The organism is Pseudomonas sp. GW823-FHT04A03 (assembly GCF_058796615.1).
On the sequence record NZ_JBXAIV010000012.1, the window covers coordinates 112418 to 170088 of the forward strand.

A 57671-nucleotide genomic window follows, 5' to 3' on the forward strand; every position below is an offset into this window, starting at 1 on the left:
GATGCCTTCGAGCACTTCATGGCGCAGACGCACCAGTTGCGCCTCCACCGCTTGCACCAGCTCCCGGCCGGTGTCGGTCAGGCTCAGGCATTTGGCGCGACGGTCCTGGGCATCTTCGGTGCGGCAGACAAAACCGGCGTGACACAACTGATCGAGCAGACGCACCAGCGACGGCGACTCCATCCCCGCCGCCTGCGCCACCTGCACCTGGCGCACACCCTCGCCCAGCCGCCCGATCATCAACAACGGGACGGCGCAGGCTTCGGAAATTCCATAGTTGACCAGCGTGGTCTGGCAGATCTTCCGCCAATGCCTGGCGGCCACCACCATGGCACTGCTGATATTCATCTGGAGAGCGTCGAGGTTATTCGGCACGAGGGAATGCACACACTGTTAGTTTGCTAACTATCAATATCGCATTGGTGGGGAAATTCAGTCAAGTTTTGAAACAAATTCATGTCCGAAGGTGAATTCAGAAAATTTATCTCACCCTGACTTTTGCTCTGGTTTTTTTACAACCCACAAGTTTTTTTACATTTCGGTCTTTTCGATCATTTTTTTTACATTCCCCGCCCCTTCCTCAACATCACATCCAGCTGATCCACCACCTCCGCCCAATCCGCATCATCGAGAATCTCGTCCCGCAGGAAATCCGCCTGGCTCTTGGTCCAGAAAAACGCGTCGCACAGGTGCAGTTCGGGTTTGAGCGGGGAATGGGTGGCGATGAACTGGTCGATGCTGACCGGGTCGTTGTCCAGGCCGAGTTGTTTGAACAGGGATGGGAGGTTGTGGGTCGGGTTTTCCATGTCGGAACTCCTGCGAGATTTATAGGGTATGAAAGATTTTTCGCGAGCAAGCTCGCTCCCACAGGTTGAGCGCAGAACCTGTGGGAGCGAGCTTGCTCGCGATTGGCGCCGGCGCAGACGCTAAAAAAGCTACTGACTCAACTCCCGCACCTGCGCATGCGGCACCATTTTCAGGAACTCAGGCATGCTCATGTGCAGCAGGTAGTTGTGGTTGCCGGCTTCCAGGTAGATGTCTTTCTGCCGGGTCAGCAGCGGGTCGATGACCATGTCCAGGCCGTAGGAATCGCCCAGCGGCGGCACGGCACCGCGCTCACAGTCGTCGAAAATGTGCGCCAGATTGCTTTCGCGGGTGATCTGCCATTCGCCGCTGCTGCGCACTTTGCTCAAGTCCAGGTGGCAGCTGGCGGGCAGCACCGCCATCAGGTAGTGCCCGTGACGGTCGTCCAGGATCACCGATTTGGCCACCCGTTCTGCGGCAATCCCGGAGACCCGCGCCGTTTCCAGGCTGCTGGACGAGTGCGGGTGGGTGACGATGTCATATTCGCATTGCGCCCGGTTGAGGCTGCTCTGCACTTTCTTGGCCATACGCATGATGCACCTCGGTGCCCGCCGACGCGGCGCGGCGGACGGTAATGAAACGCTGTGGCTGTCCTTGAAAGTCTAGTCCGGCGAGCCACGAACACCGGGAAATCCGCCCACTGACGGGGCAGGCAAACTGGTTAAAAATCATCCAGCCGCAGCCTCAACTAGACTGTAAGAACAAGCCCTGACTCTCGCGGAGGGTCACGTGAACATTCGTTGCTGTGCGCTTGCCCTATTGCTGCTGAGTGGATCGGTGGTTGCGGCGGACGGTCCGTTTACCGCCGTCAGCCCGGTCGGTCTGTGGCTGATTACTCTGGGCATCACATTTCTGATCGCCGAAGCCGCGCTGCCCAACTACGGGGTGATCGGCCTGGGCGGCATCGTCATGTTCGTGATCGGCGCGCTGATCCTGAGCAACGCTGAACTGCCGGTACCGATGATGATCGGCCTCGGGCTGGTCAGCGCCCTGTTGCTGATCGCGCTGCTGATCCGAGCCCTGAAAACCCGACCGCGCCAACCGGTCAGCGGAGATGCCGGCCTGCTCGGCAGTGTCACGGCGGTGACGGTGGTGCAACCGGAAGACAGCCGCAACGGCTGGGTGCAATTACAGGGAGAACGCTGGCAGGTGCTGAGCGCCACACCGCTGCACACCGGGCAACCGGTGCGCGTGGTCGGGCGCAAGGGCCTGTTGCTGCAAGTGGCCGCGACTGACGCGGCACCGCTCGGAGAGTGATCATGGGTCTGCAAATCGGTTTTGTCGCGCTGCTGCTGTTGCTGATCGCCCTGGCCGGCTCGACGTTCCGCATCCTGCGCGAATACGAACGCGGCGTGGTGTTCCAGCTCGGACGCTTCTGGCAGGTCAAGGGGCCGGGGCTGATCCTGCTGATCCCGGTGGTGCAGCAAATGGTCCGGGTCGACCTGCGCACCATCGTCCTCGATGTGCCGCCGCAAGACGTGATCACCCGCGACAACGTGTCGGTGAAGGTCAACGCGGTGCTGTACTTCCGCGTGCTCGACCCGCAGAAAGCGATCATCCAGGTCGAAGATTTCCTCATGGCCACCAGCCAACTGGCCCAGACCACCCTGCGCGCGGTGCTCGGCAAACATGAGCTGGACGAACTGCTGGCCGAGCGCGAACGCCTGAACATTGACATCCAGCAAGTGCTCGACGCCCAGACTGACGCCTGGGGGATCAAGGTCGCCAACGTCGAAATCAAGCACGTCGACCTCAACGAGTCGATGGTGCGCGCCATCGCCAAACAGGCCGAAGCCGAGCGGGAACGGCGAGCCAAGGTGATCCACGCCGAAGGTGAATTGCAAGCCTCGGAAAAACTCATGCAGGCCGCCGAAATGCTCGGCCGCCAGCCCGGCGCCATGCAGCTGCGCTACATGCAGACCTTGAGTTCGATTGCCGGCGACAAGAGCTCCACCATCGTCTTTCCGTTACCGATCGAACTGCTCAAGGGGATGGCGGATCTGTCGGCGAAATCGTGAGCGCGCGCAGTCGTTCCAACGCGGCATAGGGCGCACGGGCGCAATGTTCGATCCGTGCCTGCAACAGCGCCGACGCCTCGCGACGTTTGTGTTCGCCATCGACGACAAAGGGTTGTGACGGCTGTTTCGCGTGCTGCGCCGTCGCTGCCAGCGCCTGTTCACACTGCGCGGCGCTCAGCTTGAAAAACCGCGCCAGCCGCCCGCTAATCGCATCGGGCAATTCGCTGTAGTTCAGCACCAGCCCGGCAGAATCACGGCAATGCACCCACCCCGCCGCCAGCAGGCGCCCCAGCCGACGGGCGATGAAATCCTCGCGGCCCTCGAACGGCAAATCATCGTCCAGCACACAATCGCCGAGCGCGCCCGGCACCATGTGCATACCAGGGCGGCGCAGGTGCGAGACGGCAATTTCCAGCGGATCGCGGTAGACAAACAGCCACGGCGTATCGGGAAAACATTCGTGCAGCAACGGCCACTCGCCGATGTTCCAGGCGTCGAGCTTGATCACCAATCGCTGCTCCGTACCACGCCGCCGCTGACCGTACGCCGAGAGCAATCCGGCGATGGCCGCGCGGCGTTCTTCGTCCGGCAGATCGCTACGCAGCAAGGCATCAAGGGGCGGCGGCTCCGAGACCACGATATGATCGTCGAGCCGGGCGAGCATCTGGCTGATCAGCGTCGAACCGCAACGCGAGGCGTGCAGGATGAAGGCGCTCGGCGGCAGCCCCGGACTGAGCGCTTGCCAATCCATGAGCGCCGACAAGGGTGTTTGCTGGCGGAACGCCTGATTGAACGGCAGACGCAACGCGTCTTCGACGGCCTCACGAAAGAACGGCTGATGCAGCGGCGTGTCGCCAAACCAGCACCAGTCGACCTGCCATTGTCCGGCGGTTTTCCAGATGCGGATTGGCAACCAGCCGTCGAAATTCACAGGCGCCATTGTTCGTTCCATGACCGGCGACTGTTACGCATCGCCGCCAGCAGTTCTTCACGGGAAAAATGCAGACCGCGTTCAACGGCCAATGCCAGAGTCTGATCGATGAAGGTTTCGGGGTCGTGCAATGCCTGCAACGTCGTGCAGAGCAGCGGATCCGTGCCCAGCAACCGTTGAAAACGCTGCAGCGCCGTCTCCGCGCCATCAGGCAGCGGAGTGCTCGGCAAACCGTCAACAATCATCTGCTCCAGCCAGGGCGCGGGGCGGCAATCGAGCACCAGATGAACCCGTGCCGTGCGGTCGCGATTGTCGACCCGATGCGGCCGGGCGAGGTCGAGAAACCAGCATTCTCCCGCCGTCATCGGCATCCTCTGGCCATCGAGCCAGAAGTCCACGGCGGGCGGACTGAGCAGCGGAATGTGCAGGCGCAAATCGGCGTCCGGGCCCTCTAGATCGTAGTCTCGATGCTCATGAATCTGTCCGCCCGGCCCAAGTCGCAACAGCCGCGCACTGACGATTTCCAGCGGCAGATCCCGCAGGGCCTGCTGCCAGCGATGGTCATTCAGCCAAGGGGCGCGTCGTACGGGTTCGGCACTGCCGGGGGACAGTTCGGTTAGCGCGTCGGCGGCGGAAATCAGCGCCACGCCGCTCCAGTCGCCGGCGAAATAAGCGGTGTTGAAATGACCGCGCCAGGCAGCGTCATCAATCGCCGCCAGCGCCTGCAACAGCAACGGCAGGTCCACCGTCACCGGCAACCGCGAGAACGCCGGCCGGCTCATGCCTTGGGCAACACCGCGGTTTCGCCGAGCCAGGTCAGCAACCGGTCCAGACAGGCTTCGACCGTCAGCGTGCCGGTGTCGAGCACCAGCGAAGCCTGGGCCGGTGCCTCGTAAGGCGCCGACACGCCGGTGAACCCGGCCAGCTCGCCGCGTCGGGCCCGAGCATAATGTCCTTTCGGATCGCGCTGCTCGCACACCGCCAGCGCGGCGCTGCACCAGACCTCGCGATAGTCCTCGCCCAAACGGCGGGCAAACACCTCTCGCAGCTCCGCCAACGGCGCGATCATCGCCAGAATCACGATCTGCCCGTTCTCCACCAGCAACGCCGCCAGCTCACTGGCGCGGCGGATGTTTTCCAGGCGGTCGGCATCGGTAAAACCCAGGTCGCGGTTGAGCCCGATCCGCAAGCCGTCGCCATCGAGCACCACGCTTTGCAGACCGCGGCTGAACAACTCGGCATGCAACGCCTGGGCAAGGGTCGACTTGCCCGCCGCCGGCAGACCGGTCAGCAGCATCGCCGTGCCGCGATGGCCGTTGCGGGCCTCGCGCTGTACACGGCTGATGCTGGCGGTCGGCGCCAATACGTCACTGCGCAGAGGCATGGGCCACCGGCACCGAAATGTTTCCCGAGGCCCACGCCGCTTCGCGGTTGGCCAGCGCGGTGGCGATCGACTGGACTTCGGTCGACTGCACCTGATCCGGCAGCGGATCGAGGCCGGCGCTGGCGAAGATCTGGCCGTAAGCATTGCGCAAATCGGCATAGGACAGGTCGCGCCGCAAATCGGCCTGCAAGGTGTTGAGCTCGCCCTGAATCAGGTCCAGCTCACCAATGCCGTCGGCCTGACGACGGTTACGCAACTGACCGACGATTTGCCCGTCGATGTCCGACAGTTGCTGATTGGTCTTGAATTGGCGCAGCGCCTCCTGATAGTTGGCGTTGGCCACGTAGAGCTGCGCCAGCACCGCAATCGACATCGCCTGACGGCGTGCAGCAGCGACTTCTTCACCGGCCTTGGCCACGTCGATGGCCGCCGGGGCGGAGATCACGTTGAACAGGTTCCAGGTGACCTTCACGCCGTAGTCGGCCCAGCCCTGCTCGACCAGGAACGAGTTGCTGTCGTAATGCCCGCCGGCGGAGAACTCCAGGCCCGGCAGCAGACGCAGCATGGCCTTGCGGGTTTCGGCGGCGCTGATCCGGGTCTGGTAATCCTGCTCGCGCAGTTCCGGACGGCTGGTCAGGGCTTCCTGTTCGAGTTTGCTCAGATCGACCTTGAGTTCCGGGATCTGATAACCGTCATCGGTGGCCAGGGTCAGGTTGGTGCCCAGCGGCAAGTTGATCAGGGTCGCCAGTTCGGTTTTTGCCAGCGACAACGCGCGGCGTTGTTCTTCCAGTTGCCGGGTCGCTTCGATCAGCGAACGCTGGTAGCCGAGGGACTGCACCGGATCGCCAATCCGCTGTTCGCTCATGCTTTCGCTGTTGCGGCGGGCGGTGTCGACTCGCGCCATCAGGCTGTCGATCTGCTTGAGCAGACGTTCGGCGGCCATCGCCCGCCAATAGGCCGAGCGCACGTCCTGAACGATGGTGTTGATCACCTTGCGCCGGCGTTCCTGAACGATCAGGCGCTGGTCGCCCTGCTGCTTGGCGCTGATGTAGCTGACGCCGAAATCGAGGACGTTCCAGACCATGGTCAGGTCGGCGACGTCACGGTCGCGGTCCTGGGAGGTCGACGGTTCCAGGGACTGGGTGCCGGTGCGCACGCTCTGGCTGCTTGAGGCGCTGACGTTGTTACGCCCGACGTAACCGGCGTCCAGCGCCATGCGCGGCAGCATGTCGAAACTGGCGAGGTCGAGCTGCCGCTTGGCCAGCGCTTCCTCCATGATTTTCAAGCGGCCTTCCAGGTTGTATTTCACCGCGCGAGCCATGGCCTGGTGCAGGGTCAGCGGACCGCTCAGCGGTTCCTGGCCCTTGTACATGCTTTGCAGGTCGGCCCGGGCCCGTTGCTCACTGACACTGCGTTCGATCGGTTCACTGGTCACTGCACATCCGCTGATCGCCAGCGCCAGCAGGCTGGCGCCGAACAACTTCTGACTTTTCTTCATCCCTGGATCGCCCCTAGGTCCCGCACATATGTGAGTTGTTGTGTGTTGTCAGGCCGGCATTTCGCTGATGCCGACCTGTTGCAGAGCTGCCGCCAGGTTGTCGACCCGGTGCTGCTCGCTGTCCTTGATCTGTTGCAGTTGCTGCCCCAGGGTCGGCGCGCCGAACACACCGCGCAGGCCCTGGGAAATATCGCCGCCCTTGATCGACTGGCTGCCGAAGGCGTTCAGCGAATCGCGCTCGGCGCTGCTGTCCTGATTGAACAGGCCCGACAGCGTGCTGCTGCCGAACACCCCGCCATCGCCGCCGCCAAAACCGAGGAAACCATGACCGGAGCCGTCACCCAGGTTGTCGCTGCTGCTGAAGACCTGGGCAATGAAGCTCGGGCTCAGCGCACCGCGGTTGATGAAAATGTCGCCCAGCGGACGGATGCCGTCGCCGATCACCCGTTGCTCGAACAACGGTGCGAAGGTCAGCGGTGAACCGAGGTCGCCGGTGGGCGGCGTGAAGACGATCGGTTGCAGCGGAACGTTCGGCGCCGGTGGCGGCGCGACCGGATCGCTGCTGCGGAATTCCGGATCCGGCGTCACCACGATCAGCGGAGAAGGCGGTGTCACAGGAGGCGTCGGAGGCACAGGCACCACCACCGGCACCGTGTTGATCACGTAATTGCCGGAGCTGCTGACGCCGCTGCCACTGTTGCCCGACTGGTCGCTGACCCCGGCCGTGTTGATGCTGATCGCATTGTTGGTGCTGTTGACGTTGGCGTTCGGCGTCAGGGTCGCGGTCCAGGTCTTGCCACCGTCGCTGCTGCTCAGGTTGGACAAGGTGCCGTTGGCCACGCTGAGGTCCGACAGGTCCAAACCGCTCACCGCTTCATTGAAGGTGATGGTCACCTGCGAGGTCTGGCCGACGCGCAGGTTCGGATTGGCGATCACCACCGTGGCGGTCGGCCGTTCGCTGTCGAGGGCGTAGTTGTTCGACACCGCCACCGTGCTGCCGGTGTTTCCCGCCAGGTCGGTGACGTTGCTGGTGTCCAGCGCAATGAAGTTGCTCGGGTCGGTGACATTCGCGGTCGGCGTGAAGGTCGCGGTCCAGGTCTTGCCGCCGTCGCTGCTGGTCAGGTTGCTCAGGTCACCGTTGGTCACGCTCAGGTCCGACAAGTCGAAATTGCTCACCGCCTCGCTGAACGTGAAGGTCACCGTGGTGCTCTGGCCGATGCCCAGATGCGGATTGGCGACCACGATGTTCACCGTCGGCCGGGTCGCATCGAGGATGTAGTTGTTGGAGATGGCGATGCTCGCCCCGAGGTTGCCGGCCAGATCCTGGACACCGGCGGTGTCGATCAGAATCAGGTTGGTCGGGTCGTTGACGTTGGCTGTCGGGGTGAAGGTCGCGGTCCAGGTCACGCCGCCATCGCTGCTGGTCAGGTTCGACAGCGAACCGTTGGCGACGCTGATATCGGACAGGTCGAACCCGCTCACCGCCTCGCTGAAGGTGATGGTCACCGTGGTGGTTTCACCGATGCCCAGCCGATTGTCCGCGACCACGATGGTGGCGGTCGGCAGCGCGGTATCTATCGCGAAGTTGTTGGAATCGGTGGTGCCAACGCCACTGTTGCCCGACAGGTTGGCCACTCCGGCGTTGTTCAGGGTGATCAGGTTGCTGCTGTCGGTGATGTTGTTGGTCGGCGTGAACGTGGCGGTCCAGGTGATGCCGCCGTCGCTACTGCTGACGTTGCTCAGCGTGCCGTTGGCGATGGTCAGGTCGCTGTTGTCGAAACCGCTGACCGCTTCGTTGAAGGTGATGGTCACCAGCGAGGTTTCCCCGGCCTTCAGCGAAGTGTCGGCCACCACGATGGTGGCGGTCGGCACCTGGGTTTGCACCTGATAGTTGGCCGAACTGGTGGTGCCGGTGCCGGTGTTGCCGGCCAGGTCGGTGATGCCGGTGTTGTTCAGGACGATCAGGTTGGTCAGGTCGGTGACACCGATGTTCGGCGTGAAGGTGGCCGTCCAGGTGATGCCGCCGTCGCTCGATGAGACATTGCTCAGGGTGCCATTGGCGACGCTCAAATCGGAATTGTCGAAACCGGTGACCGCCTCGCTGAAGGTGATGGTCACCTGCGCGGTTTCGCCGGGCCGCAGGTCGCTGTCGGTCATGACGATGGTTGCCGTCGGACGCTGACTGTCGACCGCATAGTTGTTGGAATCGGTGGTGCCACTGCCGGCGTTGCCCGCCAGATCCGAGATGCCGGTGTTGTCCAGGGTGATCAGGTTGGTGGTATCGGTGATGCCCGCCGCCGGCGTGAACGTCGCTGTCCAGGTGATTCCGCCGTCGCTGCTGCTCACCGCGCTCAATGTACCGTTGGCGATGGTCAGGTCAGCGTTGGTGAAACCGGTCACCGCTTCGCTGAAGGTAATGGTCACCAATGTAGTCTGACCGACGCCCAAGGCTGTGTCGGTGACCACGATGGTGGCCGTCGGACGCTGGGTGTCGATCGAGTAGTTGTTGGAATCGGTGGTGCCGCTGCCAGCGTTGCCCGACAGATTCTGCACGCCGGAGTTGTCCAATGTGATCAGGTTGGTGGCGTCGGTGATATTGGTGGTTGGCGTGAAGGTCGCCGTCCAGGTAATGCCGCCGTCGCTGCTGCTCACCGCGCTGAGCGTGCCGTTGGCAATCGTCAGGTCGGCGTTGGTGAAACCGGTCACTGCTTCGCTGAAGGTGATGGTCACCAGCGAGGTTTCGCCGATTTTCAGACTGGGGTCGGCCACGATGATGGTCGCGGTCGGCAGCACGGTGTCGATGGTGTAGTTCGGCGAACTGGTGGTGCCGGTACCGCTGTTGCCGGCCAGATCGGCGATGCCGGTGTTGTTCAGAACAATCAGGTTGGTCGCATCGTTGACGCCCACGTTCGGCGTGAACGTTGCCGTCCAGGTGATGCCGCCGTCACTCGACGAGACATTGCTCAGGGTGCCGTTGGCGACGCTCAGGTCGGCGTTGGTGAAACCGGTCACCGCCTCGCTGAAGGTGATGGTCACCAGCGAGGTTTCGCCGGCACTGAGGCTGCTGTCGGAGAGCACGATGGTGGCCGTCGGACGCTGACTGTCGACCGCGTAGTTGTTGGAATCGGTGGTGCCACTGCCGGCATTGCCCGCCAGATCGGCGATCCCGGTGTTATCCAGGGTGATCAGGTTGGTGGTGTCGGTGATGCCCGCCGCCGGTGTGAACGTCGCCGTCCAGGTGATGCCGCCGTCGCTGCTGCTGACCGCGCTCAGCGTACCGTTGGCAATGATCAGATCGGCATTGGTGAAACCGGTCACCGCTTCGCTGAAGGTGATGGTCACCAGGCTGGTCTGGCCGACGCCGAGCGCGGTGTCGGCGACCACGATGGTGGCGGTCGGACGTACCGTGTCGATCGAATAATTGTTCGAATCGGTGGTGCCGCTGCCGGCGTTGCCCGACAGGTTCTGGATGCCGGAGTTGTCCAGCGTGATCAGGTTGGTGGCATCGGTGATGTTGGTGGTCGGTGTGAAGGTCGCCGTCCAGGTGATCCCGCCGTCGCTGCTGCTGACCGCGCTGAGCGTGCCGTTGGCAATCGTCAGGTCGGCGTTGGTGAAACCGGTCACCGCCTCGCTGAAGGTAATGGTCACCAGCGAGGTTTCGCCGATTTTCAGTGCGTTGTCGGCAATGATGATGGTCGCGGTCGGCACCACGGTATCGATGGTGTAGTTGTTGGAGTTGGTCGTGCCGCTGCCGGCGTTGCCCGCCAGGTCGGCGATGCCGGCGTTGTTCAGGACAATCAGGTTGGTCGCGTCGTTGACGCCCAGGTTCGGCGTGAACGTTGCCGTCCAGGTGATGCCGCCGTCGCTGCTGCTTACCGCCGTCAACGTGCCGTTGGCGATGATCAGGTCGGCGTTGGTGAAGCCGCTGACCGCTTCACTAAAGGTGATGGTCACCAGTGAGGTTTCACCGGCAGTGAGGTTGCTGTCGGCCACCACAATGGTCGCGGTTGGCCGCACCGTATCGATCGCATAATTGTTGGAATCGGTGGTGCCGCTGCCGGCGTTGCCCGACAGGTCGACGATGCCGGTGTTGTCCAGGGTAATCAGGTTGGTGGTATCGGTGATGCTGGCGCTCGGGGTGAACGTCGCGGTCCAGGTGATGCCGCCGTCACTGCTGCTGACCGCGCTCAATGTGCCGTTGGCGATAGTCAGGTCGGCGTTGGTGAAACCGCTGACCGCTTCACTGAAAGTGATGGTCACCAGCGAGGTTTCACCGATCCGCAGGTTGTTGTCGGCCACCACGATGGTCGCGGTCGGGCGCACGGTATCGATGGCGTAGTTGTTGGAGTCTGTGGTGCCGCTGCCGGCGTTACCGTTCAGGTCGACGATGCCGGTGTTGTTCAGCGTGATCAGGTTGGTCGCGTCGGTGATGCTAACGGTCGGCGTGAACGTTGCTGTCCAGGTAATGCCGCCATCGCTGCTGCTGACCGCCGTCAACGTGCCGTTGGCAATCGTCAGGTCGGCGTTGGTGAAACCGGTGATCGCTTCGCTGAAGGTGATGGTCACCAGCGAGGTTTCACCAATTTTCAGGGCGTTGTCCGCCACCACGATGGTCGCGGTCGGACGCGCGGTGTCGATCGCGTAATTGTTGGAATTGGTGGTGCCACTGCCGGCGTTGCCGGCGAGATCGACGACCCCTGTGTTATCCAGAGTGACCAGGTTGGTGGTGTCGGTAATGTTGGTGGTCGGCGTCAGCGTGGCGGTCCAGGTGATGCCGCCGTCGCTGCTGCTCAGGCCGGTCAGGGTGCCGTTGGCCACTGTCATGTCGGCGGTGGTGAAACCGCTGACCGCTTCGCTGAAGGTGATGGTCACCAGCGAGGTTTCGCCCACTGCCAGACTGGTGTCGGCCACAACAATGGTCGCCGTCGGCCGCACGGTATCGATCACATAATTGGCTGAATCGGTGGTGCCGCTGCCGGCGTTGCCCGCCAGGTCGGCGATACCGGTCTTGTCCAGGGAGATCAGGTTGGTGGTGTCAGTGATGCTGGCCGTCGGGGTAAACGTTCCGGTCCAGGTGATGCCGCCGTCGCTGCTGCTCACGGCGCTCAGCGTGCCGTTGGCGATGGTCAGGTCGGCGTTGGTGAAGCCGGTCACCGCCTCGCTGAAAGTAAAGGTCACCAGCGAGGTATCGCCGATCTTCAACGCCGTGTCGGACATCACGATAGTCACGGTCGGCCGTGCGGTGTCGATCGCGTAATTGACCGAGCTGGTCGTGCCGACGCCCGCCACGCCGTCGCTGATGGCGGTCACCCCGGTGTTGTCGAGGGTGATCAGGTTGGTGCTGTCGGTAATGTTGTTGGTCGGCGTGAAAGTCGCGGTCCAGGTCAGGCCACCGTCGCTGCTGCTGACCGATGTCAGCGTGCCGTTGGCAATCGTCAGGTCGGCGTTGGTGAAGCCGGTGACCGCCCGGCTGAAGGTGATGGTCACCAGCGAGGTTTCACCGATTTTCAGCGCGGTGTCGGCCATCACGATGGTCGCGGTCGGTGGCTCAACATAAGCAGTGTTGAGCGTACCGCCGTTGTTGTAGATCGCCGCGAAGGCCAGCGGTACAGAGCCCGTCACGCCACCGCCCAGTTCTGCGCCGCCGGAACCGCTGCCGGCCGCGTTGCCGCTGATGGCGCTGAAGTTGGCAGCGGTGATCAGTACCGTACCGCCCTGGTTCCAGATCGCGCCGACACCCCGTCCACCGTCGCCGCCGTTCAGGTTGTTGCTGCCCTGGCCGCTGCCGCCACCACCACCGCCACCCGCACCGATGTTGTTGCTGATGACCGAGGTGCCGACGATTTTCAGCGTGCCGGTGGAAGCGTTGTAAATGCCGCCGGCCGCATTGCCGCCGACGCCGCCAACCTTGTCCCAGCCGGACCCGCCACCACCGCCGCCAATGGAAATGGTGCCGTTGCTGGCCGTGCCGCCATTGCCGCCGTTGCTGTAATAGGACACGCCTACACCGCCGGCGCCGCCGGTGGTAGAGCCGCCGCGGCCACCCATGTGCGTCGCGTCGTAGCCACCGCCGTAACCGCCGACACCGCCGCTGCCGGCCTGGCCGCCCAGCGTACCGGTGCCTGGCCCGGCCGTGCCGCCATGACCGCCGCTCTGACCGCCAAGACCACCGCCACCGCCGCCGCCACCGCCATAAAACGCACCGGTGACACCACCGCCGCCGCCACCGCCAGCCGCCGCGTTGCCGGTGACCGAAACGTTGTTCAGGGTCAGGATGCCGGCGTTGAAAATCCCGCCGCCCATGGCGCCGGTCGCGCCGTAGCCGCCATTGCCACCGTTGCCCGAGACCAGGCCCCGGGTGATGACCAGACCATCGAGGGTCACCGTGCTGCCGGAGGTGATTTCCACTACTCGGGTCCGGTATTGGCCATCGAGCGTGACGTCGGCGACACCGTCGTTGTTCAGGTCACCATCGACCGTGATGTTCTTGTTGATCAGCAATTCCGAGGTGAGCTGCACCGTCATACCGCTGCTGAAGGTCACGATGTCGCCGTTCTGCGCCGACGCCAGCGCTGCGCGCAGCGAGCCGACCCCGGTGTTGGCATTATTGGTGGCGGTCCAGGTGGCCAGACCCCACTGGTATTCGCTCATCGCCTGGGTCGACAGCACGTTGGCGCTTTCGATGTTGCCGGTGGCGATCTCCAGATCCCAGTCGCCGCCCACGCCGGTGCGGTTGTTCGACGCGGCCACATCGCGGCCGGTCAATTGCGCCAGCGAGTCGACAAAGCTCAGGCCACGATCGCCTTCGGCGGTGTAGCAGCCGTAGATCAGGATGTCGCCACCTGCGTTCATGTCCTTGCCGATTTCCGCCAGGATCGCGCTGCGCTGGGCGACGTTGTCGGCCGACAGGTAACTGTCGCCGAGCCACAGATCGCCGGCGTTGCCGTGGGCGATGATCTGCACCGAGCTCACGCCCTGATGCTGGTCGAGGTAATCGGCGATCTGCTGCAAGCCGTCCTTGCCCGCATCGAGCTTGACCACTTGCGTGCCGGGAGCCACGCCTTTGACCAGGCTGTCGGCATCCTTGACCCGGGAATCGACGAACACCACGCTCTGCCCCGGCACCGCGACCGGGCTGGCAGCGGGCATGGCGTCGGCCTGGCCGTGGGTGTCCTTGCTGGCGCTCGGGTGATCGGCGGCCGGCGCTTTCGCGGCATCGGCGGTGGCATGGCTGTCAGCCTGGGCGGCGGTGTCGGCCACGGTGGCCGCGACGGCGCCGTCGAACAGCATGCGCGGTTCCAGCGACATGATCATGGGCGCCGCCAGCGTCCGTTGGCCTTCGGTAACCCGCGACTTCTGCTTGCTCCACCACATGTTGCTCACCCGGACTCGAACACAGTTGTTGACGCATCAATGAAAAACGCCGCGATCAGCTGATTGCGGCGTCGGACTTCATACGAATGACATTGGCAGCGCTGGCTGAGCCATCGAGCCAGAAGGACAGATCGGCGTATTGCTTGAACAGGTCCGGCGGCAGGATCGTGCGCCGCGACTCAAGAGCGACCTTGGGTTTGACCTTGTGCAGACCGGTCACGCCCAAGGCCTGGTCGAACTCTGGCGCGTCATAGGCCAGGTTATCGAAATCGTGTTCGAACCAAGGCTCGCCGATAAACTCGTAAACCAGCCGCAATACCCGCTCAGGCGCCTGGCTCAGCAAGTCGTAATCGATGATCAGCAGCGAATCGGCGTGCTCGCCGTAATAGGCTTCCTTGAGCGCCGCCCAGGCAAAACCCACCAGACGGTTGCGCTGAGCCAAAGTCTCGCAGCGGCTGTAGACGGTGTTGCGCTCGACCGCATCGCCGAACAGTTTGGTGTTTTCGAAAGGATTGGCGCGGTACAGCCGCTCGAGGCTATCCATCACCCAGGCGACGTTGCGTACACAGGCGATGACCTTGGCTTGCGGGAACAGGTCATTGATGGCCGGCAGTCGCGCAGACCACTGGCGGTTGGTGTCGAACACCACGGGTTTGTCGGCCTTGTCGGCGTAGTAGGAATCGAACAGGCCGCGCAACAGGCGGCGGCGCATGTCGGTGTCGATCACCGCGCCGAATTCGCTGCCGGCGCTGCATTGTTCAAGGACACCTGAGAACAGCGCACCGACCGGACTGGTCATGCCGGCATGAAAACGCGGGTTCTGCAGGAGAATCGCAGAAAGGAGGGTAGAACCTGAGCGCGGCAAGCCGGAGATAAAGTGGAACTGCTGCAATCCCTTCACCGTATTTGTAAGTCCTTTTGTCCGACGAGCGTAGTCCAACAATACCCTTTCGACTAGTAGTGTTTTGATATCAATAAAGAGCAAAACGGACTTAAAAGAATCTCCTTTATCGCGAATTAAATGGTGAAGCGTTTAAGTCACTTTTCTCCCGCTCCATTGGGCGCCTGCAACGAAAAAAGTCGCGCTTTCGCCCCACCCGCCTGCACCTGATCCCGTAGCTGCCAGTTCGCAGGCAAGGGCAGGAACGGGTCCGGCACCTCCGCATCCAGATCACCGATCAACCAGACCCGTGAGCTGCCCTGCGGCAGCTCGCTCAGCCGATCCAGGTAAACCCCATCGGACACCAGCGTGCCGAAGCCGTAGTGGTTCGGACGGGTCGAGCGCCCCTCGGCGGTGGCCGGCGTAAACAGCCGGACTTGCGCGTCCGTGCGGTTGTAATAGACGTAACTGAGGTACCAGAGCATGTCGCTGGTGACGATCCGGTCGCCGCTCGCGAAGTGGCGGTTGACGTAATCGACCATGACGTTGAACTGGTCGTTGCGGTCGACCGTGGCGTTGTTGTTCACCCCGATCATCTCGACCCCGACCAGCGACAGCAGCACCGCCACCGCCAGCACACGCACGCTGGTGTAGAGCCGGTCGATGGCCAGCGCCGCCAGCATCGGCAGCCCCAGCGCATAGGCAGTCAGGTAACGCTCGATGAACACCGGCGTGACAAAGGACACGGCGAACACCAGCAACAACGGCACGCCGGTGTAGACCGCCAGCAGCACGCTGCCATGGTTCACGCTGCGATCCCGGGCGACGGCGAAACCCGCCAGCACCAGCAAGGCCAGCGGCACACCGCCGAACAGCAGCAACGGAAGCTGCTCGCCCTCATCCTGGATCAGCCACAGCCAGATCATCGACGGCAGCGAAGACAGGGTCACCGGATCTTCCCAGCCCACATCGCCGCCGGCCTTGAGCGCGTCCATGTGTTGCAGCAGGTCAATCAGGTTCGGTAACCACGGCAGGTAGAGCACGACGATGGCCAGATTGGCCAGCCACCAGTCCTTGCGCTGGAGATGCTTCAGGCGATAACCCGGCAACAGGCGGATCAGCCCCAGATACAGCCAATGGCTCAGGGCCGCCAGCACGGCGAAATAGTGGGTGTACAACGCCGCCGTCATCAGCAGCGCATAGATCAACAGATAGCGGTGACGCTGCGGGCGCCTGATCCACTTGACCAGCACCAGCGTCGCGCCGATCAGCAGCAAGCCAAGCAACGCATACATGCGCACTTCCTGGCTGTAGCGCACCGCCGTCGGCAGTAGCGCCAGCAACACCCCGGCGATGATTGCGGCGCGGCGGGTGGCCAGCCGGTCGACCAGGCTCACGCCGAGCCCGACCGTGGCGATGCCGGCCAGCGCACTGAAACTGCGAATGGCCAGGAGGCCGTCACCGAACACGCCGATCCAGCCGTGCAGCAACATGAAGTACAGCGGCGGGTGCACGTCGAACGCGGCGTGCGTCCAGATCCCGCCCAGCGAATAGCGCGCCAGCAGCAGGCTCGAACCTTCATCGCCCCAGATCGCCGCAGCCGTCAGGTCATAAAAACGCACCACCGTGGCCAGCAGCAGGATCGGTATCAACCAGTGCTCGCGCGCCCAGCGCAACAGGCGCCGGACACCGGCATTCGGTGCGGCGAACGGGTCCTGGGTATCCCCCAGCGGCGTCTCGCGAAGGACCTCCATCAACCTCCCCTCAGCGTTTTTTGCGAACACGATTTGCGTCATTGACTGCGAACACTGTAGGCCAGCGCCGAAGTCGACGCGCGGCCGTGACGACGTCCGGCAAGTCCGTCGATCCGGGTCTACGCTACGGCTTGGCGTGACCTGCCCGCGCAAAAGGAAGGAGTCAGCAAAACGTTTCGACCGGCCCGACAACAAGGGCGACCGCGCGGCGCGCCGACCACACAACAGAAGGATGAGGAACCATGGAAGTCTTTATGGGTACGATTCAACCGTTCGCCTTCAACTTCGCCCCGAGTGGCTGGGCCTTGTGCAACGGGCAAATCCTGGGCATCTCGCAATACCAGGCGCTGTTCGCCTTGCTGGGCACTTACTACGGCGGCAATGGCACCACCAACTTTCAACTGCCCAACCTGCAAGGTCGCGTGCCCGTCGCACAAGGCACCGGACTGGGCCTGACACCGCGCGTCATCGGTCAGGTGTACGGCACCGAAAGCGTCACCGCCACCATCGCCAACATGCCCAACCACACTCACGCGATGACCGGCCTCACCGCCAACACGGCCTTGTCGCTGGCCGTACCCGCCAGCAATCCGGCGACCGTGCCCACCGCCACCAACTCGTACCTCGGCGCGTCCGGCGGCGGCCCTGGTTCGGCGAACATTTACTCCGACGCCCAAGGCGCCACACCGGTGCCGCTCAAGGGTGTGACCACCACCGTCACCGGGGACATTTCCTCCACCGGCGGCAGTCAGCCACTGCAAGTCTTGAACCCGGCCCTGGTCCTCAACTTCAGCGTTGCCCTGAATGGCCTGTTCCCGTCCCGCAACTGAGCAAACGCCGGGGGCTTCACGGCCCCCGGCCGTTCTTTTTTCACTGGAGTCAGACCATGCTGCAAGCGGTTCAGATTCAACACGTCCAGCCGTTGCTCGGACAACAACGCACGCTGCACCTGCCCGATGGCACGGCATTGCCGATCCGGATCGAGCACCTTGATGAGGTCCCCGCGGCGAAAACCCGCTACAGCGAACGCATGCCCTTCTGCCTCGAATTCAACAGCCTGGTGCCGACCGGGTTCGTCGACGGGTTATGCGCGCTGGAGCTGCCGGAACTCGGCCGGGTGGAGGACATTTTCGTGTCGCGGGTGCCGGCGATGGGGCGGGATCCGCAACTGGGTTATTTCTGCATTTCCTTCAACTGACATCCCGCCTCACTGCGGGTACCACACCAACCGCTCCGCCGCCGGATTGCGCTCTTCCACGGCAAACCCCAGCGCCAGGTAATGCTGGCGCGCATGGGGGTTGTTGGCCCAGACCACCGTCGCCACCGGGCAGCGCACTTGTTGCGCGGCTTTTTGCACGCCTTGCAGCACGGTTCGCCCGTAACCTTTGCCCCGGGCCTGGGGAATGAAGGCGAGGTACAACACGCGAATTTCATTGACGCCGAAATCGGTGCTGAGTGCGCCGATGGCCGTGCCGAGTTTTTCCACAATGTAGTGCATGGCATTCGGATGGTTTTCACCCATGCCCTGCTCCTGCACCTGAAATTGCTGGGCAACGATTTGCTGCACCTGTTCCTGCTCGCCGTCGATCCATTGCAGATCCGGCCGCGCCGATTGATACAGGCTTTGCAGAAAGGGTCCGTCAGTCGCCCGCGAAGGCCGTACCACCAATCCGTCCGCCGCCAGATTTTCCGTCATCTTCATGCTCCCTAGAAACCGCTTTCCCTGACCCCCAGCGCCGCCATCCGGCGCCAGGCCACGCCGAGCACCGACTCGCCGCTGCCCTGCAACACCACTACGCCGCGCAACGGCTGCACCGGGGTCGGTGCCTGATCCAGCGTAGTCAAACGCACGCCGTATTGCGCTTGCACCGGTTCCGCCCGTTGCTGCTGATCGCGGCGCACGGCAATCGGCCCGTGGTGATCGGAAGTCAGCGCCTCCTGATCGACATAGGCCACACCGTTGGTATCGATTTCATTGAGTTGCACCGCGATGGCAGCATGCATCGGGTCGTCGGCGATAAATCGCCCGGTGGCGCCGGGTTTGACCCGCCACAGTTCGGCTTCGACCAGGTAACCGCGCAGTCGCGTGCCGTCCTCGACCACCCGCGCCAGCGCATCCTTGCTCGACAGCCAGCGACCCGGGGTCAGGTTCGGCAGCAGGTCACGCACGGTGCCGACGTGGGGTGCGCGCAACAGCAGGCGTTCACGTTGAGCAGTCAGGCCACGGTATTCCGCCACCGCTTCGGCAAGGCGTTGCTCGACGATGCCGGCGTCGGCAGCGGTTTCACTGCGACCGGCCTGACGACGCATCAGCAATTGCTGGATGCGGATTTCCCGACGGACGATGGCCTGCCGCGAGTCGAGGTCCGGTGATTCCAGTTCGATCAGCACATCGCCCTGAGCCACGGTCTGACCATCCTCCACCTTCACGGCTTTGACCCGCGCCGCCGTCGGTGCGTGCAAGGCACTGGCGCGACCGCCCTCGAGCATCGTCGGCAATTCCACCGAGCTGCGCCACGGCACGATCAGCACCAGCAACAGGCCGAGTACCGCCAGACTGCTGAGCAACACCCGAGGGCCGTGAGCCTGTTCGCGGCGGCTCCACCACTGGCGCCACTCACTCATGATCGGCAGAAAGATGAACCACACCAGTTCCACCAGCATCAGGAAGATCCCCAACACCTTGAAGAACAGGTGATAGACCGCCAGCGCGATCCCGAAAAACAACGCCGCACGCCATAACCACGAGCCATACCCCCAAATCAGCAAACGCCGTTGCATCGTCGGCGACCAAGGCTCCGGCGCGGGCGCGCCATAGCCGAACAGAAACTCCCGCAACCGCCAGCGACACAGGGCAAAGGCACGCCCCTGCAAATTGTCGACTTCCCATAAGTCGCTGAGCAGAAAGTAGCCATCGAAGCGCATGAAGGGGTTGAGATTGACCACCAGCGTGGTGATCCACGTCGCGCTGGCGAGCATGAACGCCGCCGTGCGACCGGGGCCGTCCGGCAGGAACGACCAGACCAGCAGCGCAAGGCTCGCCAGCAGCAATTCCGCCAGCACCCCACCGGCACCGATCAGCAGCCGCGCACGTCGGTCATTGACCCGCCAGGCATCGCTGACATCGGTGTAGAACATCGGCAGCAAGACCATGAACGCCACGCCCATGCTTTGCACCCGACACCCGGCGCGCTTGGCCATGAACGCATGACCGAACTCGTGACAGAGCTTGGCGAAGAACAGCGCGATGCCGAACGCGATCGCGCCGCCCAGGCTGAACAGATGCGGAAAGGTGCCGACGAACCGCTGCCAGTCCCGCGACACCAGAAACACCCCGAGCGCCAGCGTCGCCGGCAGACCGTAGCGCAAAACCCTCGGACCGAAACGCTCCAGCCACGGCCAGGCACGGTTGAGAAAAGCGTCCGGGCGCCACAGTGGAATGCGAAAGAACAGGTATTGATGCAGCAGGACTTTCCACAGGCTCTGGCGTTGTACGAGGGCCTTGAGCCGATAACTGGCGCGCTGTTGCTCGTCGAGGGCGCTGATCAGGTCGTGGCCGCGCAGGAACTCCAGCAGTTGCGCCAGCTCGTTGCCGTCGAGGGGCAAACCCGGTTCACGATTGGCGGCGCGCAGCACTTGTTCGGGATCGCCCAGCGACCAGTGGCGCAACAGGCGCATCGCCGCCGCGCCGAGTTTGAAGTAGCGCCCGCGCACCGGGTCGGCCAACGTCCAGCGCGGCGAACCGTCCAATGCCGGCGCCGCGGGCGACAATTGCAGGTCGGCACGCAGGATCGGCAGGGTCATTTACAGGCCTACGCTCTGGCGCAGCCCGGCGAGCGGACGCCGCAGCAGGTACAAGGCCAGCGGCGCACGGTCGCCGAAAATTTTTGCGGTGCCGCGCAGGCCGATGCGCGGCGGGGCGTCGGCGAAATTGGCGTCCAGCCGATAGGCCAATTGGCCGCCGGCGGTGGGCTGCGCCTCATAGGCCGAACGTTCGAGGGTGGCGAGATGGCGTTGCAGCGGGTCGCTGTCGAGAAACAGCGCGACTTCGGCACCCGGCTCCAGCGAAATCGCATCGCCCACGGCCAGTTCGATACGCAGTTCGGCCTGGCTCGGGTCGGCGATTTCCATCAGCCGTTCGCCGGTCTGCACCGGTTTGCCGGTCCAGCGCTCGGCATCGGCAAATACCGCAATACCGTCACGCTCGGCGCGCACTTCGCTGCGGTTGAGCAGTTCGCGGGCGTAGTCGCGTTCGGCGCGTTTCTGTTCGGCGCGGGCGGCCAGCAGGTCGACCCGGGAGCTGGATTCAGCATCAACGAACGAGCGCTGGGAGTTGGCTTTGAGTTCCGCTTCGGCGACCCCGAGCGCACGCTCGGCGACATCGGCCTGAGCCTTCAGCGTCGTGCTTTCAAAACGCAGCAACAGGTCGCCGGTTTTCACGCTCTGGTTGGGTTTGACCAGAAACTCGGCGATCACCCCGTCCAGTGGTGCGGCGACAACCCGCCCGCCCTGAGGCACCACTTCGGCGGGCGCCAGCACCGACTGGCGCACCGGGATCAACAGCCCGAGCAACAACACGGCGACCAGCGCCACCTGACGTTTGCGGGTCCAGCGCAGCCGCCATGGCTTGCGCGGCTGCAACGCCAGCCAGGCATGACTGTAGGTGTCGCCCAGCTGCGACAGCAGCACTTGTTCGGAAGGATTCCACGGCAGATCACGGGCCAGCCACAAACCGCCGAACACCTGACCCTGACGGTCAATCAGCGGCAGCCAAAACACTTGCATGGCCGACAGACTGCGCCAATCGGCCTGGATCGATTCGCCGACCATTTCCGGCGTGATCACCCGCGCCTGTTTCAGCACATCCTGCTTGAACAACTGCGCCACGGCCTGCTCGACGAACGCCACGAACGGCGCATTCGGTTCCACCGCACTGACCCCGGTCACCGCCTGCACCTTGCCGGCGATCAGCAAAGCCGCATGGCGAAAACCGAACAGCGACTGGCCGTCATTGACCAGGCTGTAGGCTAGTTGCGAAATGTCATTGGCGGCGCGGGTCTGCCGTTCGAGATCGAGAAACCGCGCGAACACCTGCTCGGCGGCGCCGCTCACCGGGGCGTTCACTTAAGCTCCGGAAAACGCGCGGTGCCGCTCATGCCGGCGAGCAAGCCTTTGGCTTCGGGGAGTGTGGCGACCAGCAACAGGGTCTGGCTGCCTTCGTCGATCCGCGCACCGAGGCGTTTGACCGTGGCGTCGATGGCCTGACCGGTTTCATCGGGCACGAAGCTGAACGACTGACCGGGCTTGAGCCTGGCCATCCAGCGCGACGGCACCAGCAGATGGATTTCCAGGGTGCGGTTGTCGACCACATCGAGCAGCGGCGCACCGGCCGGCACGCTTTCATAACGCTGCACCTTACGCTCGACCACTTGCCCGTCGAACGGCGCGACCACGCTGCAGCGTTTGACCTGAACTTGATAAACCTGAGATTGCGCCTGCGTTTCGCTGACCTTGGCTTCGGCCCGGGCCACTTCGAAACGTCCGACGGAATTGAGCGCTGCCAGTTGCCGGTTGTGCGCCAGTTCTTCACCGGCGCCACGGCTGGCGGCTTGCGCGGCATTCAACTGGGCCTGATAGGCCGAACAGTCGAAACGCGCCAGCGTATCGCCCTTCTTGAACGACTCGCCCTCGCTGAACGGCAACTCGACAATCCGCCCCGACAACTCACTGGCCAGCGTCGCCTGATCCCGCGCCCGCAACACACCACGCGCTTCACTGCTGGCCGACGCATTCGCAGCCCCGCCGTTATCCAGCAGCGGATCGTCTGGCGCGGGCGTTTGAGCCTGAACTGCACACGTTACAAAGGTCAATCCGACAACCCAACCACGAAAACGCCGCATAACCGTTACTCCCTGACGGATGCTCGGAGTCTACGACAGCGGCGATTAGCGTCAAGCGAAAGGCCATCATTCGGGTGTGAGAATCAACGCTGCGCCATCTCCCCCACCGGATAGACCGACTCCCATCCCCCACCCAGCGCCCGGTACAAGCCGACCATCGCCAGTGAAACGCCGGTGGAGCTTTCCACCCATTGTTCCTGGGTGGCGAGCAGTGCGCCTTGCACGGTGAGGACGTTGACGAAGTCGGCCACGCCTTCGACGTATTGCTGTTGCGCGGTGCGCAGGGCGATCTGGTTCTGGCGTACGGCTTCGGCGAGGCTGTCGCGGCGGCGCTGGCTGGCGTTGTAGGCGGTCAGTTGGTCGTCGATTTCGTGCCAGGCGCGCAGGACGGTCTGTTGATAACCGATGGCCGCTTCCTGTTGCTGGGCCTCGCGCAGTTGCAGCACACCGCGTAAGCGGCCGCCGTCGAACAGCGGCAGGCTGAATTGCGGGCCGATGCCGAAGGCGCGTGAGCCCCAGGAGCCGAAATCACTGAGCTGCATGGCTTGCGAGCCGAGGTTGCCGGACAGGGTAATACGCGGATAGAAATCGCCCTTGGCCACGCCGATGTTGGCGGTAGCGGCATGCAACCGGGCTTCGGCCTGGCGGATGTCCGGGCGACGTTCTGCCAGCTGCGACGGCAGACCGATGGCGACTGTAAGTGGCGACTGTGGCACCGGAGCATCTGTGGATAACTCTTTGGTCAGGGCCTGCGGTGGTTCGCCCATCAACAGGCTGATGGCGTTGATCAGTTGCGCCTGACGTTGCTCAAGCGCCGGCAATCGCGATTCGATGGCCGCCACTTGCGCGGCTGCTTCGGCGACGTCGAGATCAGTGGCCACACCATCGTTGAGGCGCAGTTGCGAGAGTTTCAGGCTGTGCCGCGCCACATCGAGGTTTTGCTCGGTGACGGCGCGGGTGTTCTGCACGCCGCGCAGCTGGATGTAGTTCTGCGCGGTGTCCGCGAGCACCGCCAGCAATACGCCGCGACGGTCGTTTTCCGCGACTTCGAGATTGGCGTCGGCGGCTTCGGTCTCCCGGCGCACACGGCCCCAGAAGTCCAGTTCCCAGGAGGCGGAGAAACCAGCGTCCCACAGGTTGAAGGCGGAATCGCCATTGTGCCCGGACGGATCGTTCAGGCCTTCGCCGCTGTTGCGTTTGCGGGCGTAGCTACCGGTGGCGGCGGTCGTTGGATAACGGTCGGCGGTGATCACCTGACGGGCGGCGCGGCTTTGTTGCAGGCGGCTGCTAGCCAGTTGCAGGTCAAGGTTGCTGCGCAAGGCGCGCTGGGTCAGGGCCGAGAGTTGCGCGTCGTTAAAGACTTCCCACCAGCGCTCGTTCAAGGGTTCGCTGACGGCCTGGCTGACGGCGGTTTTCGACGGTTTTGCCCACTCGGCAATCTGGGTGGCTTCGGGTTTCTGGAAGTCCGGGCCGACGGTGCAGGCCGCCAACGCCGACAGACTCAGGACAACCGTCATGGACTGAAAGCGCTTCATCGCTGTGTCACCTCACGCACCGACGTCGCCGAGCTTTGGGTATCAATGCTCGCCTCTACCGACATCCCCACCCGCAAGCGTTCGGCCAGCGGCTGGCCCGGGTCCAGCAAAACCTTCACCGGAATCCGCTGCACGACTTTGGTGAAGTTGCCGGTGGCGTTGTCCGGTTTGACCGCCGCAAAGGTCACGCCGGTAGCCGGAGCGATGCTCTCGACGCGGCCGGTGAGGGCTTCGCCGCCGAGGCTGTCGACCCGCACGACAACGTCCTGCCCCGGCTGCACGTCGGTGAGCTGGGTTTCCTGAAAGTTGGCGACCACATAGGCCTGCTTCAGCGGCACCACCGCCAGCAGTTTGCTGCCCGGCGTCACATAGGCGCCGACACGCACGGCGCGCTCGCCGATCATGCCGTCCTGGGGCGCGGTGATGCGCGTGTAGGACAGCTCGAAACTGGCGATTTCCAGCGCGGCCTGAGCGTGTTTCAAACTGCCCTCGGCGGCATCGCGTTGCGCCGTCAGAATCTCGACCTGCTTACGTTCCGCTGCCAGTTTTGCCGTGGCCGTGTCCAGCCGCGCAGTCGCCTGATCGATCCGGGTGCGCGCCTGTTGCGCGTTCTGCACGGTGCCGGCACCTACGCCTGCGAGGTGGTTATAGCGGTTCAATTCCTGCTGGGCGAAAGCCATTTCGGCCTTGGCCGAAACCACCGACGCCTGCGCCTGTGCGATCACCGAGGTCTGGCGCTCCAGGGTGGCCTTGGCGTTCTGCAACTGCGCGCGGGCGACCAGGGTTTGCGCATCGGCGGCCTCAGCGGCAGCGCGCAGGTCGCGGTCATCGATCAGCGCCAGCAACTGCCCGGCCTTGACCTGCTGGTTGTCTTCCACCAGCACCTCTTTGATGAACCCGGCCACACGCGGCACCACCAGGGTGAAGTCGGCGGAGACAAAGGCGTCGTTGGTGTTCTGCTGAGTACGCTTGCCGAACAGACCGGGCATCGCCAGATACACCAGCACACCGACCGCCAACGCAGCGGCCACAGCCACCGCGAGTTTTTGCTTTGCTTGAGTCGTCATAAGAACCTTCTATTTCAGTCAGGTCGGCGCGCGCGGCGGAAAGATCCGCGTCGGCAGCCAGAAAATCAGCAGGATCAGCGCCACCGCGACGCCAGCCATGCACAGATAAAGATCCGAAGAAGTCAGCACCACCGCCTGTTCGTGCAGGCGATGGGCGAGGCCGGGGTCGTTGCTGGCGGCCAGCGGCGAGTTGCCGAGGCGATCGACCAGCATCGTCGAGTGAAAATGCAGGCGCGCGGTGGTCAGCGCCTCGATCACGCCGGTGGCGACCACCGCCGCCAGGCCTTTCACGGTGTTGAACCACGCCGAGGCGAACGGCCCGTCCTGTGGCTGGATGCTGCCGGTCGACAGCATCAGCAACGGCAACACCGCCATCGGCTGGCCGAAAATCTGCAGCCATTGCAGGACATAGAAGTCGTCGCGAATCCATTCCGAGGTCAGTTGTGAGCCGCCCAGACACGACAGCGTCAACATGCTCAAGCCGATGCCGAGCACCCAGCGACAATCAACCCAACGCAGGTTGCACAGCGCCGCCACCAACGGCAGCGCGATCAGTTGCGGCAATGCTGCGAGCAGCATGATCGGCGCGGTCTGCACCGGCCGGTAACCCTGCACCTGAGCCAGATAACTCGATGGAATCAGCACCACCGCCAGCAGCACCACCAGCACCCCGGCCAACGTCATCAGCGCAAACGACAGGTTGCGGATGCCGAGCATCTGCAACTTGAAAAACGGAATCGGCTGCGACCATTCATTGATCAGAAACGCCACCAGCAACAGCGAACCGGCGCCGAGCAAAGCGCAGATCAGGTTCGACTCGAACCAGTCCAGCCGATTGCCCTGCAGCAGGCCGATCACCAGCATGCAGATCGCCGGAAAGCCCAGCAGCAGGCCTTTCCAGTTGAACGACTTGAGGCGTTCCAGACGCAGCGGATCCTGCGGCAAACCGTATGCAACAGCAGCCATGGCGATCAGGCACGGCACGATGATTTGCCAGAACGTCCACTGCCAGCCGACGTATTCAGTCCACAACCCGGCCAGCGGCGTCCCGAGACCTGGGCCGAAGGTGGCGGTCAGGGCGTAACCGGCCAGACCGTAAAGCTTGATGTTGGCTGGCAGGAATCTCAGCGCTACGGTCATCAGCATCGGTGGTAGCGCGCCGCCGGCCAGACCTTGCAGGATGCGCATCAGCAACAGGCTTTCGTAGTTCGGGGCGAACGGGCAGAGCACCCCGAGCAGGGTGAACACGCCGATGGCGCACAGGGTGAAGCGACGCAGGGAAAAGGTTACCGAGCACCACGGCGCGAATGCCATGGCCGCCACCGAGGTCGCGGTGTAGCTGGCGACCAGCCAGGTGCCTTCGTCGTAGCCGATGCTCAGGGCGCCGCGAATGTCGGCCAGGGCGACCTTGGTCACCATCTCGTTGAGACCCGACACCAGCACCGCCAGCAGCACGCCGACCAGACCGATGATGATCCGCGCCCCGAACACCGGTGGCGCGGCGGCCATCGGAGCGGCAGCGGCAATCGGCGCCGTGACCGTCAGGGATGTCATGCAAGCAAACTCCGGAGGGAAAAATACCGGAGCATCTTAGTCAGGCTTGTGACTGACGAAAATTGACTTGTCGGCAGCTTATAGTTGCGCCAAACGCAATCGTCAGGGCTGGGCTGCCAGCCAGGTTTCGTCGCAGCAGGTCTTGAGGGTTTCGCGCAGCCAGCGGTGGGCCGGATCCTTGTCGAAACGCGGGTGCCAGGCCTGGGTCAGCATCAGGGTCGGAAGCGGAATCGGCAGGTCGAACGAACGCAGCTTCAAGCCCAGCCGTCGGACGCTGAGCAGCGCTTCCTTGGGCACCGGCAGGATCAGGTCTGAGTCCGGCAGGGCGAACATCGCGGCGTGAAAACTCGGCGCGATTACGGCCACTCGCCGCTCCAGGCCCAGCGCATTCAACGCGGTGTCGATAGGCCCACGGGCGATGCCCCGGCGGGACATGCTGATATGGGAAAACCCGGCATAGCGCTCGGCGGTGATCTCGCCATCCAGTAATGGATGATCCTCGCGCACCAGGCCGACGAAGTGGGTGGAAAACAGGTTCTGTATTTTGACTTCCGGGGTCACCGGTCGGGTGTTGCTGACACTCAGGTCGATCCGCCCTTCGCGCAAGGCTTCATCGTCGCCGTCGCCCTCGGGAACGAAACGCAACTCACAGTGCGGCGCCAGTTGATCGAGGGTGTCGAACAGCTTGCCGCCGTACACGCCGACGAAAAAATCGTTGGCGCGAATGCTGAAGCGCCGGCGCAACGTCCCCAGTTCCACCGCATCGGCCGAGCGAAACAGCAGCGCCGCCTGCTCGACCACATCTCGAACCTGCTCGCGCAACTCCAGCGCCTTGGGCGTCGGCACCAGACCGCGACCGGCACGCACCAGAATCGGATCGCCAATGGCTTCGCGAATCCGCGTCAGCGTGCGGCTCATGGCCGCCGAACTGAGGTTCATCCGCCGCGCGGCGCCGACCACACTGCCCTCGTCGAGCAAGGCGTCGAGGGCGACCAACAGGTTCATGTCCGGGAGTTGCATGCTGAGCACTCGTGACCGATCAGGATTGATTCGCACGCAATGCTAGCAGATCAGAAAATCACCGCTGCATCCCCCAGCGTTTCACCGTCACCCGCTCCAGCGTGTCGAACACCAGGTTCTCCACCAGCAAGCCGATGAGGATCACCACCGCCAGACCGGCAAACACCTTGTCGGTGTACAGCTCGTTGCGATTCTGGAAGATGTACCAGCCCAGACCACCCTTGCCACTGGTGGCGCCGAACACCAGTTCGGCGGCGATCAGGGTACGCCAGGCGAAGGCCCAGCCGATTTTCAGACCGGCGAGGATCGATGGCAGCGCCGCCGGAATCAGGATGAACAGCACGAAACGCATGCCCTTCAAACCGTAGTTCCGGCCGGCCATGCGCAAGGTTTCCGAGACCCCGAGAAACCCGGCATACGTGTTCAGCGCCAGCGCCCACAGCACCGAATGCACCAGCACGAAAATCAGGCTGTTCTGGCCCAGCCCGAACCACAGCAACGCCAGCGGCAACAGCGCAATCGCCGGCAGCGGGTTGAACATCGAGGTCAATGTGCTCAGCAAATCCCGACCGAACTGGGTCGAGACCGCCAGCGTGGTCAGGGCGAAGGCCAGGACGATGCCGATCAGATAGCCCTTGAGCAACACCACCAGCGAAATCCACACCTTGCCCAGCAGTTCGCCGCTGAGCAGGCCGTCGTACAGCGCATGACTGGTCTGCAAGAAACTCGGCAGCAGCAGGTCGTTGTTCTGCACCCGGGCAACCACTTCCCAGAGCACGGCGAGCAAAATCAGAATCACGCTTTTGCGCAGCCAGCCCTGTTGCCACAAGCGCTGGCCGAGCGGCAGTTCGCGCTCCACCGGGACACTGGTCAGCGGTTGCAGATCGTTTTCGAATTCTTGACGTACGGATGATGAATGGCTCATCGGGCAATCCTCCAGGCGGCTCAATAAGCGATGCGGATATCGGTGAAATCCAGTTCGCGCTCGGTTTCCGGCGACTGCCCTTCATCGAACAGCAAACGGTGAATGCGCCGTGCCGACTCCTGAAATGCCACGCCGCCAAGGCTGTGCAGATCGTATTGATGGCTGTGCACTTCCGCCCTCACCCGGCCCGGATGCGGCGACAGCAGCAGGATGCGATTGCCCACCACCAGCGCTTCTTCAATCGAGTGGGTGACGAACAGCAAGGTGAAACGCACCTCCTCCCAGAGCAGCAGCAATTCCTCCTGCATCTTGCGCCGGGTCAGGGCGTCCAGCGCGGCGAACGGTTCGTCCATCAGCAGGATTTTCGGCTGCATCGCCAGCGCCCGGGCGATCGCCACCCGCGCTTTCATGCCGCCGGACAAGGTGTGCGGATAGGCATCGGCAAATGCCGCCAGACCGACCTTCTCCAGATAGTGAAGCGCACGCTCTTCGGCTTCCTTTTTCTTCAACGTGCGCGAAGCCAACAGCGGAAACATCACGTTCTGTTTGACGGTTTTCCACGGTGGCAGTTGATCGAACTCCTGAAACACCACGATCCGGTCCGGCCCCGGCGCGTCGACGCGCTGGCCCTGCAGACGGATCTCGCCCTCGCACGGCGCAATGAACCCGGCGACGGCTTTGAGCAACGTGGATTTACCGCAGCCGGACGGGCCGAGCAGCACGAAGCGATCCTGTTGATCGACTTCGAAACTGACTTGGTGGGTGGCCCGCACGACGCGCTGCGGCGTGCGGTATTCGAGGCTGACCTGGTCGACCGCCAACAGCGCTTGCGCGGTGGCGATCGGGTTGCTGGCCGCGTGGCCTTGCAAAGAGGCGTTCATGTCGATCAGCTCCCTTGCAGCGGTTTGGCGTCCTGGAAGAAGTAGTCCTTCCACGATTCGGGTTTGTTCTTGATCGCGCCGACGCGGTAGAGGAATTCGGCGAGCGGGTAAGTGTTTTTCGGCGTGACGCTGAATTCGAACTGCGGGTTGTCGATGATTTTCAGCAACGCGGCGCGGTCGATCTTGGCCTTGGTCACGCGGATGTAAGTGTCCGCCGCCGCGCCTTTATCGTTCTGCGCAAATTGCGCGGCTTCGGTCAGGGCTTCGACGAACGCCTTGTAGGTTTTCGGGTTCTCGTTGCGGAATTTCTCGGTGGCGAACAGCACGGTAGGCGAGTTCGGGCCGAGCACGTCATAGGAGTTGAGCACCACGTGCACGTTCGGGTTTTCCAGCGCCTGATCCTGGAACGGCGGGTTGGAGAAATGCCCGGTCAGCTCGGTGCCGCCGGCAATCAAGGCAGCGGTGGCGTCCGGGTGCGGAACGGCGATGGTGTACTTGTCGAGGCGATTGAATTCCTTGTCGCCCCACTGTTTGGCCGCCGCGTATTGCAGGAAGCGCGACTGCACCGAAACGCCCACCGCCGGCACCGCAATGCGGTCCTTCTCGGTGAAATCAGCGATGGTTTTGACCTTGGGATTGTTGCTGACGAGGTAGTACGGGAAGTTGCCGAGCGAGGCCACGGCTTTGACGTTCTGCTTGCCATGGGTGCGATCCCAGATCGTCAGCAGCGGCCCGACGCCGGCACCGGCAATGTCGATGGAGCCGGAAAGCAGCGCATCGTTGACTGCCGCGCCGCCGGACAGCTGGGTCCAGTCGACCTTGATGTCGAGCCCTTCCTGCTTGCCGTACTTCTCGATCAGACCCTGATCGCGCACCACATTGAGCAACAGATAGACAATCCCGAACTGTTCGGCGATGCGGATTTCACCTTCGGCGTGAGCCACGGTCGGCGCCACCAGGTTGCCGGCGATCAGGCTGAAACCGAGGCCGATGGCCGCTGCCAGCGGCGCGAATGGAAGACGTTTGGACATGATCGGATCTCCGGCAAATCAGAAAGGCGCGTCGCCCTGGATGGTGGTGCGATACAGCTTGCGGCGCAGGTGCGCAGGGCAGCCGGCGGCAAGGTGGATCAGCGAGCGGTTGTCCCAGAACACCAGGTCGTGGGGCTGCCATTGATGGCGATAGATGTTCTGCGGCAGCACGCTGTGGGCGTAGAGCTCGTCGAGCAGTTGTTTGCTCTCGTCTTCCGGCAGGCCGACGATGCGGGTGGTGAAGCCTTCGCTGACGAACAACGCCTTGCGGCCGTTTTCCGGATGGGTGCGGACCACCGGGTGCACGACCTCGGCGACCTGAGCCAGTTGCTCCGGGGTCAGGGTCGGGCGCCAGTTGCCTTCGAATTTGGTTTCGCTGTAGCGCGCGGTGTAGGAATGCGCAGCCGAGCGGCCTTCGACGGCTTTGCGCAGGGCGTCGGGCAGGCTGTCCCAGGCTTTGTGCATGTCGGCGAACAGGGTGTCGCCGCCTTCGGACGGCAGCTCTTGGGCGTGCAGCATCGAGCCGAGGCTCGGCAGCTCTTTATAGGAAAGGTCCGAGTGCCAGAACTTGCCGGCATCACCGAGGCCGATGTTCTGGCCGTTCTCGACGATGTTGGAAACGATGAGGATTTCCGGGTGATTGGCCAGCAGGAACTGCTTGAGCACGTGGATCTGCAACACGCCGAAGCGGCGGCTGAAATCGATCTGCTGTTGCGGGGTGATGCGCTGGTCGCGGAACACCACGACATGGTGATCAAGGTGCGCGCGGTGGATGCGGGCGAAGTCTTCATCGTTGACCGGACGGGTCAGGTCGAGGCCGATGATTTCGGCGCCGACGGCACCGCTGAACGGGCGGATCTCGAAGGTTTGCGGCGCGGCAGTCGCGGCGCTTGGGGTAGCAGTAGCTGCGGACATCAATCAATCTCCCACGCACGGCGCGCTCAAGGGCGCGCGCGTCGATCAGAAACTCACGCTGGATTGCGTGTTGGTTCGTGTCGTGCGGCGCGCCGATTGGTCGGCAGGTACGCAGGAGGCTGACTTTATAGCTATAAGAAGCGGAATTTAAATACTGTTAACGAATAACGATATGGCGATTGCTTAGGAATGGACTGGATGGTGAGTGACCATTTGTGTCACTTCTGGACGGAACGTGTTGGTGCGACGAACGCCTCCGCGAATCCCGCGAAGGCGTTCGTGAAGATTTACCGCTCGTGCAACGCCTCGGCGCGAGCGCGGATGATCGGCTTGAGCAAATAGCTCAGCACGGTTTTCTTGCCGGTGATGATGTCCACCGACGCCACCATCCCCGGGATGATCAGCAACGGCTTCTCGTCAGTGCCGAGATGGCTGCGTTCGGTGCGCAGCTTGATGACGTAGTAGGTGGTTTTCTTGTCTTCGTCGGTGATGGTGTCGGCGCCGATCTGTTCCAGCTTGGCCTTCAGACCACCGTAGATGGTGTAGTCATACGCGGTGAATTTCACCGTGGCTTCCTGGCCCGGATGCAGGAACGCAATGTCCTGCGGGCGGATCTTCGCTTCGACCAGCAGGGTGTCATCCAGCGGCACGATTTCCAGCAAATCGCTGCCCGGCTGGATCACGCCGCCGATGGTGTTAACCAGCATCTTGTTGACGATGCCCCGCACCGGCGAGGTGACGAGCGTACGGCTGACCCGGTCTTCCAGCGCCTTGCCGGTGGCCTGGGCCTTGTTCAGGTCGGTGCGCGCCTCGTTGAGCTGAGTCAGGGCTTCACTGCGGAACTTGCCGCGAGTCTCGTCAATCTTGCGCTGCACTTCCTTGATCGCCGATTCAGCGCGCGGGATCGCCAGGGTGGTGGCGTCGAGCTGACCACGGGTTTCCACTTCGGCACGCTTGAGTCGCAGCACTTCCACCGGCGACACCGCGCCCTGGGCCACCAGCGGCTCGGACATGTTGATTTCCTGACGTTGCAGGCCTAGTTGCTGGCGGTACTGCGCCTGCTTCGAGGTGAACTCCCGCAACTCTTGCTGGCGCTGGATCAACTGCTCCTGCAAACCACCGACCTCGTCGTGCAATTGCTGACGACGACTGATGTACAACGATTCTTCACTTTTCGCCTGACCCGGCACGGCTTTAAGCACGTCCTCGGGGAAATTCAGCGGCCGGTCATCGACCTCGGCGCTCAGGCGCTCGACCCGCAGCAACATCGACAGGCGATCAGCCTCGGTTTCACCGACGTTGGACGCAAAACGCGTGTCATCCAGGCGAACCAGCGGCGCGCCGGCCTCGACGATCTGGCCTTCCTTGACGAACAGCTCGGAGACGATACCGCCCTCGAGGTTCTGGATTTTCTGGATCTTCGACGAGGGAATCGCCTTGCCGTCGCCTTTGGTTACTTCGTCGATGACGGCGAAGTTGGCCCACAGCATCAGGAACACGAAAAAGCCGATGATCGCCCAGATCGTCAGCCGCACCACGCGCGGCGCGTCCTCGATCAAGGCTTTGTTGACCTCTGGCAGCGGCTGGCCCTGCAGCGATGCCGAGCCTTTGAAGTAGCGGCGGATCGAATCCTTGAAACCCGACTTAAGCAACACTGATCTGCCCCTTCTTCAACGCTTCCATGACGGCCGCTTTCGGGCCGTCGGCGAGGATCTGTCCACGGTCGACCACCAGCAGGCGATCGACCAGCGACAGCAGCGATGCCCGGTGCGTCACCAGCACCACGGTCTTGTTTTCCACCACCGCCGCGAGGCGTTGCTTGAGGCGTTCTTCGCCGGTGTTGTCCATGGCGCTGGTCGGTTCGTCGAGCAACAGGATCGGTGGATTGAGCAACAGCGCCCGGGCCAGGGCGACGTTCTGGCGCTGGCCGCCGGACAGGTTCTGTCCGCGCTCACCGACTTGCAGTTCATAACCCTGTGGATGCAGGCGGGCGAATTCGTGGACGCCGGCCAGTTCGGCCGCTTGCAGCACCAACTCATCCTCGACGTAACGGGCGCCGGAAACCAGGTTGTCGCGCAGGGTGCCGGCCAGCAGCTGGATGTCCTGCGGCACGTAACCGATGTTGTAGCGCAGCTCGCTGACGTCGATCTGGCGGATGTCGACGCCATCCACCAGCAACGCACCGTCGTCCGGCTGATACAGGCCCACCAGCAATTTCGCCAGTGAGCTTTTGCCGGAACCGCTGCGGCCGATGATGCCGATCTTCTCGCCGGGACGGATCACCAGGTTGATGTTCTTCAGCGCCGGGTTCTGTTGCTCCGGGTAAGTGAAGTTGAGCTGGCGGCATTCGATCGCACCTTGCAGAACCTTGCGGCTCAACGGGCGTTCTTCGAAGTTGCGCTCTTGCGGCAACTCCATCATCTGATCGACCGAGGTCATGGTCACCCGCGCCTGCTGGTAGCGGGTCAGCAGACCGGACAGCGACGCCAGCGGGCTGAGGGCGCGGCCACTGAGCATGTAGCAGGCGATCAGGCCGCCCATGCTCAGGTTGCCGGCGATGATCTGGTACACGCCGAAGACGATCATGATCACCCCGGCCAGTTGCTGGATCAGCAGGGTGATGTTCATCGCCAGACCGGAAAGCATTTTCACCCGCAACTCGAGGCGGCTGAGGGTGCCGATGGTCTGTTCCCACTGATATTGGCGTTCGCTTTCGGCGTTGTTGACCTTCACCGCGTCGAGGCCGGCGAGGGTTTCGATCAGGCTCGACTGACGCTCGGCGCCGAGGGCCATGGTGCGTTCCATGGTTGCCACCAGCGGTTTCTGCAAGGCGTAGCCGATCAGCAGCGCAATCGGGAAGGCCAGCACCGGAATCCACACCAGATGCCCGCCGAGAATCGCGATGACAATGAAGATCAGGATGGTGAACGGCAGGTCGATCAGGCTGGTCAGGGTCAGCGAGGCGAGGAAGTCGCGCAGGCTCTGGAACTCGTGGATGTTCTGGGCAAAGCTGCCGACCCGCGCCGGGCGGTATTTCATGGCCATGCCGACGATGCGTTCGAACAGCGTGGCGGAGATGATCAGGTCGGTTTTCTTGCCGGCCAGATCCAGGCACAGGCTGCGCAGGCTCTTGAGGATCAGGTCGAACATATAGGCGCCGGTGATGCCCAGCGCGAGCACCCACAGGGTTGCTTCGGCCTGGTTCGGCACCACGCGGTCGTAGACGTTCATCACGAACAGCGGCGCAGCCATGGCGATGATGTTGATCAGGAAACTGGCGGCGATGGCGTCGGCATATAGCCAGCGCGAACGCTTGAGGGTGTCGCGAAACCACGAGCGCGCACGCGGGATCAGCGTGCCGTGGTTGACGTCGAATTTGTGCTGGGGCTGGGCGAAGAACACTTTGCCGGTGTAGTCGTCGGCCAGCAGCTCGCGACTGACCAGAGACTCGCCGCCGTCGCTTTCGCTAAGCAGCACCCGCGCTTCGTTCTCACCCTGCCAGCCGAGCAGGACGGCACTGCGGCCGTCCTTGAGCAGCAACAGCGCCGGCATGGCAATCGCCGGAATTTCTTCCAGCTTGCGTTGCAGCACCCGCCCTTGCAGCCCGGCGCGCGCCGCCGCACGGGGCAGCAGCTCGACACTCAGGCGTTGTTTGGGCAGCGGCAGGCCGGTGGTCAGCATCGCCGCGCTGGCGGGTTTCTGGTGGAGCATGCAAAGAGCGAGCAGACCATCCAGTAACGGATCGTCGTGCAACGCGCGTGGATCATGACTGAGATGAACTCGACTGACTTCTGATTCCACGCTCTGCACTCTTAACGGTTGAAAAGGGACAACTCAATTCATCCCAGGCAGCTGAACCTTGGGCTTCACGTCGTTCTGCACAACGGATGCCAATGGTGCGACCACTCCCTGGCTCTTGAGTAACTCGCCCATGGTCGCCTTGATTCGGTACTGAGTAAATAACTGAATGTTTTTGATCTCGGCCAGACGACGCGAAGCGGTGAACAGCTCGTTTTCACTGTCGAGCAAATCCAGCAGGGTTCGTTCGCCGAGGCTGAACTGGCGCTGGTAAGCGGTGCGCACCGAGGTGCTGTGATCAACGTACTGCTGAGCGATCGGCACCTGAGCGTTGGCGTTGTTCAGGGCGTTCCAGGCCAGGCCCAGTTCTTCATTCAATTGACGCAAGGCGTTGTTGCGGATGTCCAGCGCCTGGTTCGACAGGTACGACTTGGATTCCAGGTCCGCCTTGTTGCTGCCGCCCGAATACAGGTTGAAGCGCATGCGCAACATGGCCTGCCATTCGTTGTTGTGACCGTTCTGGCCGTCGAGGTCGTTGTCGGCGGTGCGGCCCAGCTCGGCGTCGAAGCGCGGGTAGAAGGTCGACTTGGCGGTCTCGTACTGCTTCTCGGCAGCGGCGATGTCGGACTCGGCCGAGCGCAGGATCGGGCTGTTTTCCAGCATCTGCGCGCGGGCTTCGTTCAGGTTGGCCGGCATCATCGCCATGAACGGCGCCGGACGCTCCAGTTGATCGGGCATCTGGCCGACGGCGCTGAGAAAGTTGGTTTCCGAGTCGGCGAGGTTGGTCTGCTCGGTGATCAGGTTGTTGCGGGCCTGGGCCATACGCGCTTCGGCCTGATCGAGGTCGGCACCGCTGCCGACGCCGCGCTGGGTGCGCAGCTGGATCTGGTCGTAGATGCGCTGGTGGCTCTTGAGGTTTTCCTCGGCCAGGCGCACGAATTCGCGACGGGTCAGCACGTCCAGGTAAACCTGGGCCACGGTCAGCGCGGTGCGCTCGGAGGTACCCAGCAAGGAATAGGCGCGGGAGTTGACGGTGGCTTGTTGACGCCCGACTTCGCTGGACGTCGCAAAACCGTCGAAGACCATTTGCGACAGACGCAAACTTGACTCGCTGCGGTTCAGGGTTTCCCAGTGATTGCCGCCACCGGCGGCACGGGTGGTGACGCTGTCGGTGCCTTCACGGCCATAACCGCCCAGCAGATCGACCTTGGGCAGGTATCCACCTTTTGCAGCCTTTAACTGATAATCCGCGGCCAGTCGGCTGTTGACCCCTGCCTGGATTTCCGGATGGACATCCAGTGCCTGCTGCATGGCTTCTGGTAAGGATTGTGCTTGTACGAAAGACGCGGCGAGAGCGAAGGGTAGAGCCTTGAACAGGTGCGAACGCATGGTAAAGATTTCCCAGAACTTCTTGTCTTGAATCACAGCAAAATGACGAGCTGCGTCGGAAGATGGCAACCGGAATGACCGTATGTCGGAAAGTTTAAAACCGGAACTGGATCACACGCTGAAGGGCAGGTCGCCGCATAAATATCAATGTGACATTACCGGGGCGATTGTTTAGGATGGCTCCCAGAAGGTCAATAGTTTGGCATAAAGTTAATAGCGAAAGAATCTAGCCAAAATATTGACGAATAGCAGCGTCAACTTTGTTTCGTCTTTTTTAAAAGTACGTCCAGACTGAATCGGCGCAGATCGCCATCAGGTCTATGGAAGTCAACTGAACGTGACACCCCGGAGAGTCTTCAATGAGCAGTGTTGTTGCCATCGTCAAAAGCATTGTCGGTCAGGTTTTCGTGGTGTCCCCAGAGGGCGTCCGTCGCGTACTCGTTGAAGGCGACCGGCTGTTTGCCGGCGATCAGGTCGACACCGGCGTTTCCGGCGCCGTGTCCCTGGAACTGGCCGATGGCCGCACGATCGATCTGGGCCGCGACACTCAGTGGAGCGCCGATACCCCGGATTCCAGCACCGACCTGGCCGAAGCCACCGCGCAAGCCGCGCCGTCGGTAGAAGAGCTGCAACAAGCCATCGCCGCCGGTGTCGACCCGACTACCGCCCTTGAATCCACCGCTGCCGGCCCGACCGCCGCAGGGACTGGCGGTGCCGCTGGTGGCGGCCACAGCTTCGTGATGCTCGATGCGACCGCTGGCCGCGTAGATCCGACCATTGGCTTCCCGACTGCGGGCATCAACTCCGCCGGCCAGGTTGCCCAGGACACCACCGGTGGCCAGACCACCGATACCACCGCCAACGCCCTGCGCGAATCGACCCTGAGCCTCAGCGCCACGCCGAGCATCACCGAAGCCGGCGGCGTGCTGGTGTACACCGCGACCCTGACCCAGGCGCCGCTGACCGACCTGACCATCACCCTGTCCAACGGCGCGGTGATCGTGATTCCGGCCGGTTCAACCAGCGGCACCGTCAACGTGCCACTGGCACCGAACGACACGGTTTATAACGACCCGACCCAGATCGACGTGACGGTCACCGGCACCACCGGCGGCAGCGGCATCACCGTGACCCCGCCGACCATTCCGGCCACGACCCAGGTCACCGACACCATCGACACCACCACCGTCACCCTGACGGCCGGCCCAAGCGTGACCGAAGGCGGTCAGATCACCTACACCGCCACCCTGACCAACCCGGCGCAGACGCCGGTGACCGTCACCCTGTCCAACGGTTCGACCATCACCATCGGAGCCGGCCAGACCACCGGCACCGTAAACGTGCCGACCGCGCCGAATGACGTCTATAACAACGGCAGCACCGTCACCACCACCATCACTGGTGCAACCGGCGGCAACTTTGAAAACCTGGTGCCGAACCCGACACCGGCGGTGACCACCATCACCGACTCGATCGACACCACCGGCCTGAACCTGACCGCCACCGGCACCGTGGTCGAAGGTGGCCAGATCACCTACACCGCGACCCTGACCAACCCGGCGCAGACGCCGGTGACTGTAACCCTGTCGAACGGCTCGACCATCACCATCGGCGCCGGCCAGACCACCGGCAGCGTCAACGTGCCGACCGCACCGAATGACGTCTACAACAACGGCGGCACCGTCAGCACTACGATTACCGGTGCTACCGGCGGCAATTTCGAGAATCTGGTGCCAAACACGACGCCAGCGACCACCACCGTCACCGACTCCATCGACACCACCAACCTGTCGCTGAGCGCGACCGGTTCCGTGGCCGAAGGCGGTTCGATCGTCTACACCGCAACCCTGACCAATCCTGCCGGCACCCCGGTGACCGTGACGTTGAGCAATGGCTCCGTCATCACCATCGAGGCTGGCAAAACTACCGGAACCGTGACCGTTCCGGCACCAGCCGATGACGTCTATAAAGACGCCGGCAAAGTCGAAGTGACCATCAAGGACGCTTCCGGCGGCAACTTCGAGAACCTGGTGCCAAGCACCGTTCCGGCCGTCACCGAAGTCACTGACACCATCGACACCACCACGGTGAAGCTCACCGCGACCGAGTCGGCAGCTGAAGGCGGCACTGTCACTTATACCGCTACTGTCGGCGCACCAGTGACCGGTTCGCCGGTCACCGTGACCCTGGCCAACGGTCAGTCGATCACCATCGAAGTGGGCAAAACCACCGGCACCGTGACCACCACTGCGCCGAACGATGCGTTGACCGGCAATGCACCACTGACCAACTCGATCACCGGCGTTTCCGGCGGTAATTACGAAAACCTGGTGGCCGACACGACTCCGGTTTCGACCACGGTTACAGACGTGGCCGACACGACGAATCTGACCCTGAGTGCCACCGGCACTGTCGCTGAAGGGGGTTCGATTGTTTACACCGCGACCCTGACCAATCCGGCCGGCACCCCGGTGACCGTGACGTTGAGCAACGGCTCCGTCATTACCATCGAAGCGGGTAAAACCACCGGCACCGTGACCGTTCCGGCGCCTGCCGATGACGTCTATAAAGACGCCGGCAAAGTCGAAGTCACCATCAAGGACGCCTCCGGCGGCAACTTCGAGAACCTGGTGCCAAGCACCGTTCCGGCCGTCACCGACGTGACCGATACCGTCGACACCACCACCGTCAAACTGACCGCGACCGAGTCGGCGGCTGAAGGTGGCACTGTCACTTATACCGCTACTGTCGGCGCGCCAGTGACCGGTTCTCCGGTCACCGTGACCCTGGCCAACGGTCAGTCGATCACCATCGAAGTCGGCAAAACCACCGGCGCCGTGACCACCACCGCACCAAACGACGCATTGGCCGGCAACGCGCCGTTGACCAACGCGATCACCGGCGTGAGCGGCGGCAACTACGAGAATCTGGTCGCCGACAAGACGCCGGTCAGCACCACCGTGACCGACACCGTCGACACCACTAACCTGACCCTGAGCGCCACCGATTCCGTGGCCGAGGGCGGCTCGATCATCTACACCGCGACGCTGACCAATCCGGCCGGCACTCCGGTGACCGTGACGTTGAGCAACGGCTCCGTAATCACCATCGAAGCCGGCAAAACCACCGGCACCGTGACTGTTCCAGCGCCTGCCGATGACGTCTACAAGGATGCCGGCAAAGTCGAAGCGACCATTACCGGCGCAACCGGCGGCAACTTCGAAAACCTGGTGCCAAGCACTGTTCCGGCCGTGACCCAGGTCACCGACACCATCGACACTTCGACCGTCAAACTGACCGCGACCGAATCGGCAGCGGAAGGCGGTACCGTCACTTACACCGCGACGGTTGGCGCCCCGGTAACCGGCTCGCCGGTGACCGTGACCCTGGCCAACGGTCAGTCGATCACCATCGAAGTCGGCAAAACCACCGGCACCGTGACCACCACGGCGCCGAACGACGTACTGGCCGGCCATGAACCGCTGACCAACTCGATCACCAACGTCAGCGGCGGCAACTACGAAAACCTAGTGGCCGACAAAACGCCGGTCAGCACCACCATCACCGACACCGTCGACACCACCACCGTATCGCTGACCGCCACCGGCAACGTCAACGAGGGCGGGCAGATCGTCTACACCGCCACCCTGACCAACCCGGCCGGCACCCCGGTGACCGTGACGTTGAGCAACGGCTCCGTCATCACCATCGAAGCGGGCAAAACCACTGGCACCGTGACCGTTCCGGCTCCCGCCGATGACGTCTACAAAGATGCCGGCAAAGTTGAAGTGACCATCAAGGACACCTCCGGCGGCAATTTCGAAAACCTGGTGGCCAACCCGACGCCAGCGGTGACCAACGTCGCCGACACCATTAACACCACGCACCTGACCCTCAGCGCCGAAAGCTATGTGCTCGAAGGCACGTCGATCACTTACACCGCGACCCTGACCAACGCCGCACAGACGCCGGTGACGGTCAACCTGAGCAACGGCCAGACCATCGTTATCGAGGCCGGCAAGACCAGCGGTTCGGTGACCATCCCGGCACCGAGCGATGACGTCTACAAGGATGTCAGCAAGCTCACCGTGACCATGACCGATGCCAGCGGTGGCAATTTCGAGAAGCTCGACGTCAGCAAGACGCCGGTCAGCACCACGGTCAACGACACCATCGACAAGACCACGCTGACCCTGAGCGCCAGCGACGCCGTCAGCGAAGGTGGCCAGATCACCTACACCGCGACCCTGAGCAACCCGGCCGGCACCGCCATGACCGTGACCCTGGCCAACGGCGCGGTGATCAACATCGCCGCCGGTGCCACCAGCGGTTCGGTGAATTTCCCTGCACCGGCCAACACGCCTTACATCGATGGCGGCAAGGTGCAGACCGCGATTGCCAGCCACAGCGGCGGCAACTTCGAACAGGTCGATGCCAACCGTACGGCTGTGGTGACCAAGGTCACCGACACCGTCGACACCACCAATATCAGCCTGAGCGCCACCGGTTCGGTCGCCGAGGGCGGTTCGATCGTCTACACCGCGACCCTGACCAACCCGGCCGGCACGGCCATGACCGTGACCCTGAGCAACGGCGCGGTGATCAACATCGCCAAAGGCGCGAGCACCGGCACCATCACCGTCGCCGCACCGGGCGACGACGTGTACAAGGACGCCGGCAAAGTCGACGCCAGCATCACCAAGACCACGGGCGGCAACTTTGAAAACCTGGTGGTCGACAAGACCCCGGCGGTGACCGATGTCACCGACACCATCGACAACAGCACCGTTTCCCTGAGCGCCACGGCCAGCACCGTTGAAGGCGGCGTGGTGGTTTACACTGCCTCCGTCACCGCACCGGTGACCGGTTCGCCGGTGGTCGTGACCCTGTCGAACGGGCAGACCATCACCATCCCGGTCGGCGCCAGCAGCGCCAGCGTCAACTACACCGCACCGAACGATGCACTGGCCGGCGGCAACACGCTGAGCGTGAAGATCGACGGCACCAGCGGCGGCAATTACGAAAACCTGGTCGCCGACAAAACTCCGGCCGTGACGTCAGTCACCGACACCGTCGACACCACCAACCTGACCTTGAGCGCTACAGGTTCCGTGGCTGAAGGCGGTTCGATCGTTTACACCGCCACGCTGACCAATCCAGCTGGCACGCCAGTGACCGTGACCCTGAGCAATGGCTCGGTGATCACCATCGAAGCGGGGAAAACCACCGGCACCGTGACCGTTCCGGCTCCAGCCGATGACGTCTACAAAGACGCCGGCAAAGTCGAAGTGACCATCAAGGATGCGTCCGGCGGCAACTTCGAGAATCTGGTTCCGAGCACCGTCCCGGCAGTCACTGAAGTGACTGACACCATCGATACGTCGACCGTGAAACTGAGCGCCGATACTTCGGTGGCTGAGGGCGGCACCGTCACCTACACCGCCACTGTTGGTGCGCCAGTGACTGGTTCGCCGGTCACCGTGACCCTGGCCAACGGTCAGACCATCACCATCGAAGTCGGCAAGACCACCGGCACCATCACCACCACCGCGCCGAACGATGCACTCAACGGTCACACACCGCTGAGCAACTCGATCACTGGCGTGAGCGGCGGCAACTACGAAAATCTGGTGGCCGACAAGACTCCGGTAAGCACTACCGTGACTGACACCGTCGACACCACCGACCTGACGCTGACCGCGACCGGCACCGTGGCCGAAGGTGGCTCGATCACCTACACCGCGACTCTGACCAATCCGGCTGGTACTCCGGTCACCGTGACGTTGAGCAACGGCTCCGTCATCACCATCGAAGCGGGCAAAACCACCGGCACCGTGACCGTCGATGCGCCGAAAGACGACGTCTACAAGGACGCCGGCAAAGTCGAAGTCACGATCAAGGATGCAACTGGCGGCAACTTCGAGAACCTTGTGCCGAGCACTGTCCCGGCCGTTACCGAAGTCACTGACACCATCGACACCACCACGGTCAAACTGACTGCGACCGAGTCGGCGGCGGAAGGTGGCACTGTCACTTACACCGCGACTGTCGGCGCTCCGGTGACTGGCTCGCCTGTGACCGTGAACCTGGCGAATGGTCAGTCGATCACTATCGAGGTGGGCAAAACCACCGGCACCATCACCACCACCGCGCCGAACGATGCACTCAACGGTCACACCCCGCTGAGCAACTCGATCACTGGCGTAAGCGGCGGTAACTACGAAAATCTCGTGGCCGACAAAACGCCGGTCAGCACCACCGTGACTGACACCGTCGACACCACCGACCTGACGCTGACCGCGACCGGCACCGTGGCCGAAGGTGGCTCGATCACCTACACCGCCACCCTGACCAACCCGGCCGGCACTCCGGTGACCGTGACGTTGAGCAACGGCTCCGTCATCACCATCGAAGCGGGCAAAACCACCGGCACCGTGACCGTTCCAGCTCCGGCCGATGACGTCTACAAAGACGCCGGCAAAGTCGAAGTGACCATCAAGGACGCCACCGGCGGCAACTTCGAGAACCTGGTGCCGAGCACTGTTCCGGCTGTTACCGAAGTCACCGACACCATCGACACCACCACGGTGAAACTCACCGCGACCGAATCGGCAGTTGAAGGCGGTACCGTTACGTACACCGCCACTGTTGGCGCACCTGTCACCGGTTCGCCTGTGACCGTGACCCTGGCCAATGGTCAGTCGATCACTATCGAGGTGGGCAAAACCACCGGCACCATCACCACCACCGCGCCGAACGACGCGTTGAACGGCCACACCCCGCTGACCAACGCGATTACTGGCGTAACCGGCGGCAATTACGAGAATCTCGTAGCCGACAAGACCCCGGTTTCGACCACCGTCACCGACACCGTCGACACAACCAACCTGACCCTGAGCGCTACTGACTCGGTGGCCGAGGGCGGCTCGATCGTTTACACCGCGACCCTGACCAACCCGGCCGGCACCCCGGTGACCGTGACGTTGAGCAACGGCGCCGTCATCACCATCGAAGCCGGTAAAACCACCGGCACAGTGACCGTCGATGCACCGAAAGACGACGTCTACAAAGACGCCGGCAAAGTCGAAGTCACCATCAAGGATGCGACTGGCGGCAACTTCGAGAACCTGGTGCCGAGCACCGTTCCGGCCGTTACCGAAGTCACCGATACCATCGACACCACCACAGTCAAACTGACTGCGACCGAGTCGACAGCTGAAGGCGGCACCGTTACCTACACCGCCACCGTTGGCGCGCCAGTGACCGGCTCGCCTGTGACCGTGACCCTGGCCAACGGTCAGTCGATCACCATCGAAGTCGGCAAAACCACCGGCACCATCACCACCACTGCGCCAAACGATGCATTGAACGGTCACACACCGCTGACCAACTCGATCACCGGTGTGAGCGGCGGCAACTACGAAAATCTGGTGGCCGACAAGACTCCGGTCAGCACCACCGTGACCGACACCGTCGACACCACCAACCTGACCCTGAGCGCCACGCCGGAAGTCAACGAAGGTGGCCAGATCACCTACACCGCGACCCTGACCAACGCCGCCGGCACCCCGGTGACCGTGACGTTGAGCAACGGCGCCGTGATCACCATCGAGGCCGGCAAAACCTCCGGCACCGTGACCGTCGATGCACCGAAGGACGACGTCTACAAGGACGCCGGCAAAGTCGAGACGACCATTTCGACCACCACCGGTGGCAACTTCGAAAACCTGGTCACCAGCACCGCCCCGGCGGTCACCACCGTCAATGACACCATCGACACGTCCACCGTGTCGCTGACCGCCACCGCCAACGTCGCCGAAGGCGAAACCGTGGTTTACACCGCGACCGTGACGGCGCCAGTGACCGGCTCGCCGGTCGTCGTGACCCTGTCCAACGGCCAGACCATCACCATCGCCGTCGGTGAAACTACCGGCACCGTGAACTTCGTCGCGCCGAACAGCCCTCTGGCGGGCGGCAGCTCGCTGAGCGTGACCATCGACAAGGCCACCGGTGGCAACTACGAAAACCTGGCGGTGGACGGCAAGTCCGCCGACACCTCGGTGTCGGACACTGTCGACACGACCAACCTGAACCTGACGGCCACCGATTCGGTTGCCGAGGGCGGTTCGATCACTTACACCGCGACCCTGACCAACCCGGCGGGTACGCCGGTGACCGTGACCCTGTCGAACGGCGCCGTTATCACCATCGAGGCCGGTAAAACCAGCGGCACCGTGACCGTCGATGCGCCGAAAGACGACGTCTACAAAGACGCCGGCAAAGTCGAGGCAACCATTTCGACCGCTACTGGCGGTGGTTTCGAGAACCTGGTGCCGAGCACTGTTCCGGCCGTGACCAACGTTACCGACACCATCGACACCACCACGGTGAAACTGACCGCGACCGAGTCGGCGGCTGAAGGCGGCACCGTTACTTACACCGCTACCGTCGGCGCGCCTGTCACCGGTTCGCCTGTGACCGTGACCCTGTCCAACGGACAGTCGATCACGATCGAAGTCGGCAAAACCACCGGCACCGTCACCACCACCGCGCCGAACGATGCGCTCAACGGCCACGCGCCGCTGACCAACGCGATCACCGGCGTGACTGGCGGCAACTACGAAAACCTCGTGGCTGACAAGACTCCGGTCAGCACCACCGTCACTGATACCGTCGACACCACCAACCTGACCCTGAGCGCCACTGGCTCGGTGGCCGAGGGCGGTTCGATCGTCTACACCGCGACCCTGACCAACCCGGCCGGCACTCCGGTGACCGTGACCCTGTCGAACGGCGCCGTGATCACCATCGAGGCCGGTAAAACCACCGGCACCGTGACTGTCGATGCACCGAAAGACGACGTCTACAAAGATGCCGGCAAAGTCGAGGCAACCATTTCGACCGCCACCGGTGGAAACTTCGAGAACCTGGTGCCGAGCACCGTTCCGGCCGTGACCGAAGTCACCGACACCATCGACACCACCACCGTCAAACTGACCGCGACTGAATCGGCAGCTGAAGGCGGCACCGTCACTTACACCGCTACCGTCGGCGCACCTGTGACCGGTTCGCCAGTGACCGTGACCCTGTCCAACGGTCAGTCGATCACTATCGAAGTGGGCAAGACCACTGGCACCGTGACCACCACTGCACCGAACGATGCGTTGAATGGTCACGCACCACTGACCAACGCGATCACCGGCGTAACCGGCGGCAACTACGAAAACCTCGTAGCCGACAAGACTCCGGTCAGCACCACCGTGACCGACACCGTCGACACCACCAATCTGTCGCTGACCGCGACCGACAGCGTGGCCGAAGGTGGCTCGATCGTTTACACCGCCACTCTGACCAACCCGGCCGGCACCCCGTTGACCGTGACTCTGTCGAACGGTGCCGTCATCACCATCGAGGCCGGTAAAACCACCGGCACCGTGACTGTTGCCGCGCCAGCCGATGACGTCTACAAGGACGCCGGCAAAGTCGAAGTCACGATCAAGGACGCAACCGGTGGCAACTTCGAGAACCTTGTTCCGAGCACCGTTCCAGCCGTAACGGAAGTCACCGACACCATCGACACCACCACGGTCAAACTGACCGCGACCGAGTCGGCGGCAGAAGGCGGCACCGTCACTTACACCGCCACCGTGGGCGCACCTGTGACCGGTTCGCCAGTCACCGTGACCCTTTCCAACGGTCAGTCGATCACCATCGAGGTGGGCAAGACCACTGGCACCGTCACCACCACCGCGCCTAACGATGCGCTGACCGGCCACGCGCCGTTGACCAACGCGATCACCGGCGTGACGGGCGGCAACTACGAAAATCTCGTGGCCGACAAAACCCCGGTCAGCACCACGGTGACCGACACCGTCGACACGACCAACCTGACCCTCAGCGCCACCAATTCGGTTGCCGAGGGCGGTTCGATCATCTACACCGCGACCCTGACCAACGCCGCTGGCTCGCCAGTGACCGTGACCTTGTCGAACGGCGCCGTGATCACCATCGAAGCGGGCAAAACCACCGGCACTGTGACCGTTCCTGCACCAGCCGACGACGTCTACAAGGACGCCGGCAACGTACAGGCCACGATCACCAACGCCAGCGGTGGCAACTTCGAGAACCTGGTCACCAGCACCACACCAGCCGTGACCAGCGTTACTGACACCATCGACACCACCACCGTGAAGCTGACTGCGACCGCGACAGCTGCCGAAGGTGGCAACGTTGTCTATACCGCCACCGTCGGCGCGCCTGTAACTGGCTCGCCAGTGACCGTGACCCTGTCGAATGGTCAATCGATCACCATCGAAGTCGGCAAGACCACCGGCACCGTGACCACCACCGCGCCTAACGACGTGTTGAATGGTCATGCACCACTGACCAACGCGATCACCAACGTCAGCGGCGGTAACTACGAGAACCTGGTTGCCGACAAGACCCCGGTCAGCACCACCGTGACCGACACCGTCGACACCACCAACCTGTCCCTGAGCGCTACCAACTCGGTCGCCGAGGGTGGTTCGATCGTTTACACCGCAACCTTGACCAACGCTGCGGGCACTCCGGTGACCGTGACCTTGAGCAACGGCGCCGTGATCACCATCGAAGCGGGTAAAACCACTGGCACCGTGACCGTCGCAGCGCCAGCCGATGACGTCTACAAAGACGCCGGTAACGTGCAGGCCACGATCACCAACGCTACCGGGGGCAACTTCGAGAACCTGGTAACCAGCACTACGCCAGCAGTGACCAGCGTCACCGACACCATCGACACCACCACCGTGAAACTGACCGCGACCACGACGGCAGCTGAAGGTGGCACCGTCACCTACACCGCCACCGTGGGTGCGCCGGTGACTGGCTCGCCGGTAACCGTGAATCTGGCCAACGGTCAGTCGATCACCATCGAAGTGGGTAAAACCACCGGCACCGTGACCACCACCGCGCCGAACGACGCATTGACCGGCCACACGCCGCTGACCAACTCGATCACCAACATTTCTGGCGGCAACTACGAAAACCTGGTTGCCGACAAGACCCCGGTTTCGACCACCGTCACCGACACTATCGACACCACCAACCTGTCGCTCAGCGCGACCGGCACCGTGGCTGAAGGTGGCTCGATCACCTACACCGCAACCCTGACCAACGCCGCTGGCTCGCCAGTGACCGTGACCTTGTCCAACGGCTCGGTGATCACCATCGAAGCCGGTAAAACCACCGGCACCGTGACCGTTCCTGCGCCAGCCGACGACGTCTACAAGGACGCCGGCAATGTGCAGGCCACGATCAAGTCCGCCACCGGTGGCAACTTCGAAAACCTGGTCACCAGCACCACACCAGCGGTGACCAGCGTTACTGACACCATCGACACCACCACCGTGAAGCTGACCGCGACCACGACGGCGGCCGAGGGTGGCAACGTTGTCTACACCGCGACCGTCGGCGCGCCTGTGACTGGCTCGCCTGTGACGGTGACCCTGGCCAACGGTCAGTCGATCACCATCGAAGTGGGCAAGACCACCGGCACCGTGACCACCACCGCGCCGAACGACGCGTTGACCGGCCACACACCGCTGACCAACTCGATCACCAACGTTTCTGGCGGCAACTACGAAAACCTCGTAGCCGACAAGACGCCGGTCTCGACCACCGTCACCGACACCATCGACACCACCAACCTGTCGCTCAGCGCGACCGGCACCGTGGCCGAAGGTGGTTCGATCACCTACACCGCGACCCTGACCAACGCCGCTGGCTCGCCAGTGACCGTGACCTTGAGCAACGGTTCGGTGATCACCATCGAAGCCGGTAAAACCACCGGCACCGTGACCGTTCCTGCGCCAGCCGACGACGTCTACAAAGACGCCGGCAACGTGCAGGCCACGATCACCAACGCCACCGGCGGCAACTTCGAAAACCTGGTGACCAGCAACACACCAGCGGTGACCAGCGTCACCGATACCATCGACACCACCACCGTCAGCATCACCGGCAGCACCTCGGTGACCGAAGGCCAGACCGCCAGCTACACCGTCAGCCTGACCCACCCGGCGCAAACCGAAGTGACCCTGAAAATCGTCTACAGCGGCACCGCCGCCGACGGTTCGGACTTCACCGGTGTGTACACCGTGAAGATCCCGGCCGGTGCCAGCAGCGCGCAGTTCAACGTTGCGACCATCGACGACAAGATCACCGAAGGCACCGAGAACTTCGTGGTCAAGATCGACTCGGCCACCGGTGGCAACTTCGAAAACCTGGCGGTCAGCAGCACCAATGGCAGCGTCAGCACCTCGATCATCGACAACGATGCACCGCCGGTCATCGACCTCGACGCCAACAACTCCAGCGGTGCCACCGGGGCCGACTACAAGGTGACCTTCACCGAGAACACCCCGGGCGCAGGTGTGTCGATTGCCGACACCGACATCAAGATCACCGACCCGGACAGCACCATGCTGACCGGCGCCACCGTTGTGCTGACCAACCGTCAGGACGGCGATGCGCTGAATCTGGGCAACAGCGTCAACGGCATCACCATCAATGCCAACAGCACCAACGGCACCATCACGCTGACCCTGTCGGGCAACGCGACGCTCGCCGACTACATGCAGGCCATCAAGAACATCAGCTTCACCAACAGCAGTGAAGACCCGAGCACCGTGCCACGGATCATCACCGTGACCGTGACCGATGGTGGCAATTACTCCAACGTCGCGACCACAACGGTCAACGTAGTAGCGGTCAACGATGCGCCGGTCGCTGCACCGGTCAACGTCACCGGCACCGAAGACACCCCGCTGGTTCTCGGCTGGTCGACCTTCGGCGTCAGCGACGTCGACAGCCCGGCCAGCAGCCTGGGCGTGAAAATCACCCAGCTGCCGGGCGAAGGCAAACTGCAGTACCTGGACGGTTCGACCTGGAAAGACGTCGCCAACAACCAGACCTTCAGCAAGGCTGACATCGACGCCGGCAAGCTGCGCTTCCTGCCGGATGCCAACGAGTCGGGCGTGAACGGTTACGGCGGCACCGGCCTGGGCAACAACCAGGCTGACTACGCGCAGATCAAGTTCCAGCCAACCGACGGCCAGTTGCTGGGCAACACCGGCACCATCAAGATCGACATCACGCCGGTGGCGGATGCACCGACCCTGTCGGTCGCCGACAACAGCGTGAAGTCCACCGGGCTGATCAAGGAAGTCTGGACCGGTCTGTCGGGCCTGGGCACCGACGGCAGCGGCGCGAACCCGAACACCCTGAAAAACGTGATCGACGGTGCGGGCAAGCCGAACACCAGCGGTACCGTGAACAACGTGCAGTCCGACGGCAGCGTGACCGCCGGCACCGCGTCGAAAACCTCGGGCCTGATCTATCTGGAAGCCGGCAAGACCTACACCTTCAGCGGTACCGGTGATGACAGCCTGCTGGTGACCATCGGCGGCAAGAACGTGGCGTCCACGACGTGGGGCGCGGGCGGCAACCTAAACGGTTCGTTCACCCCGACCACCAGCGGCTATTACACCCTGGACATCTACCACCATAACCAGAGCGGCCCGGGCAGCTATGACGTCAACCTGTCGGTCAACGGCGGCGCAGCGATCGACCTGAGCAGTGCCGGCGTGCCGATCTACACCGGCGTGCAGGATCTGGTGAATGCCGGCGTGACCGTCTCCGATCTGCACGGCAGCAACGGCGAAGGCTATTACGACGGCTACAAGCTCAACACCGGCGCCGAAGGCACCACGGTGAAACTGTCGTCGATCAGCACCGCGCTGACCGACACCGACGGCTCGGAAACCCTGAGCATCAAGATCAGCGGTGCACCGGTCGGTTCGGTACTCAGCGACGGCGCAGGCCACAGCTTCACCGTGACCGCCACCAGCGGCGACGCCAACGTCACCGGCTGGAACCTCGGCACCCTGACCGTGACCCCGCCGACCTACTACAACGGCCAGTTCAACCTGACCGTGACCTCGACCTCCACCGAGGCCGTGGGCGGCTCGGCCAGCACCACCGCGACGATTCCGGTCACCGTGGTCCCGGCGGTCTACAACTCGATTGTCGCCACCTCGGCCGATGACACCGTCACCGGCACCGACGGCAACGACATCATCGTCGCCGACATCGGCGGCCTGACCGTGGTGCCGGGCACCAACTACAACATCGCGTTCATGGTCGACAGTTCGGGCAGTATGAGCGCCTCGTCGATCAGCGCCGCCAAGGACTCGCTGACGTCGGTGTTCAACACCCTCAAACAGAGCCTGGGCAGCAACTCCGGCACCGTGAATATCTTCCTGGTGGACTTCGATACCCAGGTCAACAAGTCGGTGTCGGTCAACCTCAACGACCCGAACGCGCTGACCTTGCTCAAGGCCGTGCTGGACTCGATGTCGTCCGGCGGCGGTACCAACTACGAGGACGTGTTCAAGGCTACGGCGAACTTCTTCCAGAGCGCTGAAGCGGTGGCCAACGCCGGGGCGAAGAACCTTACGTACTTCATCACCGACGGCCAGCCGACCTACTACCAGAGCGGCGAGCAGACCAACCCGACGCTGTACGGCAACGTGAAGCTCGATGACGTGGTGAAGACCAGCAACTACAAACTGGGCGACAGCTTCAGCACCTACATCGACAGCACCCACTACCTGAGCATCAACACTGCCGGCGCCGTGGTATTGCAGACACTGAAGAACGGTAGCTGGAGCTGGAACAGCGTGGGCACCATCCACGCCCAGGGCGACGGCACCTACGAGATCTCGAGCCTGGCCGGCAGCGGCAGCAGCACCTCGTCGAGCACCACCGATAACTCCGCCGCCGGCTTCGCGCTGCTGAGCGGTCTGTCGAACGTCGAAGCGATCGGCCTGAACAACGGCGTCAGTCTCAACGACCTGAAACCGTACGATTCGGACAAGACGCCGCAGACCAACATCGATCCGAAGGACCTGGCCAACTCGATCATCGGCCACACCGAAGCGACGATGCCGGGCAACGACACCGTCAGCGGTGGCGACGGCAACGACATCCTGTTCGGCGACCTGGTGAGCTTCAACGGTATTGCCGGCGAGGGTTATCAGGCGATGCAGGCGTTCGTGGCCAAGGAAACCGGAGTCGACGTCAGCAAAGTCACCACCAGCAACGTGCACCAGTACATCACCGAGCACTATCAGGCGTTCGATGTGTCCGGTGCCCACGACGGCAACGACACACTGCTGGGCGGCGCGGGCAATGACATCCTGTTCGGCTCGGGCGGCAACGACCTGCTCGACGGCGGCAAGGGCAATGACATCCTGCTCGGCGGCACCGGCAACGACACGCTGATCGGCGGCCCGGGCAACGACATCCTGATCGGTGGTTCCGGTGGCGATACCTTCGTCTGGAAATCGGGCGATACCGGCAACGACGTGATCAAGGACTTCAAGGCCAGCGAAGGCGACCGTATCGACCTGCGTGATCTGTTGCAGGGCGAGACCGGCAGCACCATCGACAACTTCCTGAAGATCACCACGGTCGACGGCGTGTCGTCGCTGCAAGTCAGCTCGGGCGGCAAGTTCAACTCGGGCGATGCCGCAGCCGCCACACCGGACGTGACGATCAAACTCGAAGGCAACAACTGGTCGAGTGCCAACATTCACAACCTGATTGCCGGCAGCGATCCGACCATCAAGGTCGACCACAACAACAGCTGATGCGTGAACAACGGCCGCCCCACTTGGGGCGGCCGTCACGTTTGCGGCGCTTGAACCGGTGACGATTTCGTCGGCGCACCGCATACTCGCGCGCAGTTGACTATGCTGCTGACAGCATGACGCTGGTCCATTTCCGAGGGATGCTCAATGTTTTACGTGCAACGCGATGCGCAGGGTCAGTTGATTCGCGTGGAAGCTGCGGCCTACGCCGAGGCCACGGAAACGCTGCCGGCCGACCACCACGAAATCCAGGCCTGGTACGCCAACGAAGCCGTGGAGAACAGCCTCAAACAGCTCAAGCAGAGCGACCTTGAAATGATTCGGGTACTCGACGACCTGATTCAGGTACTGACCAGCAAAGGCGTGATCCGCGTCACCGACCTGCCGCCGGCGGCCCAGGCCAAATTGATGGACCGGACTCAGGCGCGGGAAGCGCTGGGCGGGTTGAGTCAGTTGATTGATGAGGATGAGGGTGGGTTGATCTGATCCGTTTGATCGCTCCCACGCGGAGCGTGGGAGCGATCAGTCAGCCCCAGGGTTTTGGCTCACCGAAGAGCTGCCCCTGAACCCCATACAACCCCATCTCGCGAATCACCGACAATTCCCCTTCCGTCTCGACCCGCTCGGCAATCAGCGGCAGATCGATGCTGTGTGCCGCGCGCTGGATCGCTTCGATGAACAGGCGCTTGTCGCTTTCCTGATCGATCGCCCGGATGTAGCTGCCATCGATCTTCAGGTACGCCAGCCCCAATCGCGCCAGGTTGCCGATCATGCTGAAGCGCCCGCCAAAACGCTGCAGGCTCAGGGAGAAACCGAGCTCGCGCAGGCGCCGGGTCAACTGTTCCAGCACCGCTTGCTCCGGCAATTGTTCCTCGCCGATTTCCAGAGTCAGGCGCGCACCAAGGTTGGAATGCGTCCGCAGAATCTCGAACACTTTGTTCAACGCCTGCGGATCGGCCAGGGTCGCCGACGACAGATTCAGCGCCAGGGACTCTTCATGGCCGGCCATCTGCTCCAGCACCCGCTCGAGCATCAAACGGTCCAGTCGCGCGGTCCAGCCGAAGCGCTCCAGCCACGGCAGGAAGCGCCCGGCGGGAATGGTCTGGCCCTGCTCGTCGAGCAAGCGCGACAGCACTTTGTAATGCAGCACCAGTTGCGTGTCCCGCGCCGCCACTACCGGCTGAAAGAACAGCTCAAAGCGTCGCTGGTTCAGCGCCTGATCGAGCAAACGATGCCAGGCGTGGTGATCGTCACCGACGTCCGCCACCAGGCTCTGATCGAGACATGCCCAGTTCTGCTCGCCCTGCCCTTCGGCCTGGGCCAGCGCCTGATCGCCGAGGCTGAGGACGGCTTGCGGCGAATCGCCGTGAGCGAACGGCGCCAGGCCGATGGAGGCCACGGCGGCCACGTCGGTGGCACCTGTCGCGTGCAGGCTGCTCAGCGCACTGTCGAGACTCTGCGCCAGTTGCAGCGCCTCCTCGCGGGTCAGCCCCGGCGCCAGCACGGCGAATTCACCGCCGCGAATACGGGTGACGAGGTTTTGGGTTTCCGGGTATTTGGCACACTCGCGGGACAGTTGCTCACCAACCGCTTTCAACAATTCATCGGTGCGCTGACCGCCAAGACGCTGGTTCAGCCCGGCCAGATCCTTGACCCGCAACAGCAGCAGATAACCGGAACTGGCCTGCTCCGGGTTGCTCACCCGCGCATTCAGCTGCATCTCGAAATAACGCCGGTTGGCCAACCCCGTGAGGTTGTCCTGATAGGACTCGGTGCGCAGTTTTTCACTGCGTTCGGCCTGCTCCTGGAACAGTGCCTTGAGCTTCTCGACCATCTGGTTCATCGCCAGCACCACGCGTCGCAGTTCAGGCGTACGCGGCAGGTCCGGCAGGCTGAGGAACTCGCGGCGGGCGATTGCGTGGGATTGCTTGACCATGTAATCCAGCGGCTTCAATTGCCGACGCAACAACAATGCGCCCAGCACGGCACTCACCGCACCGCAGACCAGCAACCAGCCAAGGCTTCCCAAAGCGCTCTGCCAGAGCTTGGCCAGGGCGAACATCGGGTGGCTGACCACCTCGACCCGCGCTGCCTGTTCCCAGCCACGGCTGACCAGCGCATCGCCACCGGCCGGCTCCAGGCCGATCAGTTTGACGAACCAATCCGGCACGTTGGTGACCGCCGGAATGCCGTTGCGCTCGACGATGGTCTGGTCGGTCTTCAGGTCGACCACGCGGATGCTCGAGTAATAACCGCTGTCGAAAATCGAACTGACCAGCAGTTCGACCATCGCCGGGTCATCGATGTTCGGCGTCAACGACAGCGCCAGCGCCGTGGCCGCATCCTGGGCGTGGGAGCGCAACTGGTTGACGTACTGGGTGCGCGAGCTCTCCAGACTGACCATGAAGCTGCCGGTGAAGGCGACCACCAGGAACAGACAGATAGCGATCAACAGCTGTTTGAACAAAGACATCTGAGCGCGTGCTCCTAGTTAGTCGTCTCGACCGGAAATCCTTCGGCCTGCATTTTCTTCAACACATCCTGCCAGCGTGACAGGCGTTTGGTGTCACCGACCTTCTTGTTGCCCTTCGCTCCCGGCAGGTACAAACCTTCAGCATTGAAAGAGTAGACCGGCAGCAAATCGGTTCGCTCGGCGGCCGGCTTGATCGGGTCGATCAGGCTGTCGAGCACCAGCGGCATGGCGTCAGGGCTGGAATAGTAAGTCAGGACCATGTGCGCGCGGTTCTGGCGCAGGGCCTTTACGTAGGTGATGCGCAACTTGTCACTGGCCACACCGAGGTGGCGCAGGCTGAAATACTTGGCGATCGCATAGTCTTCGCAGTCGCCGGCGCCTTTCCACAAGGCTTCGATGGGGGTTTCCCAATAGTCGACCTCGTGCCACAGATCGATGTCTTCGACGTAGCGCATCTGTTTGTTGAAAAACAGGTTCACCACTTTGAGCTTTTCCATCTCGCTGACCTGCTTCTGCGTGGCCAGCAGATTCTGCCAGGCATCTATCCGCTGTTGCCCGGCGCCCAACGGCCCGTACAGTGCCGTGGCCTTGCGGCTGATCGCGGAAAAATCCCAATCGGCATGCAGGCCGCCCAGCATGATGCCGGCCAGCAGCAGCGCGCAGGCAAGCCAGCGCGCAATCCGTGGGATTGCGAAACGTACCGCCAATGCAAGGCATCCAGGGCAGAGAGGAAAGCGCTTGATGGTGAAGGTTAGCCCAGCAAAAAACAATGGCACCCTGAGATCATCGCTGGCGCGCTAAACTTCAGATGTGACAGGGTTCTTCTACACGGTTTGACAACCTGTAGAGCAATCACTAGTGTCCTTTGGATCCAAATCCGCAGTCATAGGGTGTGCAGTTGTGACCCAGAAGCCCAAGCCACTCCACAGCATCAAAGTCGAAGGCCCGATTCCCGCGCATCTGGCGCGCTCGGTCATCGAAGAAACCCTGCGCGCCGCGATTCTCGACGGGCGCCTGCCCTGCGGCACCGCTGTGCGCCAGCAGGATCTGGCCGACCTGTTCGGTGTCAGCCGCATGCCGGTGCGCGAAGCCTTGCGTCAGCTTGAGGCTCAGGGCCTGCTCAGCGTGATTGCCCACAAAGGCGCGGTGGTGGCGCCGCTGATCCAGGGCGATGCAACGGAAACCTACGAGCTGCGCATCCTGCTGGAGTCCGAAGCGCTGCGTCAGTCGATCCCGTTGCTGACCCCTGCCGATCACGAACGCGCAGCCAGCTACATCGAAGAATTGGAAAACGAACACGACTACACCGAAATCGGCCGGCTCAACCGTCTGTTTCACATGGCGCTCTACAGCAGGGCGCCCAATGGCCGGCTGTTGCGACTGGTGGAAGACGGACTGAATGAAGAAGAACGCTTCCTGCGCTTCAACCTTGAGGCCATGGGCCTGGGCAAACTCTCCCAGGACGATCACCGCGCCTTGTTGCAGGCCGTGAAAGAGCGTGACACCCCGCACGCGGTGACACTGCTGGAGCAGCATCTCAATCGCGGTGTCGAGGTGATCACCCGTTACCTGGCCAGCTCCGCCGGCCAAAGCCGCAAAGCGGCGCGCTGAATCCTCCCTCCCGGGTGAGCCTCCACTCACCCGGCGAATAACCCGCTTACAAATCCCCCCACCGGTCACGGTCATTTGCCGTGGCACATCGACGCCTGCGCTCTAACCTCCCCCTGCTTTGAACAGCCCGGAATTTGCACCGCAAGGAAGTCATTTTCGACGATAGCCGCGGCGCCGATTTACGCGCACCCTTGGACCGCCAACCCAATATAGAACGGGGACGCGCCGCCCCGGCAGCAGTCCCCGCACCAGGAACCTACGGAAGGAGCCTTGTCACGGGAACAGGAAGAAACGGCGCCGTTACAGCCCGACTTCATCCCCTCATATTCATTCAATTACTCAATTGGAAAGTTGCTTCGAGTGAGGCATTCACTCTTGTCGTTCAATTTTGGCCATTAAACGCCGAAAGGAGCAACTACGCCCAAATAAAACTTAACTTATAAGTTTTATTAGACCCACTCATACTTCAAAAACAGCCAACTAAAAATAATTAAAAATAAACTTGTTAAGTTGTTTTGCGATGTATTAGTTTTTCTTCGCCGAGTTTGGATCCGAAATGACAAACCCGGCACAACCTTGCAGTACGGCCTCGATTGCGACGGCTTGACCGTCCGCTGTAGTTTCGGGCCTTCAGACATTGCCTGCTTTCATCGAAACCGAATGAGGCTGTCGTTCGCTTGGAGAAACTTGTTCAACGTTATTAGCGATTGATTGAGCAATCCCTACTTCCCTATTAGCCAGAGTCTCGCAACCATGCCAACTAAAGAGCAACTTACACTAAAGAAAGCCGAACTCAGCGTTCATCCGATATTCTCCGAAATCGATTCTTTGGCGACATTGCGCCGGTTCATGGAGTCCCATGTATTTGCTGTCTGGGACTTCATGTCGCTGACCAAGCGCCTGCAGCAGGAACTGACTTGCACGCGTCTGCCGTGGTTGCCGCCACGGGATCCGCACGCAGCCAGACTGATCAACGAAATCGTGCTCGGGGAAGAATCTGACGATCGGTTGTCACACGGGCATTACAGTCACTTCGAACTGTACCTCGATGCGATGCGCGAAGTCGGTGCGGACACGACAGCGGTGGAGCGCTTTGTGACGCTGCAGCAGGAGGGCGTGAGTTACGACGTCGCCCTGCAAAGCGTCGAGGTCGATCCGGCCGCTGCGCGGTTCGTCC

Annotated in this window: 35 protein-coding genes (2 of these 35 running past the window's edge); 8 read left to right on the plus strand and 27 right to left on the minus strand. The window is 62.7% G+C overall.

The genetic code is table 11. The features are described from left to right. The 3 genes from AC1Q9F_RS24445 to AC1Q9F_RS24455 form a co-directional block, all read right to left on the minus strand. A protein-coding gene (locus AC1Q9F_RS24445; protein WP_011331882.1) for a MarR family winged helix-turn-helix transcriptional regulator crosses the window boundary here: on the minus strand, positions 1 to 348 show its 5' portion. 81 nt of this gene lie to the left of the window's left edge; 348 of the gene's 429 nt are visible here — the first part of the coding sequence; its start codon is at positions 346 to 348; its stop codon lies beyond the left edge, outside the window. Positions 349 to 560: 212 nt separating this feature from the next. Then, a complete protein-coding gene (locus AC1Q9F_RS24450) occupies positions 561 to 806 on the minus strand; it encodes a DUF2789 domain-containing protein (RefSeq protein WP_492621077.1) in 246 nt (81 codons plus the stop codon). A gap of 129 nt (positions 807 to 935) precedes the next feature. Further along, positions 936 to 1397, minus strand: coding sequence for an aminoacyl-tRNA deacylase (locus tag AC1Q9F_RS24455; protein WP_492621076.1), 462 nt, complete (start codon positions 1395 to 1397; stop codon positions 936 to 938). Between the two features lie 196 nt (positions 1398 to 1593). Between AC1Q9F_RS24455 and AC1Q9F_RS24460 the strand changes: the two genes are divergently transcribed. Together AC1Q9F_RS24460 and AC1Q9F_RS24465 are read left to right on the plus strand one after the other, a co-directional pair. Further along, positions 1594 to 2121 carry an NfeD family protein gene (locus AC1Q9F_RS24460; protein ID WP_179693074.1) on the plus strand — a complete coding sequence of 176 codons (528 nt, stop codon included), beginning with the start codon at positions 1594 to 1596 and terminating at the stop codon, positions 2119 to 2121. Between the two features lie 2 nt (positions 2122 to 2123). Continuing rightward, entirely contained in the window at positions 2124 to 2882 is a 759-nt protein-coding gene (locus AC1Q9F_RS24465; RefSeq protein WP_007957673.1) for a slipin family protein, read from the plus strand. On the opposite strand, the gene AC1Q9F_RS24470 is transcribed toward AC1Q9F_RS24465, so the two are convergent. The 7 genes from AC1Q9F_RS24470 to AC1Q9F_RS24500 all read right to left on the minus strand — a co-directional run bounded on the left by AC1Q9F_RS24470 (position 2848) and on the right by AC1Q9F_RS24500 (position 16703). Further along, positions 2848 to 3822 carry a sulfotransferase family protein gene (locus AC1Q9F_RS24470; protein ID WP_492621075.1) on the minus strand — a complete coding sequence of 325 codons (975 nt, stop codon included), beginning with the start codon at positions 3820 to 3822 and terminating at the stop codon, positions 2848 to 2850. The two genes, AC1Q9F_RS24465 and AC1Q9F_RS24470, sit on opposite strands and share 35 nt — an antisense overlap. Next, a complete protein-coding gene (locus AC1Q9F_RS24475; RefSeq protein ID WP_492621074.1) occupies positions 3810 to 4595 on the minus strand; it encodes an aspartyl/asparaginyl beta-hydroxylase domain-containing protein in 786 nt (261 codons plus the stop codon). Before AC1Q9F_RS24475 ends, AC1Q9F_RS24470 begins: the two co-directional genes overlap by 13 nt. After that, a complete protein-coding gene (gene cysC / locus AC1Q9F_RS24480) occupies positions 4592 to 5197 on the minus strand; it encodes an adenylyl-sulfate kinase (RefSeq protein WP_207984632.1) in 606 nt (201 codons plus the stop codon). The genes AC1Q9F_RS24475 and cysC overlap by 4 nt, the downstream gene beginning before the upstream one ends. Further along, complete coding sequence (locus AC1Q9F_RS24485) at positions 5181 to 6695, minus strand: TolC family protein (protein ID WP_007957681.1); 1515 nt, start codon at positions 6693 to 6695, stop codon at positions 5181 to 5183. The genes cysC and AC1Q9F_RS24485 overlap by 17 nt, the downstream gene beginning before the upstream one ends. Before the next feature lie 48 nt (positions 6696 to 6743). Further along, complete coding sequence (locus AC1Q9F_RS24490) at positions 6744 to 14069, minus strand: Ig-like domain-containing protein (RefSeq protein ID WP_492621073.1); 7326 nt, start codon at positions 14067 to 14069, stop codon at positions 6744 to 6746. Between the two features lie 55 nt (positions 14070 to 14124). Continuing rightward, entirely contained in the window at positions 14125 to 14970 is an 846-nt protein-coding gene (locus tag AC1Q9F_RS24495; RefSeq protein ID WP_492621072.1) for a sulfotransferase family protein, read from the minus strand. A 137-nt stretch (positions 14971 to 15107) separates the two neighbouring features. Further along, positions 15108 to 16703 (minus strand): glycosyltransferase family 39 protein, encoded by a 1596-nt coding sequence (locus AC1Q9F_RS24500; protein ID WP_492621071.1) that lies wholly within the window; start codon positions 16701 to 16703, stop codon positions 15108 to 15110. Positions 16704 to 16945: 242 nt separating this feature from the next. Here AC1Q9F_RS24500 and AC1Q9F_RS24505 point away from each other — a divergent pair, with 242 nt between their 5' ends. Both AC1Q9F_RS24505 and AC1Q9F_RS24510 read left to right on the plus strand, forming a co-directional pair. Then, positions 16946 to 17533 (plus strand): phage tail protein, encoded by a 588-nt coding sequence (locus AC1Q9F_RS24505; RefSeq protein WP_085608544.1) that lies wholly within the window; start codon positions 16946 to 16948, stop codon positions 17531 to 17533. A 56-nt stretch (positions 17534 to 17589) separates the two neighbouring features. Next, on the plus strand, positions 17590 to 17901 hold the full coding sequence (locus AC1Q9F_RS24510) for a DUF6916 family protein (protein WP_007957696.1): 312 nt from the start codon (positions 17590 to 17592) through the stop codon (positions 17899 to 17901). 9 nt (positions 17902 to 17910) lie between these two features. Here the strand turns inward: AC1Q9F_RS24510 and AC1Q9F_RS24515 are convergent, their stop codons facing one another. The 15 genes from AC1Q9F_RS24515 to AC1Q9F_RS24585 all read right to left on the minus strand — a co-directional run bounded on the left by AC1Q9F_RS24515 (position 17911) and on the right by AC1Q9F_RS24585 (position 36718). Continuing rightward, positions 17911 to 18399: a GNAT family N-acetyltransferase gene (locus tag AC1Q9F_RS24515; protein WP_431768089.1), complete on the minus strand. Its 489-nt coding sequence runs from the start codon at positions 18397 to 18399 to the stop codon at positions 17911 to 17913. Positions 18400 to 18410: 11 nt separating this feature from the next. Further along, entirely contained in the window at positions 18411 to 20507 is a 2097-nt protein-coding gene (locus AC1Q9F_RS24520) for a site-2 protease family protein (protein WP_492621070.1), read from the minus strand. Further along, positions 20508 to 21827, minus strand: a complete 1320-nt coding sequence (locus AC1Q9F_RS24525) for an efflux RND transporter periplasmic adaptor subunit (RefSeq protein WP_492621069.1) — start codon at positions 21825 to 21827, stop codon at positions 20508 to 20510. Further along, positions 21824 to 22603, minus strand: coding sequence for an efflux RND transporter periplasmic adaptor subunit (locus AC1Q9F_RS24530; protein WP_085608539.1), 780 nt, complete (start codon positions 22601 to 22603; stop codon positions 21824 to 21826). Before AC1Q9F_RS24530 ends, AC1Q9F_RS24525 begins: the two co-directional genes overlap by 4 nt. 83 nt (positions 22604 to 22686) lie before the next feature. Then, a complete protein-coding gene (locus AC1Q9F_RS24535) occupies positions 22687 to 24138 on the minus strand; it encodes an efflux transporter outer membrane subunit (protein WP_492621068.1) in 1452 nt (483 codons plus the stop codon). Then, entirely contained in the window at positions 24135 to 25205 is a 1071-nt protein-coding gene (locus AC1Q9F_RS24540; RefSeq protein WP_492621067.1) for an HlyD family secretion protein, read from the minus strand. The genes AC1Q9F_RS24535 and AC1Q9F_RS24540 overlap by 4 nt, the downstream gene beginning before the upstream one ends. An 18-nt stretch (positions 25206 to 25223) precedes the next feature. Next, entirely contained in the window at positions 25224 to 26759 is a 1536-nt protein-coding gene (locus AC1Q9F_RS24545) for an MFS transporter (RefSeq protein WP_492621066.1), read from the minus strand. A gap of 102 nt (positions 26760 to 26861) precedes the next feature. After that, positions 26862 to 27779 (minus strand): LysR family transcriptional regulator, encoded by a 918-nt coding sequence (locus AC1Q9F_RS24550; protein WP_007957716.1) that lies wholly within the window; start codon positions 27777 to 27779, stop codon positions 26862 to 26864. A gap of 58 nt (positions 27780 to 27837) precedes the next feature. After that, the gene (locus tag AC1Q9F_RS24555; RefSeq protein ID WP_085608535.1) at positions 27838 to 28704 is read right to left on the minus strand and encodes an ABC transporter permease; all 867 of its coding nucleotides are present in this window, start codon (positions 28702 to 28704) and stop codon (positions 27838 to 27840) included. Between the two features lie 20 nt (positions 28705 to 28724). Further along, positions 28725 to 29585, minus strand: a complete 861-nt coding sequence (locus AC1Q9F_RS24560) for an ABC transporter ATP-binding protein (RefSeq protein ID WP_492621065.1) — start codon at positions 29583 to 29585, stop codon at positions 28725 to 28727. A gap of 5 nt (positions 29586 to 29590) precedes the next feature. Beyond that, the gene (locus tag AC1Q9F_RS24565) at positions 29591 to 30616 is read right to left on the minus strand and encodes an ABC transporter substrate-binding protein (protein WP_492621064.1); all 1026 of its coding nucleotides are present in this window, start codon (positions 30614 to 30616) and stop codon (positions 29591 to 29593) included. A gap of 18 nt (positions 30617 to 30634) precedes the next feature. After that, positions 30635 to 31531 carry a TauD/TfdA dioxygenase family protein gene (locus AC1Q9F_RS24570; RefSeq protein WP_064382651.1) on the minus strand — a complete coding sequence of 299 codons (897 nt, stop codon included), beginning with the start codon at positions 31529 to 31531 and terminating at the stop codon, positions 30635 to 30637. A 287-nt stretch (positions 31532 to 31818) separates the two neighbouring features. After that, positions 31819 to 33186, minus strand: coding sequence for an HlyD family type I secretion periplasmic adaptor subunit (locus AC1Q9F_RS24575; RefSeq protein ID WP_011331851.1), 1368 nt, complete (start codon positions 33184 to 33186; stop codon positions 31819 to 31821). Continuing rightward, positions 33176 to 35332, minus strand: a complete 2157-nt coding sequence (locus AC1Q9F_RS24580; RefSeq protein ID WP_045121845.1) for a type I secretion system permease/ATPase — start codon at positions 35330 to 35332, stop codon at positions 33176 to 33178. Before AC1Q9F_RS24580 ends, AC1Q9F_RS24575 begins: the two co-directional genes overlap by 11 nt. A gap of 33 nt (positions 35333 to 35365) precedes the next feature. Beyond that, positions 35366 to 36718 (minus strand): TolC family outer membrane protein, encoded by a 1353-nt coding sequence (locus AC1Q9F_RS24585; protein WP_007957732.1) that lies wholly within the window; start codon positions 36716 to 36718, stop codon positions 35366 to 35368. Between the two features lie 359 nt (positions 36719 to 37077). Between AC1Q9F_RS24585 and AC1Q9F_RS24590 the strand changes: the two genes are divergently transcribed. Continuing rightward, the gene (locus AC1Q9F_RS24590; protein WP_492621063.1) at positions 37078 to 52410 is read left to right on the plus strand and encodes a LapA family giant adhesin; all 15333 of its coding nucleotides are present in this window, start codon (positions 37078 to 37080) and stop codon (positions 52408 to 52410) included. A 147-nt stretch (positions 52411 to 52557) separates the two neighbouring features. After that, complete coding sequence (locus AC1Q9F_RS24595) at positions 52558 to 52896, plus strand: hypothetical protein (protein ID WP_007960236.1); 339 nt, start codon at positions 52558 to 52560, stop codon at positions 52894 to 52896. Between the two features lie 40 nt (positions 52897 to 52936). Here the strand turns inward: AC1Q9F_RS24595 and lapD are convergent, their stop codons facing one another. Then, complete coding sequence (gene lapD / locus AC1Q9F_RS24600) at positions 52937 to 54883, minus strand: cyclic di-GMP receptor LapD (RefSeq protein ID WP_492621062.1); 1947 nt, start codon at positions 54881 to 54883, stop codon at positions 52937 to 52939. 14 nt (positions 54884 to 54897) lie between these two features. Next, the gene (gene lapG / locus AC1Q9F_RS24605) at positions 54898 to 55590 is read right to left on the minus strand and encodes a cysteine protease LapG (protein ID WP_007960234.1); all 693 of its coding nucleotides are present in this window, start codon (positions 55588 to 55590) and stop codon (positions 54898 to 54900) included. Positions 55591 to 55783: 193 nt separating this feature from the next. Between lapG and AC1Q9F_RS24610 the strand changes: the two genes are divergently transcribed. Then, complete coding sequence (locus AC1Q9F_RS24610) at positions 55784 to 56494, plus strand: GntR family transcriptional regulator (protein ID WP_492621061.1); 711 nt, start codon at positions 55784 to 55786, stop codon at positions 56492 to 56494. A 753-nt stretch (positions 56495 to 57247) separates the two neighbouring features. Next, positions 57248 to 57671, plus strand: partial view of a DUF3050 domain-containing protein gene (locus AC1Q9F_RS24615; RefSeq protein ID WP_492621060.1) — the 5' portion only. Its footprint extends 350 nt past the window's final position; 424 of the gene's 774 nt are visible here — the first part of the coding sequence; its start codon is at positions 57248 to 57250; its stop codon lies off the right edge, out of view.

What these genes read in the sequence shown, in the direction of transcription:
- AC1Q9F_RS24450 (WP_492621077.1), bottom strand. Translation starts at nt 806, where the DNA reads ATGGAAAACCCGACCCACAACCTCCCATCCCTGTTCAAACAACTCGGC.
- AC1Q9F_RS24455 (WP_492621076.1), bottom strand. Translation starts at nt 1,397, where the DNA reads ATGCGTATGGCCAAGAAAGTGCAGAGCAGCCTCAACCGGGCGCAATGC.
- AC1Q9F_RS24465 (WP_007957673.1), top strand. Translation starts at nt 2,124, where the DNA reads ATGGGTCTGCAAATCGGTTTTGTCGCGCTGCTGCTGTTGCTGATCGCC.
- AC1Q9F_RS24470 (WP_492621075.1), bottom strand. Translation starts at nt 3,822, where the DNA reads ATGGCGCCTGTGAATTTCGACGGCTGGTTGCCAATCCGCATCTGGAAA.
- AC1Q9F_RS24475 (WP_492621074.1), bottom strand. Translation starts at nt 4,595, where the DNA reads ATGAGCCGGCCGGCGTTCTCGCGGTTGCCGGTGACGGTGGACCTGCCG.
- cysC (WP_207984632.1), bottom strand. Translation starts at nt 5,197, where the DNA reads ATGCCTCTGCGCAGTGACGTATTGGCGCCGACCGCCAGCATCAGCCGT.
- AC1Q9F_RS24485 (WP_007957681.1), bottom strand. Translation starts at nt 6,695, where the DNA reads ATGAAGAAAAGTCAGAAGTTGTTCGGCGCCAGCCTGCTGGCGCTGGCG.
- AC1Q9F_RS24490 (WP_492621073.1), bottom strand. Translation starts at nt 14,069, where the DNA reads ATGTGGTGGAGCAAGCAGAAGTCGCGGGTTACCGAAGGCCAACGGACG.
- AC1Q9F_RS24500 (WP_492621071.1), bottom strand. Translation starts at nt 16,703, where the DNA reads ATGGAGGTCCTTCGCGAGACGCCGCTGGGGGATACCCAGGACCCGTTC.
- AC1Q9F_RS24505 (WP_085608544.1), top strand. Translation starts at nt 16,946, where the DNA reads ATGGAAGTCTTTATGGGTACGATTCAACCGTTCGCCTTCAACTTCGCC.
- AC1Q9F_RS24510 (WP_007957696.1), top strand. Translation starts at nt 17,590, where the DNA reads ATGCTGCAAGCGGTTCAGATTCAACACGTCCAGCCGTTGCTCGGACAA.
- AC1Q9F_RS24515 (WP_431768089.1), bottom strand. Translation starts at nt 18,399, where the DNA reads ATGACGGAAAATCTGGCGGCGGACGGATTGGTGGTACGGCCTTCGCGG.
- AC1Q9F_RS24520 (WP_492621070.1), bottom strand. Translation starts at nt 20,507, where the DNA reads ATGACCCTGCCGATCCTGCGTGCCGACCTGCAATTGTCGCCCGCGGCG.
- AC1Q9F_RS24530 (WP_085608539.1), bottom strand. Translation starts at nt 22,603, where the DNA reads ATGCGGCGTTTTCGTGGTTGGGTTGTCGGATTGACCTTTGTAACGTGT.
- AC1Q9F_RS24535 (WP_492621068.1), bottom strand. Translation starts at nt 24,138, where the DNA reads ATGAAGCGCTTTCAGTCCATGACGGTTGTCCTGAGTCTGTCGGCGTTG.
- AC1Q9F_RS24540 (WP_492621067.1), bottom strand. Translation starts at nt 25,205, where the DNA reads ATGACGACTCAAGCAAAGCAAAAACTCGCGGTGGCTGTGGCCGCTGCG.
- AC1Q9F_RS24545 (WP_492621066.1), bottom strand. Translation starts at nt 26,759, where the DNA reads ATGACATCCCTGACGGTCACGGCGCCGATTGCCGCTGCCGCTCCGATG.
- AC1Q9F_RS24550 (WP_007957716.1), bottom strand. Translation starts at nt 27,779, where the DNA reads ATGCAACTCCCGGACATGAACCTGTTGGTCGCCCTCGACGCCTTGCTC.
- AC1Q9F_RS24555 (WP_085608535.1), bottom strand. Translation starts at nt 28,704, where the DNA reads ATGAGCCATTCATCATCCGTACGTCAAGAATTCGAAAACGATCTGCAA.
- AC1Q9F_RS24560 (WP_492621065.1), bottom strand. Translation starts at nt 29,585, where the DNA reads ATGAACGCCTCTTTGCAAGGCCACGCGGCCAGCAACCCGATCGCCACC.
- AC1Q9F_RS24565 (WP_492621064.1), bottom strand. Translation starts at nt 30,616, where the DNA reads ATGTCCAAACGTCTTCCATTCGCGCCGCTGGCAGCGGCCATCGGCCTC.
- AC1Q9F_RS24570 (WP_064382651.1), bottom strand. Translation starts at nt 31,531, where the DNA reads ATGTCCGCAGCTACTGCTACCCCAAGCGCCGCGACTGCCGCGCCGCAA.
- AC1Q9F_RS24585 (WP_007957732.1), bottom strand. Translation starts at nt 36,718, where the DNA reads ATGCGTTCGCACCTGTTCAAGGCTCTACCCTTCGCTCTCGCCGCGTCT.
- AC1Q9F_RS24590 (WP_492621063.1), top strand. Translation starts at nt 37,078, where the DNA reads ATGAGCAGTGTTGTTGCCATCGTCAAAAGCATTGTCGGTCAGGTTTTC.
- AC1Q9F_RS24595 (WP_007960236.1), top strand. Translation starts at nt 52,558, where the DNA reads ATGTTTTACGTGCAACGCGATGCGCAGGGTCAGTTGATTCGCGTGGAA.
- lapD (WP_492621062.1), bottom strand. Translation starts at nt 54,883, where the DNA reads ATGTCTTTGTTCAAACAGCTGTTGATCGCTATCTGTCTGTTCCTGGTG.